The 57,671-nt window shown below is 74.7% G+C and carries 45 protein-coding genes (2 of these 45 cut by a window edge); 27 read left to right on the top strand and 18 right to left on the bottom strand.

Annotation, left to right across the window (positions count from 1 at the left end):
* From AC067J_RS18280 to AC067J_RS18260, 5 genes are all read left to right on the top strand, one after another.
* A protein-coding gene (locus tag AC067J_RS18280; protein ID WP_478300331.1) for an ABC transporter substrate-binding protein crosses the window boundary here: on the top strand, positions 1–868 show its 3' portion. It extends 698 nt beyond the left edge of the window; the window shows 868 of its 1,566 coding nt (coding positions 699–1,566); its start codon lies off the left edge, out of view; the stop codon is at positions 866–868.
* A 120-nt stretch (positions 869–988) separates the two neighbouring features.
* The gene (locus AC067J_RS18275) at positions 989–1,948 is read left to right on the top strand and encodes an ABC transporter permease (RefSeq protein ID WP_478300329.1); all 960 of its coding nucleotides are present in this window, start codon (positions 989–991) and stop codon (positions 1,946–1,948) included.
* Positions 1,945–2,997: an ABC transporter permease gene (locus AC067J_RS18270; RefSeq protein WP_478300328.1), complete on the top strand. Its 1,053-nt coding sequence runs from the start codon at positions 1,945–1,947 to the stop codon at positions 2,995–2,997. Before AC067J_RS18275 ends, AC067J_RS18270 begins: the two co-directional genes overlap by 4 nt.
* Positions 2,994–4,976: a dipeptide ABC transporter ATP-binding protein gene (locus AC067J_RS18265; protein ID WP_478300326.1), complete on the top strand. Its 1,983-nt coding sequence runs from the start codon at positions 2,994–2,996 to the stop codon at positions 4,974–4,976. The genes AC067J_RS18270 and AC067J_RS18265 overlap by 4 nt, the downstream gene beginning before the upstream one ends.
* Before the next feature lie 191 nt (positions 4,977–5,167).
* Positions 5,168–7,204 carry an NHL repeat-containing protein gene (locus AC067J_RS18260; RefSeq protein ID WP_478300324.1) on the top strand — a complete coding sequence of 679 codons (2,037 nt, stop codon included), beginning with the start codon at positions 5,168–5,170 and terminating at the stop codon, positions 7,202–7,204.
* Positions 7,205–7,242: 38 nt separating this feature from the next.
* Here the strand turns inward: AC067J_RS18260 and AC067J_RS18255 are convergent, their stop codons facing one another.
* Entirely contained in the window at positions 7,243–8,169 is a 927-nt protein-coding gene (locus tag AC067J_RS18255) for an AEC family transporter (RefSeq protein ID WP_478300323.1), read from the bottom strand.
* 236 nt (positions 8,170–8,405) lie between these two features.
* On the opposite strand from AC067J_RS18255, the gene AC067J_RS18250 reads away from it, so the two are divergent.
* Complete coding sequence (locus tag AC067J_RS18250; protein WP_478300569.1) at positions 8,406–8,849, top strand: HD domain-containing protein; 444 nt, start codon at positions 8,406–8,408, stop codon at positions 8,847–8,849.
* Positions 8,850–9,028: 179 nt separating this feature from the next.
* On the opposite strand, the gene AC067J_RS18245 is transcribed toward AC067J_RS18250, so the two are convergent.
* From AC067J_RS18245 to AC067J_RS18225, 5 genes are all read right to left on the bottom strand, one after another.
* The gene (locus tag AC067J_RS18245) at positions 9,029–10,453 is read right to left on the bottom strand and encodes a sulfatase family protein (protein ID WP_478300322.1); all 1,425 of its coding nucleotides are present in this window, start codon (positions 10,451–10,453) and stop codon (positions 9,029–9,031) included.
* Positions 10,454–10,455: 2 nt separating this feature from the next.
* Positions 10,456–11,481 (bottom strand): hydroxyacid dehydrogenase, encoded by a 1,026-nt coding sequence (locus AC067J_RS18240; RefSeq protein WP_478300320.1) that lies wholly within the window; start codon positions 11,479–11,481, stop codon positions 10,456–10,458.
* A gap of 237 nt (positions 11,482–11,718) precedes the next feature.
* On the bottom strand, positions 11,719–12,984 hold the full coding sequence (locus tag AC067J_RS18235; protein ID WP_478300318.1) for an ROK family protein: 1,266 nt from the start codon (positions 12,982–12,984) through the stop codon (positions 11,719–11,721).
* Positions 12,985–13,319: 335 nt separating this feature from the next.
* On the bottom strand, positions 13,320–13,715 hold the full coding sequence (locus tag AC067J_RS18230) for an aggregation-promoting factor C-terminal-like domain-containing protein (protein ID WP_478300316.1): 396 nt from the start codon (positions 13,713–13,715) through the stop codon (positions 13,320–13,322).
* A 511-nt stretch (positions 13,716–14,226) separates the two neighbouring features.
* A complete protein-coding gene (locus AC067J_RS18225; RefSeq protein ID WP_478300314.1) occupies positions 14,227–15,753 on the bottom strand; it encodes a carboxyl transferase domain-containing protein in 1,527 nt (508 codons plus the stop codon).
* Positions 15,754–16,002: 249 nt separating this feature from the next.
* Here AC067J_RS18225 and AC067J_RS18220 point away from each other — a divergent pair, with 249 nt between their 5' ends.
* Positions 16,003–16,551, top strand: a complete 549-nt coding sequence (locus AC067J_RS18220) for a hypothetical protein (protein WP_478300313.1) — start codon at positions 16,003–16,005, stop codon at positions 16,549–16,551.
* A 98-nt stretch (positions 16,552–16,649) separates the two neighbouring features.
* On the opposite strand, the gene AC067J_RS18215 is transcribed toward AC067J_RS18220, so the two are convergent.
* Positions 16,650–17,456 carry a sirohydrochlorin chelatase gene (locus tag AC067J_RS18215; RefSeq protein ID WP_478300312.1) on the bottom strand — a complete coding sequence of 269 codons (807 nt, stop codon included), beginning with the start codon at positions 17,454–17,456 and terminating at the stop codon, positions 16,650–16,652.
* Between the two features lie 107 nt (positions 17,457–17,563).
* Positions 17,564–18,709, bottom strand: coding sequence for a uroporphyrinogen-III synthase (locus AC067J_RS18210; RefSeq protein ID WP_478300310.1), 1,146 nt, complete (start codon positions 18,707–18,709; stop codon positions 17,564–17,566).
* A 390-nt stretch (positions 18,710–19,099) separates the two neighbouring features.
* Between AC067J_RS18210 and nirB the strand changes: the two genes are divergently transcribed.
* From nirB to AC067J_RS18195, 3 genes are read left to right on the top strand one after another with little or no spacing between them, the layout of a single operon-like run.
* Positions 19,100–21,718, top strand: a complete 2,619-nt coding sequence (gene nirB / locus AC067J_RS18205; RefSeq protein WP_478300309.1) for a nitrite reductase large subunit NirB — start codon at positions 19,100–19,102, stop codon at positions 21,716–21,718.
* Complete coding sequence (locus AC067J_RS18200; RefSeq protein ID WP_478300307.1) at positions 21,715–22,194, top strand: nitrite reductase small subunit NirD; 480 nt, start codon at positions 21,715–21,717, stop codon at positions 22,192–22,194. The genes nirB and AC067J_RS18200 overlap by 4 nt, the downstream gene beginning before the upstream one ends.
* A complete protein-coding gene (locus AC067J_RS18195) occupies positions 22,191–23,552 on the top strand; it encodes a nitrate/nitrite transporter (RefSeq protein WP_478300305.1) in 1,362 nt (453 codons plus the stop codon). The genes AC067J_RS18200 and AC067J_RS18195 overlap by 4 nt, the downstream gene beginning before the upstream one ends.
* Positions 23,553–23,787: 235 nt before the next feature.
* Here AC067J_RS18195 and AC067J_RS18190 read toward each other — a convergent pair whose 3' ends face one another.
* On the bottom strand, positions 23,788–24,897 hold the full coding sequence (locus AC067J_RS18190) for a hypothetical protein (protein WP_478300303.1): 1,110 nt from the start codon (positions 24,895–24,897) through the stop codon (positions 23,788–23,790).
* A 333-nt stretch (positions 24,898–25,230) separates the two neighbouring features.
* Between AC067J_RS18190 and AC067J_RS18185 the strand changes: the two genes are divergently transcribed.
* The 5 genes from AC067J_RS18185 to AC067J_RS18165 all read left to right on the top strand — a co-directional run bounded on the left by AC067J_RS18185 (position 25,231) and on the right by AC067J_RS18165 (position 33,028).
* Positions 25,231–25,911: a TetR/AcrR family transcriptional regulator gene (locus tag AC067J_RS18185; protein ID WP_478300301.1), complete on the top strand. Its 681-nt coding sequence runs from the start codon at positions 25,231–25,233 to the stop codon at positions 25,909–25,911.
* A gap of 178 nt (positions 25,912–26,089) precedes the next feature.
* Positions 26,090–26,731 (top strand): universal stress protein, encoded by a 642-nt coding sequence (locus AC067J_RS18180; RefSeq protein WP_478300299.1) that lies wholly within the window; start codon positions 26,090–26,092, stop codon positions 26,729–26,731.
* Entirely contained in the window at positions 26,728–27,123 is a 396-nt protein-coding gene (locus AC067J_RS18175) for a hypothetical protein (RefSeq protein WP_478300297.1), read from the top strand. The genes AC067J_RS18180 and AC067J_RS18175 overlap by 4 nt, the downstream gene beginning before the upstream one ends.
* A gap of 644 nt (positions 27,124–27,767) precedes the next feature.
* A complete protein-coding gene (locus tag AC067J_RS18170; RefSeq protein ID WP_478300295.1) occupies positions 27,768–28,178 on the top strand; it encodes a Pepco domain-containing protein in 411 nt (136 codons plus the stop codon).
* 20 nt (positions 28,179–28,198) lie between these two features.
* On the top strand, positions 28,199–33,028 hold the full coding sequence (locus AC067J_RS18165) for a caspase family protein (RefSeq protein ID WP_478300293.1): 4,830 nt from the start codon (positions 28,199–28,201) through the stop codon (positions 33,026–33,028).
* Between the two features lie 247 nt (positions 33,029–33,275).
* On the opposite strand, the gene AC067J_RS18160 is transcribed toward AC067J_RS18165, so the two are convergent.
* Positions 33,276–34,901, bottom strand: coding sequence for an alpha/beta hydrolase (locus AC067J_RS18160; RefSeq protein WP_478300291.1), 1,626 nt, complete (start codon positions 34,899–34,901; stop codon positions 33,276–33,278).
* Between the two features lie 371 nt (positions 34,902–35,272).
* A complete protein-coding gene (locus AC067J_RS18155) occupies positions 35,273–36,205 on the bottom strand; it encodes an IclR family transcriptional regulator (RefSeq protein ID WP_478300289.1) in 933 nt (310 codons plus the stop codon).
* A 321-nt stretch (positions 36,206–36,526) separates the two neighbouring features.
* Between AC067J_RS18155 and AC067J_RS18150 the strand changes: the two genes are divergently transcribed.
* The 4 genes from AC067J_RS18150 to AC067J_RS18135 all read left to right on the top strand — a co-directional run bounded on the left by AC067J_RS18150 (position 36,527) and on the right by AC067J_RS18135 (position 40,424).
* Positions 36,527–37,837, top strand: coding sequence for an extracellular solute-binding protein (locus AC067J_RS18150; protein WP_478300287.1), 1,311 nt, complete (start codon positions 36,527–36,529; stop codon positions 37,835–37,837).
* Positions 37,838–37,869: 32 nt separating this feature from the next.
* Positions 37,870–38,847, top strand: a complete 978-nt coding sequence (locus AC067J_RS18145; RefSeq protein WP_478300285.1) for a carbohydrate ABC transporter permease — start codon at positions 37,870–37,872, stop codon at positions 38,845–38,847.
* Positions 38,844–39,692, top strand: coding sequence for a carbohydrate ABC transporter permease (locus tag AC067J_RS18140; RefSeq protein ID WP_478300283.1), 849 nt, complete (start codon positions 38,844–38,846; stop codon positions 39,690–39,692). The genes AC067J_RS18145 and AC067J_RS18140 overlap by 4 nt, the downstream gene beginning before the upstream one ends.
* Positions 39,693–39,821: 129 nt before the next feature.
* Complete coding sequence (locus AC067J_RS18135; protein WP_478300281.1) at positions 39,822–40,424, top strand: nucleotidyltransferase domain-containing protein; 603 nt, start codon at positions 39,822–39,824, stop codon at positions 40,422–40,424.
* Here AC067J_RS18135 and AC067J_RS18130 read toward each other — a convergent pair.
* Complete coding sequence (locus AC067J_RS18130) at positions 40,378–41,130, bottom strand: VOC family protein (protein ID WP_478300279.1); 753 nt, start codon at positions 41,128–41,130, stop codon at positions 40,378–40,380. The two genes, AC067J_RS18135 and AC067J_RS18130, sit on opposite strands and share 47 nt — an antisense overlap.
* Positions 41,131–41,287: 157 nt before the next feature.
* A complete protein-coding gene (locus AC067J_RS18125) occupies positions 41,288–41,929 on the bottom strand; it encodes an alpha-ketoglutarate-dependent dioxygenase AlkB (RefSeq protein ID WP_478300277.1) in 642 nt (213 codons plus the stop codon).
* 164 nt (positions 41,930–42,093) lie between these two features.
* Here AC067J_RS18125 and AC067J_RS18120 point away from each other — a divergent pair, with 164 nt between their 5' ends.
* Complete coding sequence (locus AC067J_RS18120; protein WP_478300275.1) at positions 42,094–43,143, top strand: M4 family metallopeptidase; 1,050 nt, start codon at positions 42,094–42,096, stop codon at positions 43,141–43,143.
* A gap of 312 nt (positions 43,144–43,455) precedes the next feature.
* The gene (locus AC067J_RS18115) at positions 43,456–46,947 is read left to right on the top strand and encodes a CHAT domain-containing protein (RefSeq protein WP_478300273.1); all 3,492 of its coding nucleotides are present in this window, start codon (positions 43,456–43,458) and stop codon (positions 46,945–46,947) included.
* A 30-nt stretch (positions 46,948–46,977) separates the two neighbouring features.
* On the opposite strand, the gene AC067J_RS18110 is transcribed toward AC067J_RS18115, so the two are convergent.
* The 4 genes from AC067J_RS18110 to AC067J_RS18095 form a co-directional block, all read right to left on the bottom strand.
* The gene (locus AC067J_RS18110) at positions 46,978–47,430 is read right to left on the bottom strand and encodes an iron chaperone (protein ID WP_478300270.1); all 453 of its coding nucleotides are present in this window, start codon (positions 47,428–47,430) and stop codon (positions 46,978–46,980) included.
* Positions 47,431–47,577: 147 nt separating this feature from the next.
* On the bottom strand, positions 47,578–48,399 hold the full coding sequence (locus AC067J_RS18105) for a beta-propeller fold lactonase family protein (protein ID WP_478300268.1): 822 nt from the start codon (positions 48,397–48,399) through the stop codon (positions 47,578–47,580).
* Positions 48,400–49,150: 751 nt separating this feature from the next.
* A complete protein-coding gene (locus tag AC067J_RS18100) occupies positions 49,151–50,734 on the bottom strand; it encodes an APC family permease (protein ID WP_478300266.1) in 1,584 nt (527 codons plus the stop codon).
* A gap of 112 nt (positions 50,735–50,846) precedes the next feature.
* The gene (locus AC067J_RS18095) at positions 50,847–52,460 is read right to left on the bottom strand and encodes an amidohydrolase (RefSeq protein ID WP_478300264.1); all 1,614 of its coding nucleotides are present in this window, start codon (positions 52,458–52,460) and stop codon (positions 50,847–50,849) included.
* Positions 52,461–52,708: 248 nt separating this feature from the next.
* On the opposite strand from AC067J_RS18095, the gene AC067J_RS18090 reads away from it, so the two are divergent.
* The 6 genes from AC067J_RS18090 to AC067J_RS18065 all read left to right on the top strand — a co-directional run bounded on the left by AC067J_RS18090 (position 52,709) and on the right by AC067J_RS18065 (position 57,369).
* Positions 52,709–53,323 carry a TetR/AcrR family transcriptional regulator C-terminal domain-containing protein gene (locus AC067J_RS18090; RefSeq protein WP_478300262.1) on the top strand — a complete coding sequence of 205 codons (615 nt, stop codon included), beginning with the start codon at positions 52,709–52,711 and terminating at the stop codon, positions 53,321–53,323.
* A gap of 727 nt (positions 53,324–54,050) precedes the next feature.
* The gene (locus tag AC067J_RS18085; RefSeq protein ID WP_478300260.1) at positions 54,051–54,434 is read left to right on the top strand and encodes a hypothetical protein; all 384 of its coding nucleotides are present in this window, start codon (positions 54,051–54,053) and stop codon (positions 54,432–54,434) included.
* Between the two features lie 299 nt (positions 54,435–54,733).
* On the top strand, positions 54,734–55,831 hold the full coding sequence (locus AC067J_RS18080; protein WP_478300258.1) for a hypothetical protein: 1,098 nt from the start codon (positions 54,734–54,736) through the stop codon (positions 55,829–55,831).
* Positions 55,832–55,913: 82 nt separating this feature from the next.
* Positions 55,914–56,318 (top strand): roadblock/LC7 domain-containing protein, encoded by a 405-nt coding sequence (locus tag AC067J_RS18075; protein ID WP_478300256.1) that lies wholly within the window; start codon positions 55,914–55,916, stop codon positions 56,316–56,318.
* Positions 56,319–56,448: 130 nt separating this feature from the next.
* On the top strand, positions 56,449–56,823 hold the full coding sequence (locus AC067J_RS18070) for a hypothetical protein (protein ID WP_478300254.1): 375 nt from the start codon (positions 56,449–56,451) through the stop codon (positions 56,821–56,823).
* 138 nt (positions 56,824–56,961) lie between these two features.
* The gene (locus tag AC067J_RS18065; RefSeq protein WP_478300252.1) at positions 56,962–57,369 is read left to right on the top strand and encodes a VOC family protein; all 408 of its coding nucleotides are present in this window, start codon (positions 56,962–56,964) and stop codon (positions 57,367–57,369) included.
* A gap of 92 nt (positions 57,370–57,461) precedes the next feature.
* On the opposite strand, the gene AC067J_RS18060 is transcribed toward AC067J_RS18065, so the two are convergent.
* A protein-coding gene (locus tag AC067J_RS18060) for a DUF6188 family protein (protein ID WP_478300250.1) crosses the window boundary here: on the bottom strand, positions 57,462–57,671 show its 3' portion. It continues 195 nt past the right edge of the window; only the last 210 of its 405 coding nucleotides appear in the window; its start codon lies off the right edge, out of view; its stop codon occupies positions 57,462–57,464.

Here is a 57,671-nt window from a genome sequence, read left to right as displayed (position 1 = left end):
CACCGTCCGGTCGGTGACGAGCAGTCAGGCCGCGCTGTCCGCCCTCCAGTCCGGGCAGGCGCACCTGATCGGCGCCGTCCCCGGCCGCGACCTCAAGGTGCTGACCGGGAACCCCGGCTTCACCGTGCAGTCCGCCAAGGCCTCCTACCAGCAGGCGTTCCTCGGCGTGAACGTCGCCTCCAAGCCCTTCGACGACGTCCGGGTCCGCCAGGCGCTGCAGTACGCGGTGGACCGCGAGCGGATCGTCGCCCAGGTCTACGGCGGCCACGCCGAGGCCAGCAGCCTGCCCTGGCCGTCCAACACGCCGGGCGTCACCCCGGACCAGGTCACCCGCTACCGGCACGACCCGGAGAAGGCCCGGGCGCTGCTCCGCGAGGCCGGCGCCGAGGGCGCCCGGGTGCCGCTCACCGCCGCCAACTCGCCGATCTTCACCTCGCTCGTCGAACTGGTGAAGTACGACCTGGAGCAGGCCGGGTTCGGCGTCGACGTGCAGCTGCTCGACAACGCGGCGATCCAGCCGAAGATCCAGCAGGGCACGCTGGAGGGCCTGTTCGTGGCCAACCACGGCATGGTCAGCGTCTCGCCGCTCAGCGGCATCACCGTCTCGGGCCCGCTCCAGGTCGGGAAGAACACCTCGCACGTCACCGACCCCGCCTACGCGCAGCTGCAGGAGCGCGCCTTCGCGGCCGCCGACGAGAAGGCCCGGGCCGACGTCAACCACGAGCTGTCCGAGTACCTGCTCGCGCAGTCCTTCCACATCACGCTCGCGCACGCCTGGGAGACCTACGCCTTCGCCTCCTCGGTGCGCGACGTGTCCACCAGCGCGCTCGGTTACCTGAAGCTGACCGACACCCGCCGGGACGGCTGAACGCCCGTCCCGGTCCGCACCGCACCGCCCCGCCGGCCGCCGGCCCCGGGCGACCCCCACCGCCCGGGGCCGGTGAACCACCCGGCCCGCCCGCACTGCCCGACCACCCGGAGAACCCCCGTGCCGTACTGGACCAGAAAGGCCGCCGGAGCGCTGGCCACCCTCTGGCTCGCCTCGGTGGCCGTCTTCCTGCTGCTCCACCTGGCCCCCGGCGACCCGGTCTCGGCCGCCCTCGGCGCCGAGGCCGACCAGGAGCAGCGCGACCAGCTCAGCCGCCGGCTCGGCGTGGACCGGCCGCTGCCCGTGCAGTACCTCACCTGGCTGCGCGGACTGCTCGGCGGTGACCCCGGGCTCTCCTTCCACTACCGCGAACCGGTCACCACGATGATCGGCCAGAGCCTCGGGTCCACCGTCCAGCTCGCCATCGCCGCGGGCCTGCTGATGCTCGTCCTCGGCCTGCTGCTGGGTGCCGCGCTGGCCGCCGAGCGGCGCGGACGGCTGGCCCGCGCGCTCGACCCGCTCACCACCGCGGTGCTGGCCCTGCCGGTCTACGTCACCGCCGTGCTCTTCGTCTTCGTCTTCGCCGTCCTGCTCCGCGTCCTGCCGGCCGGCGGCGAGAAGGACCTGTTCACCGCGCCCGACCTGGCCGTGCAGTACCTGGTGCTGCCCGCCGTCGCGCTGGCCCTTCCCGGATCGGTGGTGCTCGCCCGGCTGCTCGCCACCGAGATCCGCCGCACCCGGCAGGAGGAGTTCGTGCTCACCGCGATCGCGAAGGGCGCCCCGCCCCGGCGGATCCTGCTGCGGCACGTGGTGCCCAACAGCCTCGCGCCGTTCTGCGTCGAGTTCGGGCTCAACCTCGGCGAGCTGCTCGGCGGCGCCGTCGTCGCCGAGCAGCTCTTCGCCCGGCACGGTCTCGGCCAGCTGCTGCTCGACGCCATCAACCAGCGCGACTACCCCGTCGCGCAGACCCTGATCATGCTCGCGGTCGCGGTGGCGGTCATCGTCCAGCTCGGGTCCGAGCTGCTGGTCGGCCGCCTCGACCCGCGGATCGCCCGCGCCGGCACGGGGGAGGCCCGATGACCACCACCGACGTCTCCGGGAGTCCCGCCGCGGCCGGTGGCGCCGACGCGGCCCAGGCGTCCGACGTGATCCCGGCCGTCGACGCGGCGCACACCGTCGACGTGACGCACACCGCTGACGCGGCCCAGGCTGCCGACGCGACGCAGCCCGTCGGCGCGCCCGAGGCCGTCGCCGGGTCCGGGCGCGCCGGTGCCGCCGGGCCGGCCGCCCGACGACGCCGGCGGCCGGTGCCGCGCGGGCTTCCCGCGCTGCCGGCCGCGCTGCGCGGGCGGCGCGGCCGGACCGGGGCGGCGCTCGTCGCCCTGGTGGTGCTGCTCGGTCTGCTCGGCCCGCTGCTGCTCCCCACCGATCCGTACCAGCAGGGCCGCGAGGCGCTGGCCGGGCCCTCCTGGGACCACCTGCTCGGCACCGACGAGGTCGGCCGCGACCTGCTGGCCCGCGCGCTCCACGGGGTCCGGATCGAGTTGCTGGTCTGCCTGCTGGCCGTCCCCGCCGCCGCCGTGCTGGGCACGCTGCTCGGGCTGCTGGGCGGGCTCAACCGGCTGCTCGGAGAGGCCGTCCAACGCCTCTTCGACCTGCTGCTCGGCTTCCACGGCCTGCTGCTCGGCCTCGCCATCGCGCTGATCGTCCGGCCGGGCCTGGGCAGTGTGGTCGTCACCATCGTGCTCAGCGCCCTGCCCGTCTTCGGCCGCCAGGCCCGAGCCGCCCTGCTGGCGCAGCTGGCCCGCGACCACGTGGTGGCCGCCCGGGTGCTCGGCGTACCGCGCGGGCGGACGCTGCGGCGGTACGTGCTGCCCAACGTCACCGACGCCGCCACCGCACTGGTCGCCGTCGCGATGGCGCACGCCGCCAAGATCGAGGGCGGTCTGAGCGTCCTCGGCTTCGGCATCCAGCCGCCCACGCCCTCGCTCGGCACGATGATCAACACCGGCAGCAAGTACCTCTTCCTGCATCCGGGTTACGCCCTCGCGCCCGTCCTGCTGCTCGGCGTGCTGGTGTTCGGGCTGACCCTGCTCGCCGACTCGTTCAACCGGGAGAAGCTGCGGTGACCGCGCCCACCGATACCGCCCGCACCGATACCGCCCGGACCGTCGTCGGCCACCCCGCCGTCGGTCACCCCGCCGCAGGCCCGGCCGCCGCCGGTACCGCCCGCGCCGCCGCCGGCCGCGCCGAACCGGCGGCACCCCTCCTGGAGGTGGCCGGACTGCGGGTGGCCGCCGGCCCCCACGAGGTGGTCCACGGCGTCGACTTCACCCTCCGCCCCGGCGAGATCCTGGGCCTGGTCGGCGAGTCCGGCTCGGGCAAGACGCTCACGGCGCTCGCCGCCAACCGGATGCTCCCGCCCGGCTGCCGGACCACCGCCGGGACGGTCCGGCTCGACGGCACCGACCTGCTCACCCTCCCCGAACCCGGCATGCGGGCCGTCCGCGGCCGCCGGATCGGCATGGTCTTCCAGGACCCGCTCGCCTACCTCAACCCCCGGATGCCGATCGGCCGCCAACTCGCCGAGGCCGCACGGGTGCACGGAGCCTCCCGGGTCGCCGCCCGCGCCCGCGCGCTCGAACTCCTCGACCTGGTCGGCATCCCCGAGCCGGAGCGCCGCTACCGCGACCGCCCGCACGAGTTCTCCGGCGGGATGCGCCAACGCGTCCTGATCGCCATGGCGATGACCAACCGGCCCGACCTGCTGATCGCCGACGAGCCCACCACCGCGCTCGACCCCACCACCCAGGCGGGCATCCTCGACCTCCTGGTCCGGCTCCGCGACGAGACCGGAACCGCCGTCCTGCTGATCACCCACGACCTCGGCGTCGTCGCCCGGACCTGCGACACCGTCCAGGTCATGTACGCCGGACGGATCGCCGAACGAGCCCCGGCCAAGGCCCTGTTGGCGAGCCCGAGGCACCGCTACACGGCCGGTCTGCTGGCCGCCGTCCCCCGGCTGGACGGCCCGCCCGGGCGCCCGCTCGCCGTGATCGGCGGCCGCCCGCCCGCCGCCGGTGACGCGCTGCCCGGCTGCGCCTTCGCGCCGCGCTGCGCCGCCGCCACCGCGCGCTGCACCGAGGAGGCGCCCGCCTGGGAGGTCGCCGGGGAACGCGGGCACGCCTGCCACGTGCCGGTGGCAGCGGGGGAGGGCGAGTCGGACGGCGCCCCCGAGGGCGGCGGATCGGCCCGGGGAGGCGGCCGGTCCGGTGCGGAGGACGACTCCGCCGGCGCGGACGAGCCGACGGACGCGGGCAGGCCGGCCGACCGGGCCCCCGCCGCCGTGGACCCCGTCGTTGCGGAGCCCGTCCTGGTCGCCGAGAACCTCACCGTCCGCTACGGCCGTGGCCGCCGGGGCGCGCCCGCGCTGGAGGGCGTCAGCCTCACGGCGGCGCCAGGCCGGGCGGTCGGGGTGATCGGCGAGTCCGGCTCCGGCAAGTCGACGCTGGCCCGCGCCCTGCTCGGGCTGCTCCGGCCGCAGGAGGGCACCGTCCGGGTCGGCGGCCGCTCCTGGGCGGAGGTCGCACCCGCCGAGGAGCGCGAGCTGCGTCGCCGGGTCCAGTTCGTCTTCCAGGACCCCTACGCCTCGCTCAGCCCGCGCATGACGATCCGTCAGGCACTGGCCGAACCGCTGCTGACCCACGGCCTGCCTCTCACGCGCGTCGACGAGCTGCGCGAACTGGTCGGACTCCCGGCGGGGTTGCTCGACGCCCGGCCGCACCAGCTGTCCGGTGGGCAGCGTCAGCGGGTCGCGATCGCCCGGGCGCTCGCCGTCGGGCCCGAGGTGCTGGTGGCCGACGAGCCGACCTCGGCGCTGGACGTCTCCGTGCAGGCGCAGATCCTCAACCTCCTCCTCGACCTGCGCCGACGGACCGGCGTGGGGCTGGTGTTCATCTCGCACGACCTCGCGCTGGTCCGCCACCTCTGCGACGAGGTGCTGGTGATGCGCCACGGCCGGGTGGTCGAACACGCCCCCGCCGCACGGCTGTTCACCGCGCCGGCCCACCCGTACACCCGCGAGCTGCTCGCCGCCGCCGCGCACTGACGAGCACGCACCCGAGGCGCCCGGTCGGCCGCACCCCCGCCCGCCCCGCCGGCCGGCACCCCGTCCGTTCCGCCGCGCCCCCGGCCGTCCCGCCCGCGCCCCCGCCCGTTCCGCCTGCCGTCCTGCCGTCCCGCCGTCCGCACCGACCGCAAGGGCCCCCGTCGCCCCGTCGCCCCCTTCCTAGGAGCACCATGACCACCGCCCGCCCCGCCCGCCCCGTCCGCCCCTCCCGTCGCCAACTCCTCCTCGGCGCCGGAACGGTGACCGCCCTGGCCGCCCTCGGCGCCGGACCCGCCGCGGCCGCGCCGCGCCCGTCCGGCCCCAGGGTGACCGGACTCGGCCCGGGGAACGCCGACTTCCCGCTGATGAGTGCCACCCTGGTGGGCGAGACCCTCTGGATCGGCTCGCGGAACCTCGCCCCCGCCAAGGTGGTCGGCTACCACGTGCCGACCGGCCGGGTCACCTCCACCGCCGTCCTGCCGACCGGCAACTTCGTGCAGGGCTCCGCCGCCCACGGCGGCCTCCTCTACCTGGGCGTCACCGACGCGCCGAAGGCCGTCAACCTCTACCGCCTCGACCCGGCCGACGGCAGTGTGCGGGGCCTCGCGGGCGTCCCCGGCGCCGACGTCCGGGACGTCGCGGTCGCCCCCGACGGCGTGGTGTACGCCACCGGGCGGCAGAAGGGCCGCGCGGCCGGCCCCGGCCTCTACGCGTACGACCCGGTGACCGGCGCGCTCACCGAGGTGGCCTCGCCCGCCCCGGGTGCCACCCAGGGCCGGGCGGTCGAAGCCACCGCCACCCACGCCTACCTGGGCGTCGGCAGCAACCTGGCGGGCGGCGGCGGGGCCACCCTCGCCAGCCTGTTCGCGGTGGAGCGGGCCACCGGCCGGACCACCGACATCACCCCGCCGGACCTGTCGGCCGACACCATCATCCGGCAGATCACCGCCCTCGGGGACGACCTGCTGGCCGTCTCCACCGAGGGCAAGCCCGCCCACGTCGCCTTCCTCGACCCGGCCACCCACGCGGTGCTGCGGTCGTTCCCGGTGCCCGGCACCAAGAGCATCACCAACTTCCAGCGCGTGGGCGACACCGTCTGGTTCACCTCCACCGAGCAGGGCGTCGTCTGGCGCTACCACCTCGCCGCCGGGAGCCTGGAGCAGTTCGCCGTGCCCGTCCCGGACGGCAACACCTGGGGGCTCGGCCGGATCGGCGACACCCTGGTGGGCGTCACCGAGGGGGGCACCGCGTGGACCCTCTCCACGGCCACCGCCGCCGTCACCACCACGGACCTGGTGTCCGCGGGGGCGCCCGCCGAGGCCCAGCTCGGCATGTCGCTGGCGGCCCGCAACGGCCGCGTCTACGTCGGGGGCAACGGTTCGGTCGCGCTGCACGACCTGGAGGCGGGCACGGTCCGCAAGCTCCCGGTGCCCGGCGAGGCCAAGGACACCGTGATCCTCGACGACGACACCCTCTACCTGGGCGTCTACTCCTCGCAGGGCATCTGGCGCTACAACCCGTGGGAGGACGCGGAGCCGGTGCAGGAGGCGAAGCTGCCGCAGGAGCAGAACCGGCCGCAGACGATCCGCTGGGACGAGGAGCACGGGCTGCTGCTGCTCGGCGTGCAGGCCGACACCACCGGCGGCGGGTCCTTCGTCACCTACCGGCCCGGCAGCGGCCGGCCCACCGTGCACGTCGACCCGCTCGGGCCCGAGCAGCTGGTCCGCGCGGTCGCGGCCGGGCACGGGCAGGCGTTCCTCGGCGGGGACAACGCCAGGACCACCGGACCGCGCGGCGACCTCGCCGCCTGGGACCCGGAGGCGGGGCGCGAACTCTGGCGGATCGGCACGGACTTCGGCTCCGGCATCAGCAGCCTGGTGGTGCACGGCCGGCGGCTGTTCGGGATCACGGTGAACGGGCAGGCGTTCTCGGTCGACCTCAGGACGGCCCGGCGACGCCCGGGCGGCGGCCTCTCCGCGCCGGTGATCGGCGCCCGCGCCGACCTGCGCGCCGTCACCTCGGCCAACCCGCGCCTGCTGGTGGCCCGCGGCCGGGTGTACGGGATCAGCGAGCGGACGCTGTTCCGGCTCGACCCGGAGACGCTGGCGCCGACCGTGCTGGTCCAGGTGGACGCCGAGTGGTACAGCGGTGCGCGGGTGGCGGCCGACGACGAAGGCGTGCTGTACACGCTGCGCGGGCGCGAGCTGATCGCCGTGCGGGACCGCTGAGCCCCGGGACGGTACGGGGTGGGTGCTCGGCCCGGCGCTCAGGCCGGGCCGAGTGCCCACCCGACCACCGACAGGGTCGCCATCGACACCAGGGTGGAGGTGAGCACCGCGTCCCGGGCGAGCGCGGCGCCGTGGCCGTACTCGCGGGCGTACACGAAGACGTTCTGCGCGGTCGGCAGCGCGGAGAAGAGGACCACGGTGAGCAGTTGGTGGTCCGGCAGGTGGAGCAGGAAGGCCCCGACCGCGTAGGCGGCGAGCGGCTGGACGACGGTCTTCAGCAGGACCGCCGCCCCCACCTCCGCGTACCGGGAGGCGCCGGTGACGGCCGGCCGGTGGCACAGCGAGAGGCCGAGGGCCACCAGGGCGGTCGGCACGGCGGCACCGCCGAGCAGCTCGCAGGAACGATTCAGCTCGGCGGGCGGCCGCCATCCCGTCGCGGACAGCACGGCACCGAGGGCCACCGCCAGCAGGATCGGGTTGCGCAGCGGCAGGGTGAGCGCGGCCCGGAGCCCCGCGCGCCCCGAGTCCAGCACCGTCAGCACGACGGGGGTGACCACCAGGATCTGGAACAGCACCACCGGGCCCACGAACGAGGCGTCGCCGAGCACCTGCACCGCCACCGGTATGCCCAGGTTGGCCGAGTTGACGTAGCCGGCCGCCATGCCGCCGATCGCCCGCTCCTGCACGCCCCGCCCGAACAGCCGCTGCGAGACCAGCAGGCCCAGCCCGCCCGCCACCGCCGTGCCGGCGGTGAACGCCGCCATCGAGGGGTTGGCGAACCGGTCCAGCGGCGTGCGGGCGATCATCAGGAACAGCGCGGCGGGCATGGCCGCGTGGAAGACGAACCGGTTCAGCACCTGCTCCGCCTGCTCCCCGAGCAGCCCGCTCCGGCCGAGCAGGTAGCCCACCCCGGTGAGCGCCCAGATCGGGGCGAAGCCGGAGAGCAGCGGGGGCAGGCCGGGCATGGCTTCCTCGGTGGGTTCGGCGCCCGGCGGGTTCGGCGCCGGCGGGATCGGCTGGGAGGACGGCTGGGGGGACGGCTGGGGATCGGTGGGGAGATCGGCTGGGGCGGTCCGCGGCGGCCTGGCCGGCATGCCGCGGGGCGGGTCGCCGGAAGTCAACCAGGCGGCAGGGCGGCGGCCGAGGGCAGGGCCCCGCGACCGGCCCCGCGGGCAGGTCCTACGATGGCGGTGTGGAGTACCTGAGCCTGGCCGAGGTCGAGCGGATCGCGCGGAGCGCCCACGCCGGGCAGACCGACAAGAACGGCCACCCGTACACCGAGCACCTGGCGGCGGTGGCGGGCGGTGTCGCGGCGCGCGGCGGCAGCGACGAGCAGATCGCGGCGGGCTGGCTGCACGACGCGATCGAGGACGACGCGCTGACCCGCGACTGGCTGGCCGGGGCCGCCCTCGCCGACACCACCAAGGCGATCGTGGACGCGCTCAGCAAGCGGCCCGGCGAGCCCCTGGAGGAGTACACCGCCCGCATCCTGGCCACCCCCGGCGCCCTCCTCGTCAAGCAGGCCGACCTCGCGCACAACTCCGACCCGGCCCGGCTGGCGAGCCTCGACCCGGCTACCGCCGAGCGGCTGGCCGCCAAGTACCGCCGGACCCGCGCCCTGCTGGGGCTGGACGACCGGGCCTGACCGGCCGTCGCCCCTTCGGCGTGGCCCGGCCCGCCCCGGCGTTCCCGGCCGTCCCGGCCGTCCCGACGTGCGTGCCGGAGCCCCGCCTGACTGGCCGTCACCCGCCCGGCCGGCCGTCACCCGCCTGACCGGCCGCCCATCCGCCCGGGCCGGCCGTCGCCGCCCCGCCCGAGGTGCCGTCAGCCCGCCCCCGGTGCCGGGACGAAGCGCGCGAACGGGTCGCCGGACCGGGCGCAGTGCCCGGCGAGCAGCGCGCGGAACCGGTCGAGCAGCGCCGCGTGCCGCGAGTCCACGGCCAGGTTGACCATCTCACCGGGGTCGGCCGCGAGGTCGAAGAGCTGCTCGCGGTGGTCGCCCCAGGCGTAGCAGACGTACTTGTGCCGCTCGTCGCGGACCATCCGGCCGAGGGCGTTGTCGAACCCGGGCAGCTCCCAGCGCGTCTCCACCACCACGGTCTCCCGGGGCTCCGGGGCGCGGACGCTGCGCCCCGGCAGGCCGGGCGGCGGGGTGACGCCGGCCAGGTCGCAGAGGGTCGGGATGAGGTCCGGGCCGGTGGAGACCAGCCGGTCGCTGACCGCGCCCGCCTCGGTGCCGGGGCCGCTGACCAGGAACGGCACCCGCACCGACTCCTCGTAGAGGGCCCACTTCTGGTTCCAGCGGTGCGCGCCGGCGCCGTCGCCGTGGTCGGAGCTGAACACCACCACCGTCTCCCGGCGGATCCCCGGCGCGTCCGCCGGTCCGCCGGCCGGTCCGACGGCCGGCTCGCGGAGCGCCGAGAGGACCGTCCCGAGGTGCCGGTCGACCCGCTCGACCAGGGCGTAGTACGCGTACCGGTACCGCCGCCAGTCGTCCTCGCGCCACTTCTCGGTGGGGTGGGTGTGCGCCCAGGCGCGCTGCGCCAGCCGGGGGAGCCGGGCCTCGTAGGGCGCGGGCGGGAAGTTGGCCGGCAGCGGCGGGCAGTCCCCGGCGGGCGGCGGGGCGGGCAGCGGTCCGGTCTTCGGGTCCTGGCCGCGGGCCCATTCGCAGATGCCGTGCGGCTCCAGGAAGGAGACGACCAGCAGGAACGGCCGGTCGCGCGGCTCGCGGACGAACGCGGCGGCGGCGCGGGCGAGACCGGCGTCGTCACCGGCCGGGTGGATCCGGCGGAAGCCCCGCCCCTCGGGCAGGTCCAGTTCGGGCAGGTGCCACTTGCCGCCGTAGCCGCAGTCGTAGCCGGCCTCGGTGAACAGCCGGCCGAGCACCGGCTCCGGCCCGCCCTCGTTCCCGGTGACGCCGAGGCTGCTGGGCAGGAGCCCGGTGAGCAGGCTGGCCCGGGACGGCGCGCAGAGCGGCTGGGCGCAGTACGCCTGGCGGTACCGGGTGCCGGCGGCGGCCAGCGCGTCCATGTGCGGGGTGGTCAGGTGCGGGTTGCCGGCGGCGCTCATCGCGTCGGCGGTCTGCTGGTCGGTCAGGACGACCAGGACGTCAGGCCGGTGGTCCCCGGCGGGCCGGATCCCGGAGCCCCGGTCGTCGGCGGGGCGGTCACGGACAGGGCGGTCGTGGGCGGGGCGATGGTGGGCGGGTCGGTCGTCGGCGGGGCGGCCCGCGGTGTGCTGCTCGGTCACGGTCAGGCCATCCGCTCGTAGGTGCGGCGGTCGAGGGCCCAGCGCAGCGGCTCGCCGAGCGTCCACCGCTCGAACTCGCCGACCACCAGGTCGCCGAGGCGCCGGCGCTCCAGCGCCTGGCTGCCGGCCAGGTGCGGGGTGACCACGACGTTCGGCAGGGTGAACAGCGGCGAGCCCGGCAGCGGGGGTTCGGGGTCGGTGACGTCCAGTACGGCGAACAGGTCCGGCCGTTCGGCGAGCACGTCGAGCAGGGCGGGTTCGTCGAGGACGGCGCCGCGCGCGGTGTTGACGAGCGTCGCACCGGGCTTCATCGAGGCGAGCAGGCGCCGGCCGACCAGCCCCCGGGTCTCGTCGGTGAGCGGCGTGTGGACGGTCACCACGTCGGCGGTGGCGAAGAGTTCGTCCATGCCGACCGCTTCCACTCCCGGCGGCGGGGCGGTGTACGGGTCGTGGGCGACCACCCGCACGTCGTAGCCGCGCAGGCGCTCGCAGACCAGCCTCCCGGTCGCGCCGAGCGACAGCACGCCGACCGTGGCCCCGTAGGCGCCCGGGGCCCGGCCGACGCGCACCGGGGCGCGGGCGGAGCGGGCGGCGAGCACGTGCCGCCAGCCGTCCTTGAGCGCGTAGACGATCTGGGCGACGGTGAACTCGGCGACCGGCAGGGCGTTGGCGTGGGCGGCGGTGACGATCGGGATGCCGCTGGCCCAGAACTCCGCGGTGGCGATCCGGCGCACCGAGCCGGCGCCGTACAGCACCAGGGCGAGCCGGGGCATCCGGTCGAGCGCGGCCGCGTCGAGGACGGGGCCGCCCCAGCCGGTGAACAGCACCTCGACGTCGCACAGGGCGTCCGGGTCGGCGGCCAGCCGTTCGGCGCTCCAGACCCCGCCGGGGGCGGCCGGGTCCTCGACCGGCTCGGCCCGCGCGACCACCCGGGCGCGCGCCTCGGGGCCGTACACGTCGGGGAAGCGGACGGGGTCCATCGCGAAGGCGGCCGCGAACATCGGGGTCTCCTTTGGTCGAGTGCCCACGGAGAGTTTCTATCACACTGAGAAATAGTGAGGGACGGAGAGGCCCGAGAAGGGGTGGGGGAGCGGTGTGACGGGGTGGCCGGAGGGGTCGCACCCGGCCGTGGGCGGGGACTTGGTGCGAGGGTGTCCGGGCGGAGCCGGAGGGGGCTGCCCGGGGCGCCGACCCGGGCCGAGCCGGAGAGGGTCACCCGGGCCGCGCCGGGCGGTGCCGACCGGACCGCCCGCGCGCCGCCCGGTTCAGCGGGTGATGAACGTCGCCCCGTCGGCGAGACGGACGGCGGAGGCGGCCGCGCCGACCAGCTCGGTGGTGGTCGAGTGCACCACCATCAGGCGCGGCAGGACCGGGACCCGGCCCTGCAGCCGGGATTCGATCGCGGGCAGCATCCCGCCGCCGCTCTCCCAGAACAACCGGCCGCCCAGGGCGACGAGTTCGGGGCCGAGCACACTGGTCAGATTGGCCACCAGCAGGGCCAGGTCGTCGGTGAACTCGTCCACCAGCCGGACCGCCGCCGGCTCCCCCTCCCGGGCCAGCCGGAACAGCTCGGCGACCCGCTCGGCCGAGGTGCCGGTGACGGTCAGCCCGGCCTCGGTGATCCGCCGGTCGACGGCGTGGTCGCCGATCCGCGACTGGGTGTCGCCGGTCCGCCCGAGCGGCCGGTCCAGTGCCCGCCGGTCGGCCATCAGGTGGCCGAGGGCGCCGGCCGAGCCCAGCCGGCCCCGGTGCAGCCGCCCGCCGAGCACGATGCCCGCGCCGACCTCGATCCCGACCACCACCGCCGCGAGGTCGTCGACCCCGGCGCCGGCCTCGCCGTGCTGGACGGCCAGGGCGACCAGGTCGACGTTGCTCTCGACCGCCACCGGGATGCCCAGCCGTTCCCGGAGCAGCGCGCGCAGCCGCATCCCGGGCCAGTCCAGCGCCGGTGCGAACTCCACCAGCCCGGTCCGGTCCCGGACCACCCCGGGCACCCCGACGACCAGGGCGCGCGGGGCTCCGGCGTGCCGGCCGGCCCAGGCGCGCAGGCCGTCGACCAGCGCCAGCAGCGGCCCGGTGAGGTCCTCGGCGGACGGCTCGCGGCTCCGGTCCGGGCCGAGGCCGGTCCAGTGGTGCTCGGTCTCGTGCAGCACCGTGCCGTGCAGGTCGGCGACCACGCCGACGATCCGGCGCGGGCGCATCGCCACGGCGAGCACCGTCTGGGCGCCGGCGTTGTAGCGGACCAGCTGCGGCGGCCGCCCCCCGCTGGACGGCGCCCGCTCGGTCTCCACGATCACCAGGCCGGCCGTCCGCAGCACCTCGACCAGGCGGTGCACGGTCGCGGTGGACAGGCCGCTCTCCGCGGCCAACTGCTGCCGGGAGAGCGAGCCGTGCCGGCGCAGCACCTCCAGCAGCACGGTCTGGTTGACCTGTGCCACGGTCTGCGTGGTCGCGGTCGCGGGGGTGTGCGGCGCGGTCCGTGCCGCGGCGCGGGGTGTGGTGCGGGGTGTGGTGCGCGGGGGCTGGGGCACCGGAAGCTCCTCGGGCGGGGCCGGGCGGGGCCCGAGCGGGCGGGACTTTGTCTCGGCCCGAATATATCCGACCGGTCCGACGGCGGGCCGGGGCCGTGGCAGCCGGGGCAGGGGCACTCGGGGCCGTGGCAGCCGGGGTCGGGGCAGTCGGGGCCGTGGCAGCCGGGGCGTGCCGGGCCGCAGCGCACCGGCCGGACGGGAACGCCGAAGGGCCCGGCCGCGCGGATCGCGCGCGGCCGAGCCCTGTCGTCACCCCGGTGGTCCCTGTCCGACCCCGGGGTGAGGGGGGACAGATGGTCCGGTTGCCGTTCGTCCGTGCGGACGGGAGGGGCGGCTTAGTACCAGTGGTGGGTCTGCCAGAACGCCCAGGCGGCGTTCGGGCTGCCGTAGCGGGAGTTCATGTAGTCCAGCGCCCACTTGATCTGGGTGGTCGGGTTGGTCTTCCAGTCGGCGCCGTGCGTCGCCATCTTCGAACCCGGCAGCGCCTGCGCCAGGCCGTACGCGCCCGAGCTCGGGTTGGTCGCGGTCACGTTCCAGCTGGACTCGTGGGCGATGATGTTGCTGAACGCGGCGAGCTGGCCGGCCGGCACGATCTGGGCGGCGATGGTCTTCGGCGACGCGGTCGCGGCCGAGGCCGTGGCGGGCACCAGGCCGACGCCGAGAGCGGTCACACCGGCGGCACCGGCAAGAAGAGCGGCCGAAGTGCGCATACGAAGCTTGAAAGCGGGCATGAAGAACAAGACCTCAATCAGGTTGGGCCGGTGCACGCCCCGCCCCGACCGCGGCCGGACAGGGGCCGAAACGGTCGCGGGGCGTGCCCGGCGAAAACTTTGCGGAAAGCCGCTCCCGGTGGGACAGGTACCGGGGGCGGCTGACGACTGAGCCATTGTTGCCAGACCCGAACGGTGCCCGCCAAGACCCCTCGGATACGACGCCCCGTCGTAGCGAGGAGCGGGGCCGTGAATCGAAGGCGGCGCGGTGGCGCGCGGCTTCGTGCCCGCTGAGCTGCGCCGATGCGTGGAGCGGGCGGCCGGGCCGGGCGGGCCCGAGGCGGACGGTCGGGCCACTACCGGCCGTCGTGGCCGTCGAATCCCTGTGAGCGCACTCACCGAGCCGGCCTGCGGCGCCGTCACCGACCGGCGTGCCGCCGCCACCACGGGTGCAGACGATCTGAGAGCGGCGCCACAGCCACGGCCACCGTGACAGCCGCCCCGGTCGGCGGAGTTCGGCCGGAACCGGGGTTCACCGTGTGATCACGTCGCCCAGCCGGCGGTGCCGCCGGGCCCGCGCGGCCGACCGCTCCGCCTCCGGCACGCCCGAGAGCGCGCCGAGCGCTGCGCCGACGGCCCGCCCGAGCCGCTCGCAGAAGGCCGCCGGCTCCTCGGCGGCGTCCGGGAGCTCCGGCACGACCACGTCCACCAGCCCCACCGCGGCCAGGTCGTACGCGCCGATGCCCTGGGCCCGGGCCAGCTCGGCGGCGTGCGCACCGTCCCGGTGGACGATCGCGGACGCGCCCTCCGGCGGCAGCGGCGCGAGCCAGGCGTTCCCGGCGGCGAGCACCCGGTCCGCCGGCAGCAGCGCGAGCGCGCCGCCGCCCGACCCCTGGCCGAGCAGCACCGCCAGGACCGGTGTGCGCAGCGCCAGCAGGGTGGTCAGACAGTGGGCGATCTCCACGGCGACGCCGTCCAGCTCGGCCTGGACGGACAGCTCGGCGCCGGCCGTGTCCACCACCGTGACCAGCGGCAGCCCGAGCTGCTCGGCCAGCCGCGCGGTCCGGCGGACGGCGCGCAGGTCGGCGGCGGTGAACGGCCGCTCGCGGTCGCCGGCCTGCCGCTGCTGTCCGACCACCAGGACGGGGTGTCCCTCCAGGACCGCGAGCGCCCGCACCAGTGCGCCGTCCCGGCCGCCGGGCGCGTCCAGCAGCACCAGGTCCCCGGCGGTACGGCGCAGCAGCTCGCGGGTGCCCGGACGGTCGGGGCGGCGGGTACGGCGGACGGCCTCCCAGGCGTCGGGGTGCTCGGAGGAGGCAGGGGGTGCGGAGGGAGTGGAGGGCTCGGGGCGCTCGGCGGTCGGAGCGGTCGGAGCGGTCGGCGTCGCGCGGGTCAGCACGGACAGCGACCGGCGCAGCACCTCGCGCAGTTCCTCGGGTGCCACCACCGCGTCCACCAGGCCGCGATCGGCCAGTGTCTCGGCGCGCTGCACGTCGGCGGGCAGTTCCAGGCCCCGCAGCTCCTCGTAGACCCGGGGGCCGAGGAAACCGAGCCGGGCCCCGGGCTCGGCGAACACGAGCTGCCCCAGCGTGCCCCAGGAGGCGAACACCCCGCCCATGGTGGGGTTGCGCAGGTAGGTGAGGTACGGCAGCCCCGCCGCGCGGTGGGCCTGGACGGCGGCGGTGATCCGCAGCATGCAGAGGAAGGCGGCCGACCCCTCCTGCATCCGCGTCCCGCCGGAGACCGGCAGCGCGACCAGCGGCAGCCGCTCGGCGGTCGCCCGCTCCACGGCCCGGGTGATCCGCTCGGCCGTTGCCACCCCGATCGAGCCGCCGAGGAAGCCGAACTCCGACGCGACCAGGGCCACGGCCTGTCCGCCGATCCGCGCGGATCCGGTGAGCACCGCCTCGTCCAGTCCGGTCCGCTCGCGCGCCCGGCCGAGGCTCGCCCGGTACCCGGCGTCCGCCGGCTCCGTGCCGACCGGTTCGTCCCAGCCGAGGTGGCTCCCGGGGTCCACCAGCAGTCCGACCAGCTGACGTGCCGTCAGTGAAACTCCCACCTGGTCCACCCCATCGCCCGATCCGCCCGCACCCGATGAAGATCACCCTAGGGGGAGGGCGGCGGGCGGTGGGGGATTGGCGGACGGGTGTGAGGAGGCCGACAGCCTCGCGGGCGCGGGGAGGGCGAACGCGGAGGAGGGGAGGGGAGGAGGGGTACGCGAGGCGTAGAGGGGTGATCCCCCACGTGGGGGAGGAGGATCGGGCGTCCGCAGGATCCCGGAGGGTCGGCGGGAGCGGAGGCTGGACGCATGACGACCGTTGAGATCACCCGACCGACCGTGACCGCTCCGACCACCGGGCGGCCCGTCCCCCGCTGGGCGCTCGGGGTTGCGCGGGCGATCCCGCTGCTGGCCCTGCCGGTGTGCCTGTGGCGGTTGCCGATCGGCTTCGGATTCCTGATGGGGATGGACCTGCCGCGCACCGCGCAGCCGCTGTGGGTCACGGTGCCCTACGTGCTGGCGCTCAGCCTCCTCTCGGAGGTGTTCGCCCTGCTCTGCTCCGGGCTGGTGCGGCCGTGGGGCGAGGTGCTGCCCGCCCGGGTGCCGTTCCTCGGGGGCCGGCGCGTGCCGCCGCTCGCCGCCGTCACGGCCGGTGCGGTGGCGGGAGTGGGGTTCACCCTGCTGACCGTCGACTGGGTGCTCACCACCTTCGGTCTGGCCGGATTCACGGAGGTCGGCTTCGCCAACGGCTGGTGGCGGGCGCTCGCGACGGTGACCAGCGGACTCTTCGTCCTGTGGGGGCCGCTGATCCTGGCGCTGACGTACGCCTACCACCGTCGTCGCCGTGCGGAGCGGTAGGCGTACGACGGCCGGCGCGTGGTGCGCGTTGCGTGGTGCGCGGCGACCGGGGGTCGGGAACCGGGAACGAGACCGGGGAAGGCGGACCGGGGTGGCGGTCAGCGTGCCCCGGCCAGGGCGCGCCGGTCGGCGCGAGCCTCGTCGTAGCGGTGGGCGACGAGGCGGGCGACGGCGTCGTGGGTGCCGAGCGGTGCCCCGGTCCAGCGGGCGGGGGTGGCGGCGGCGCGGGCGGCGAAGAATCCGGGGGCGAGCAGATGGGTGGCGACGGCGACCCGCCGGTGGCCGGCGGCGTGCAGGGCGGTGACGGCCTGCTGCGGGGTGGGGTGGGCGGCGGAGAGGTAGGCGGGGACGACGGGCCGCCCGTCGGCCAGCCGGTCGGCCAGCAGCCGGGCCATCCGCGCGGTGTCGGCGTTGGCGGCGGGATCGGAGGAGCCGGCGGCCGCGAGGACGACCGGCCCGGCGCCCGCCGGACGGCCGCTGTCGGTGAGCCGGTCGGCGAGTGCGGCCGCGAGCAGCGGGTGGGGGCCGAGCGCGCGGGCGAGCGGGAGGTGCGACAGCCCGGCGGCGGCGAGCGCGCCGGGCAGGTCGACGCGCAGGTGGTAGCCGCCGCCGAGCAGCAGCGGGACGAGCACGGCGGGCCGTCCGCGCAGCGCGTCGAGCGCCTCCGGGAGCGAGGGGCGCGCGAGGTCCAGGAAGCAGCAGCGGACGTCGAGTTCGGGCCGCAGGTCGCGGACGCGGCGGAGCAGCGCGTGGCCGGCGGCGACCCCGGCGGCGGACCGGGTGCCGTGGGCGACGGCGAGCAGGACCGGCGGCTCGTCGGCGGGTGGCGGCCTCCCGGGCGCGCCGGGAAGGCCGGCCGAGCCGGCCGAGCCGGGCGAGCCGGGCGAGCCGGGCAAGTCGGCCACGCCAGGCAAGTCGGGAAGACCGGGAAGGTCGGGAAAACCGGGGAGACCGCGGCGGCCGGGGGGACCGCCGAGGCCGGGCGCGGCGGCCGGTCGGAGCCGGGCGGCCATCAGTCCGCCGCCAGACGGTAGCCGCGCTTGGGCACGGTGCGGATCAGCCGGGCGTGCGGCCCGAGCGCCGCCCGCAGCCGGCCGACCGCCGCCTCGACGGCGTGCTCGTCGGCGGCCGCGTCGGCCCAGGCGGTGCGCAGCAGGTCGGCGCGGCTGAGGACGTGGCCGGGGCGTTCGGCGAGGGCGCGCAGCACGGCGGCTCCGCGCGGGCTGAGCCAGTGGCTCTCGCCGCCGACCAGGACGGCGTTCCCCTGGAGCGTCAGGACCTCCCCGCCCAGGGCGAGTTCGCGGCGGCCGCGACCGGGCAGGGTCTCCGCGAGCAGGCGGACCAGCGAGCCCAGCCGCCCCCGTTCGGGGAACTCGGCGGGCAGGCCCAGGTCGGCGAACGGCCGGGCGCACAGCGCGCCGACGCAGACCGGCAGGACGTCCCCGCGCAGCGCGTCCAGCAGCTGGTCGCGCAGGCCGTCGGCGGCGGCCGTCTCGACGAAGGCGGTGACGGCGGGCGCACTGGTGAAGGCGAGGGCGTGGACCTGGCGGCGGACCGTCTGCTCGACCAGCCTCCGGACCGGGGCCGGGTCGTCCGGCGGCGCCCAGCGGTAGACCGGGACGGAGATCACCTCGGCGCCGCGTTCGCGGAGTGCCGCGGCGAAGGCGTGCAGCCGGACGCCGTGCTCCTGGACGGCGATCCGGCAGCCGGCGAGCGGCCGGGCGAGCAGCCAGGTCAGCAGTTCGTCGGTGGCCTCGGAGCCGGGGGAGAAGCCCTCGCCGAGGCCGCTGGCCCGGACCGCGCCGGTGGCTTTGGGGCCGCGGGTGAGGACGACGGCGTGCCGGCAGGCCTCGGCGAGGGCGGCGCCCCGGCCCCAGCCCTCGGCGGCGCTCATCCAGCCGCGCCAGCCGACGCCGGTGGTGGCGACGACGTAGTCGAGCGGGGCGGCCAGGCACTGCTCGGTGGCCTGGCGCAGGGCGAGGTCGTCGGCGAGCGGCATGATCCGCAGGACGGGCGCCTCCACCACCTGGGCGCCGCGCCGGGTGAGCAGCGCCACCAGCTCGTCGCGGCGGCGTGCGGCGGTCACCCCGATGGTGAAGCCGGTGAGGGGTCCGGGCCGCGGGGTGGGGCGCGGTCCGGTGAGGGTGGTTGTTGCCATGGCCGAAAGGGTGCGGTCCGCTGGTTACGGGCCGATTGCCCGCCGGTCACCTGCGCGTTAGTGAAACGGCTGCTCCGGTTACGGCGGATGTCCTGCGGCGCACCACGGGTGCCGGGCGGTGTGAGGTATGCGTGCCGCGCGCGCAACACGGCGGACCCGGCGGCGAAACGACGGGCGGCCACATTTTCTGCCATGACCTCCGCCGCCGCCCCCGCCACTCCCGCGGCCCGCCCCACCGCTCCCACCGTCCCCGGGGCTCCCGTCGGCTCCGTCCCCGCCCCGGAACCGACCCCCGCCCGCGGGTGAGCGGCTCCGGCCCGCACCCCCACCCCCCTCCACCCGTCCCACCGCCCCGTCCCACTGCCCTGCACCACCCCGAGGAGTCACGCCATGACGTCGCACACGCCCGACCGGCCGCGGGACCTCGTCCTGGTCGGCCACGGCATGGTCGGCCAGCGCTTCCTGGAAGCCTGGACCGAGCAGCCGGGCGCCGACCGCTGGCGGGTCACCGTGCTCGCCGAGGAGCCCCGCCCCGCCTACGACCGCGTCCACCTCAGCTCGCTGTTCGACGGCCGCAGCGCCGAGGACCTCGCGCTCTGCCCGCCCGGCTTCCTCGCCGAGCACGGCATCGACCTGCGGCTCGGCGACCCGGTCGCCGCCGTCGACCGGGCCGCCCGCACCGTCACCACCCGGGCCGGTCACGTGTTCCGGTACGACGCCCTGGTGCTGGCCACCGGCTCGGTCCCGTTCGTGCCGCCCGTACCCGGCCACGACGCCGCCGGCTGCCACGTCTACCGCACCATCGAGGACCTGGACGCGATCCGGGCCGGTGCCGCGCACGCCGCGACCGGCGTGGTGGTCGGCGGCGGGCTGCTCGGCCTGGAGGCGGCGGGCGCGCTCCGGGCGATGGGACTGGCCACCCACGTGGTCGAGTTCGCGCCCCGGCTGATGGCCGTCCAGGTGGACGAGGGCGGCGGCGCGGTGCTCCGCCGCAAGATCGAGGACCTCGGCGTCACCGTCCACACCGCCGCCGGAGCGAGCGGTGTCGCCACCGGCCCGGACGGCGGGGTGCGGGCGCTCACGCTCTCGGACGGCCGCGAACTCGCCGCCGACCTGGTGGTGTTCTCCGCCGGCGTCCGCCCCCGCGACGGGCTCGCCCGCGACTGCGGCCTCCCGGTCGGCCCGCGCGGCGGCGTCGTCGTCGACGAGCGCTGCCGCACCGAGGACCCGGCGGTGCTGGCGATCGGCGAGTGCGCCCAGGCCGCCGACGGCCGCGTCTACGGGCTGGTCGCCCCCGGCTACCAGATGGCCGAGACCGCCGCCCGCGAGCTCGCCGGCCGCCCCGGTGACGGCTTCACCGGCGCCGACACCTCCACCAAGCTCAAGCTGCTCGGCGTCGACGTGGCCAGCTTCGGCGACCCGCACGGCACCGCCGACGGCGCCCTCGACGTGCTGTACAGCGACGGCCGGCTGGGCGTCTACCGCAAGCTGGTGATCGGCCACGACGGCGCCCTGCTCGGCGGTGTCCTGGTCGGCGACACCGAGTCCTACGGCGTCCTGCGGCCGCTCGCGATGGCCGGCAAGCCGCTCACCACCCCGCCCGAGCAACTGGTCCTGCCGGCCGGGTCCGCCGCCGCCGGCCCGGTCGCGCTGCCCGACGACGCCGTGCTCTGCTCCTGCCACAACGTCACCCAGGGCGCCGTCCGCACCGCCGTCCGCGACCAGGGCTGCGAGACCGTCGCGGCCGTCAAGAAGTGCACCCGGGCCGGAACCGGCTGCGGCAGCTGCCTCAAGCAGCTGGCCACCGTGGTCGGCGAGGAGCTGACCGCCGCCGGCACCGCCCCGCAGACCGGCCTCTGCGAGCACTTCCCGCAGACCCGCGCCGAGTTGTACGAGATCGCCCTCGTCACCGGCGCCACCAGCTTCTCCGCGCTGGTCGACCGCCACGGCACCGGCGAGGGCTGCGACATCTGCAAGCCGACCGTCGCCTCCATCCTCGCCAGCCTCTCCAACGGCCACATCCTGGACGGCGAACAGGCCGCGCTCCAGGACTCCAACGACCACTTCCTCGCCAACCTCCAGCGCAACGGCTCCTACTCGGTCGTCCCCCGGGTACCCGGTGGCGAGATCACCCCCGACGGCCTCATCGCGATCGGCGAGGTGGCCCGCGACTTCGGCCTCTACACCAAGATCACCGGCGGTCAGCGGATCGACCTCTTCGGCGCCAACGTCGACCAGCTCCCCGCCATCTGGCGCCGCCTGGTCGACGCCGGGTTCGAGTCCGGGCACGCCTACGGCAAGGCGCTGCGCACCGTGAAGTCCTGCGTCGGCGAGACCTGGTGCCGCTACGGCGTCCAGGACTCCGTCGCCCTCGCCATCGAACTGGAGCTCCGCTACCGGGGGTTGCGCTCCCCGCACAAGCTCAAGTCGGCGGTCTCGGGCTGCGCCCGCGAGTGCGCCGAGGCCCAGAGCAAGGACTTCGGCATCATCGCCACCTCCGCCGGCTGGAACCTCTACGTCGGCGGCAACGGCGGCATGACACCCCGCCACGCCGACCTCCTCGCCGCCGACCTGGACCGCGATACCCTGATCCGCACCATCGACCGGTACCTGATGTTCTACATCCGCACCGCCGACCGCCTGGAGCGGACGTCGGTCTGGCTGGAGCGGCTGGAGGGGGGCCTGGACCACCTGCGGGCGGTCGTCCTCGACGACTCGCTCGGCATCGCCGCCGAGCTCGATCAACTGATGGACCGTCACATCGGGTCCTACCAGGACGAATGGGCCGCCACCCTGGCCGACCCGGACCGCCTGCGCCGCTTCGCCTCCTTCGTCAACGCCCCCGGTACCCCCGATCCGGCCGTCACCTTCGTCCCCGAACGCGGCCAGATCCGCCCCGCCCGCCCCGACGAGGCCGGGCGCGTGCTCGCCACCCCCGTCACCGTCCCCGTCCACGCCCCCGCTCCGGTCCTGGTGGCCGGTCCCCGACTGGAGGTGCTCGCCAAGTGACCGTGGAGATCCACGACGGCAGCCGCTGGCAGCCCGTCTGCACCCTCGACGACCTGCAGCCCGGCCGCGGCGTCGCCGTCCTCCTGGCCGCCGCCGACGACGGCGCCGACGCCCAGGTGGCCCTCTTCGTCGACCGCGCCGGAGCCCTGCACGCCGTCGACAACCGCGACCCGTTCAGTGGTGCGTACGTCCTCTCCCGGGGCCTGCTCGGCAGCCGCGCCGGCCGGCCCACCCTCGCCTCGCCGATGTACAAGCAGGTCTTCGACCTCACCGACGGCCGCTGCCTCGACGAGGACACCGCCCCCGACGGCAGCCCCGCCGTGCTCAGGCTCTGGCCCGTCCGCACCAACACGTCGCACACTGCTCCGGGCACCACATCGAGCACCACATCGGACATCCCTTCGGACATCCCTTCGGGCACCGCTCCCCGCACCGCTCCGCACACCGCCCCCATACCCCGGGAGGACCAGGCATGAGCACCGCCGTCGACACCCCGCCCGCCCGCGCCACCAGAGCCGGCGCACCGACCATCACCCACTGGGACCCGGAGGACACCGAGTTCTGGGAGCGCACCGGCGCCCGCACGGCCCGCCGCAACCTGGTCTACTCCGTCGCCTCCGAGCACATCGGCTTCTCGGTCTGGAGCCTCTGGTCCGTCCTGGTGCTCTTCCTCGGCCCCGAGTACCACATCGACCCGGCCGGGAAGTTCACCCTCACCGCCCTGCCCACCGCACTCGGCGCGGCGCTCCGCCTCCCCTACACCTTCGCCGTCGCCCGCTTCGGCGGCCGGACCTGGACGGTGGTCAGCGCGCTGCTGCTGCTCGTCCCCACCTCGCTCGCCGCGCTGATCCTCACCCCCGGCGTCTCCTACGGCACCCTGCTCGCCGTGGCCTGCGTCGCCGGCGTCGGCGGCGGCAACTTCGCCTCCTCGATGGCCAACATCAACGCCTTCTACCCGCACCGCCTCAAGGGCTGGGCGCTCGGCATCAACGCCGGCGGCGGCAACCTCGGCGTCCCCGCCGTCCAACTCCTCGGCCTGCTCGTCCTCGCCACCGCCGGGGCCGGCCACCCGCGGCTGCTGCCGCTGCTCTACCTCCCGCTGATCGTGCTCGCCGCCGTCGGGGCCTGGCGGCGGATGGACAACCTGCCCGCCACCCCGCGCGGCGCCGACCGCTCGCTGCGCGAGGTCGCCCGCGACCCCTACGGCTGGGCCGTCTCCACCCTCTACATCGGCACCTTCGGCTCGTTCATCGGCTTCGGCTTCGCCTTCGGGCAGGTCCTCCAGGTGCAGTTCCACGACCGCTTCGACACCCCGGTCAAGGCGGCCGCGCTCACCTTCCTCGGCCCGCTGCTCGGCTCCCTGCTGCGCCCGGTCGGCGGCCGGTTCGCGGACCGCTGGGGCGGCGCCCTGGTCACCCTGGTCACCTTCGTCGTGATGGGGGCGGGCACCGCCGTCGTCCTGGCCGCCTCACGGGCGGGCTCGCTGCCGCTGTTCCTCTCCGGGTTCATCCTGCTCTTCGTGCTGAGCGGCATCGGCAACGGCTCGACGTACAAGATGATCCCGGCCCACTACGAGGGCCTCGCCCGCACCGCCGTCGCCGCAGGGGCCGACCCGGCAGCGGCCGAGGCCGCCGGGCGCCGCCGCACCGCGGCGCTGATCGGTCTGGCGGGCGCGATCGGCGCCTTCGGCGGGGTGCTGGTCAACCTGGCGTTCCGTCAGTCCTTCCTCGCCAGCCACAACGGCGACGCCGCGTACCTGGCCTTCCTCGCCGCGTACCTGTTCTGCTCGGCGCTGACCTGGCTGGTCTGGCTCCGGCCCCGCGCCCGCCGCTGACGGCGGCGGCACGGCGACGCCCGGAGGAGCGCCGTCCGGCGTGAAGTGGGCCTTCGAAGTGGCCCTCCGAAGTGGGCCGTTGAGTCGGGCCGTTGAGTCGGACCGTTGAGACGCGCCCTTGAGTCGGGCCGTTGAGTCGGGCCGTTGAGTCGGGCCCTGGATGCGGGCAGCATCCAGGGCCCGAGGCCGTTCACGTGTGCCGGCGGCCGCCCCGTTCACGCCGGGGTCCGGGTCGCTAGCTGTGGGTGGTCGACCCGCAGGCGGCGGCGGGCAGCAGCAGGAAGCCGTGGCTGCGGACGGCGGCCTTGGCGGCGTTGTCGGTGCAGATCCACCCGGTGACGCTGAAGATGTCGCGCAGGGCCCGCGCGTGCGTGTCGGTGTCGTTCCACTCGGGGGCGCGGACGGTGTTGTAGAGGATGTAGGCGTACGGCGACGCCCCGAACGGGGCGTTGATGGTATTGAAGGCGTTGATCGGCTGGATTCCGCCGAGGGCTCGCGGGACGAGGGCCCCCGGCTCGTCGCCGGGGCCGGTGTGACCGCCGTACGCCTGGCCGAGGTAGCGGCCGACCGAGTAGGGCACGATGGCGTTCGGGTCGTGGAGGACGGGATCGGTGCCCTGGTTGTCCCGCTCGACGACGGAGACGCACGAGTGGTCCGTCCAGTTGTCGTCGAGCAGGATGCCGTAGTAGTTGATGATCTTGAGGAAGAGGTTCGTGGTGTCGGTCCCGTAACCGCCCGCCCCGGACTGGTCCACCAGGAAGTGGCCGGCCAGGACGGGCCTGATGGTGGCGTTCGGCAGCGACGGGCTGATCTGCTGCCAGTTGGTGATCTGGCAGGCGTAGATGGCGCCCAACTGGGCCGGGGTGAGGTTGGCCGGGGCGTTGCCGCCGGTCGGGGCGGCCCAGCTGACGGCGTCCTTGGCCATCGCGACGAACAGCGTGCTCGTCGGGTCGTCCACCCGGGGGAGACGGGTGTCCCGGCTGAAGTCGAGGGTGCGGCTGGTCGTGGCGTTGAGCGCCGTGATGCCCGCGCTGGAGTTGAAGGGGCGGGCGATGGTGTCCGCTCCCGTCTTGGGGGTGATCTGCGTCGACCCGGTGGCGTCCCAGCTGTACAGCCGCGGCGAGGTGGTGTCCCCGGCGGCCGTCAGCGCGGCGTTGTAGTCGGTGGAGAGCCCGTTGAACAGCGACTGCGTCACCGACGACCCGACGCCGACGATGTCGACGGCCTTGGGCGGGGGGACGGGGATCGGCGCGGGCGGGTCGGCGAGCGCGGGCGCGGTGGCGGCGAGGGCCAGCGTGCAGGCGAGCGCGAGGGCCGAGGCGGCCCGGGTGGCGAGGCGGCGCATGGAGGCAACTCCTTCACGGAGGGCGGTGGTCGGTGATCCACCGGTATCCTCGGCGGGCCCTGCGGAAGGCCGGAAGCCCCGGGCGGACCGGCCGGCCGGAGCGCCCGCAGGTCACCCCGGGTCGGTCGGCGAGCCTGTCGTCGCCTGTTCTTCCACCGGCCGCCTCGCGGTCGGCGTCAGGCCACCGCCACGGAGGCGTCGCGGTCGCGCTGCCGGGTCCGCCGGGACGTAGGGACGCCGGGACGTAGGGGCGTAGGGGCGTCGGGTGACTCCGGCGGGGAGGCCCGGGCGGCGATTCCGGTGGAAAACGCCCAGGTTGCTAGGGTCGGGGGTATGGCAGCGAGCGGCGCCGGCGGCGCGAACCCCCCGGGGCGGTTGCGGCGCGACGCGCAGCGCAACCGCGATCTGCTGCTGGCCACCGCCCGCGACCTGTTCGCCCGGCACGGGCTGGACGTGCCACTGGACCAGATCGCCAAGGAGGCGGGCGTCGGCAACGCCACGCTCTACCGGCACTTCCCGACCCGCGAGGCGCTGATCGGCGAGGTGTTCGCGGACGCGGCGACGCTGCTCGGCGACGCCGGCGCGGAGGCGCTGGCCGCCGAGGACGCCTGGGGCGCCATCGAGCGCTACTTCGAGCGGATCTTCGAGCTCGTCGCCGCCGACCGCGGCATCAACGACCTGGTCACCCAGGCCATCCCCACCGTCCCCGGCATGATCGAGATCAGCCGGCGGAACGCCGAGACGGTCGGCGCGCTGGTCTCCCGGGCGCAGCAGCAGGGCACCATGCGGGCCGACGTCGTGACCATGGACCTGCTCTTCATGCTCGGCCCGCTCTGCCGCGCACTGCCCGCCACCACCGACCTCCGCCCGGACCTCTGGCGCCGCTACCTCGCCCTGCTGCTCGACGGCTTCCGTGCCCGGGCCACCCACCCGCTGCCGGTCCCGCCGATCGGGGACGAGTACCTGGACAAGATGTTCGCGGACCTCTGGGAGGCGGACGGCCCGGTCACCTGAGCGCCGGCCGTCCGTGTCCGAGGAGCGCCGCCGTCCGCCGCCGCGTCAGGAACCCGTACGGACGGCCGCCCCCCGCGTCAGGAGTCCGTCAACGAACGGCCCGACCCCCTCCGCCGGGGCTTGGCTGGAGCTGAGCACCAGAACCAGCGAACAGTCAGCCGGAAGGACGGACAGGGCCATGGCGGACAACGGCGCCGGCACCTACGCGGACGAGCCGATCGGCCTCCCGATCGGCCCGTGGAACGAGGCGGCGGGGAACGGGACGGCCCGCAACGAGACGGCCAGCAACGAGACGGCCTGGAACGAGGCGGACGACGACGGCCGGGGCCGGATCGTGGTCGGCGTCAGCGGCTCGCTCGGCAGCTTCGCCGCCCTCCACCGCGCCGTCGCCGAGGCCCGCCGCCTCGACGCCGAGGTCCTCGCCGTGCACTGCTGGACCCCGGCCGGCGGCGAGTTCGGCTACCGCCGCTCCCCGTGCCCGCCGCTGCTCACCGCCTGCCGCGACGCCGCCGCCACCCGCCTGCGCGAGGCCCTCGACCAGGCCTTCGGCGGTGCCCGGGCGGACGTCCGGCTGCGCAGCGTGGCCGTCCGCGGCGAGACCGGGCAGGCCCTGGTCCACTGCGCCGACCGGCCGGGCGACCTGCTCGTCCTGGGCGCCGGCGGCCGGGGCGCGCTCGCCCGCGCGCTGCGCCCGTCCGTCACCGCCTACTGCGTCCGGCACGCGACCTGTCCGGTGCTGGCCGTTCCGAAGCCACCGCTCCAGCGCGAGCTGGAGGCCCTCCGGCGCCACCACCGCGTCCGGCTGTCGGTGACGGCATGAGCACCCGGCTCACCCCCGCGATGTCCGGCGCGGTCGCCCTGACCGCCTCCGCCGCCCTCCTGCCCGTCCTCGCCGTGCTCGGCGAACTCCGGTCCACCTGGGTCGCGTGGGCCGCCTACGCCGTGCTGTGCGCCGCGGTCGGCCGTCGCTCGCGCCCGGCCGCCGCCCCGCTGGTCGGCCTGGCGGCCTGGCTCTTCCACAACGGCTTCGTCGAACACCGCCACGGCGCCCTCGGCTGGTCGGGCCTCGCCCCGGAGTGCGGCCGACTCCTCCTGTTCACCGCCGCCGCCCTCGCGGTCTCCGTCCTGGCGGCCCTCCGCCGCGCACGCCGCGACCGGCGGCCGCACCCGCGCGACCGGCGCCCCGGAGGCCGGTACGGTCTCACGGCCTGAGCGGCGGCCGTCCCGAGCGGCCGTCCCGAGCGGTCGGGGCGGGGTGGTCGCGGGCGGGGCGGCGGCCATCCGGGGTTCTCCCGTGGTTCGGACGGGTGTTCCGGGCTGGTACTGTTCTTCTCGTCGCGAGGGAGATGATCTCTCGTCAGGCGTCAGTGGTGCTACCAGAGCACGTCCTACTTTCAGTAGGGAGAGTCCGTGCGACCCGGGCCTGGCGCTCCGAGTCGGGCGGGGCCCGGTACCTGTGAAGGTACCGGGCCCCGTTCGCGTTTTCCGGGGCTCGGGAGCGGGGCGGCCGGGTTTCGCCGCAGGGGCCCTGACCTGCTAGTCTTCTTCTCGTCGCGAGGGAGGGAATTCCTCGTCAGGCGTCAGTGGTGCTACCAGAGCACGTCCTACTTTCAGTAGGGAGAGTCCGTGCGACCCGGGCCTGGCGCTCCGAGTCGGGCGGGGCCCGGTACCTGAGAAGGTGCCGGGCCCCGTTCGCGTTTCCCCGGTTCCCGGTCCTCCCGGCCCTCTCCGTCCTTGCACCTCTCCGTTCTCGCCGTTGCCGTCGCCGGTCGCCCCCTGGCCGGCGGCGTTCCGGTCTTCCGGCGGAGGGCCTCGCGGCTCCCCTATGATGTGTCAACTCGCTGACAGGCAAGGGGATGGGGAACTCGGTGTTCGAGCAGGCGAAGGAATCGGGCGCGACGGTCGGCACGGTCGGAGCGGGCGGCGACGGCGTGAGGGCACTCGACTTCCTGGTCTCCATCGACGACACGGAGCGGGAACGGTCGGCCGCGGTGGGCGAGAAGGGCCTGTTCGGCAGCCGCCGCGACGGAGCGGCGGGCGAGGCCTCCGTCCGCAGCATCCCGGTCTCCGTCCTCCGCGAGAACCTGCAGCGGACCGTCGACGGCCTCCAGGCCGTCCTCGGGGAACTCCGGGTCCCGGAGGGCGGCATGCCGCTCAAGCAGGCCCAGGTCGCCTTCGAGGTCACCGCGAGCGGCGGCATCACCCTGGTCGGCACCTCGGCGCAGGTGGCGGCCAAGGGAGCCATCACGCTGACGTTCGGCTCCTGAACCGCCTCCCGGCGCAGACGATGAACGGATCCTTCCGCGCCCTGCTGATCGGCGTGCCCGAGTACCGCGACAGCGCGATCCCCGACCTGCCCTTCGTCGCCGACGACATGACGGAGCTGGCCGACGCACTGACGTCGGTCGGCTACGAGGTGGCGGTCCACGATCCCGGTGAGACGGACCGGGACGGGATCGACGCGGCCGTCGAGGAGTTCTTCCAGACCGCGGCCGAGGGGGAGACCCTCCTGCTCTGCCTGAGCGGCCACGGCATCCACCACGGCGGGGTGGACTACCTGGTGCCGAGGGGCGCCCGGACGAGCGCGCACGACTTCCCCGCCAAGTGCCTCTCCCTGGACTTCGGCCCGTACGTCGAGCGGAGCCTGGCCGGGGACGTCGCGGTGTTCGTCGACGCCTGCCGGGAGGGCATCACGCTCAAGAGGATGTCCGTGGGCAACGCCATCCGCTGGTCCGACATGGAGGTGGACCGGATCGGCGACCGGCACTACGGCTACGTCTACGCCTGCTCGCCGGGGGAGTCGGCGCGGTACTTCGCGGAGCCGGGCACGGCGTTCAGCTTCTTCTCCCGGGCCCTCGGCAAGGCGGTGGCGGACGAGGACGGCCCGCGCACCCTGGGCGAGTTGAGCGGGCGGCTCCAGCAGGAGCTGGACCGGCTGAGCGTCGAACACGGCGTCGACCGCCAGCGGGTCCGGATCCGGACCGAGACCGGCCTCGACGACTTCGTGCTGTTCGAGCGGCCGGAGCGTACCTCCCAGGAGGAGGACGGCGAGCACCCGTGGGTCGACCTGGTCGGCGAGCACCCGGCCTGGACGCTCGCCGGGGACGGCCGGGGGGCCGAGGCGATGCGCGAGGCCGCGACCGCGCTGGTCGCGCGGCTGGCCCGTGAGGCGGACCGCGACAAGCAGCAGCTCGGCGCCGATCCGTGGCAGGTCTCCGACCTCGCGGAACGGATGACCGGCCGCCTGGGCTGGCTGCTGTCGAAGGTGCTCGCGGTGGAGAAGCCGGCAGTCGCGGCGGAGAAGTCGGTACCCGCGGAAGAGGAGCCGGCACTCTCGCCGGCCGAGGCGTTCCTCCTGGCGGTCGTGCCGTTCCTGCACGTGGCCGCCGCCAACCGCGCAGCGGTCCAGGCCCTTCCGGTCGGTCCCGCCGACCTCGCGGCAACGGCGAATCCGTCCCAGGAACGGGCGGGGTACGAGCAGTTCACCGCCCGCCGGGCGCGGCTGGTCCGCCGTGCGGCCCAGTCCGCGAAGGCCGGCGACGACGCCGGCGCGGCCGGGATCGCGTGGTGGCTGTTCCGCCAGTGGCTGGCGCAGGAGCCGGGCGGGCACTACCAGCAGATCGTGGCCGACCTCCGGGGCCCGGTGGAGTGCCTCACGGAGGGAGTCGGCGCCGACGCCGATCGCCGGCTGATCGCCGGCCTGTTCGAACTCGGCACTCTCGACACCCTGTTGCGGGCGCTCCGGACCAGCTACGACCCGACCACGATCCGCCCGGTGCGCCAACTGGCCGGCTCCACCGTGGCGGAGCAGAACGTGCGGGAGCAACTCCTGGTCGCCCTGCTGACGGTGGCACACCACCTGGCGATCGACCCGCTCCGGCTGCCGGACGTGGTGGTGGACCACCTCGGGATCTCCTACGCGGTCGACCTGGGCGAGCTGCACCGGACGCTCCTCGGCGCCGGCTGGGAGACCCGCGGCCGGACCCGCGTGCTCACGGCGGCCTGCCACCACCCCGCCGTGGGGCTGGCGTTGCGAGAACACGCCGCCTCGCTGGACGCCCTGCTGCGGGCGATCGACATCCAGACGGGCAGTGACCCGCAGCTCGCCCCGCTCCACGCCCTTCCGCCGCACGCGACCGCCGACCAGGTCCGTGCCGCCGTCGACGCGCAGGGCAGGCCGGTCTACGAGTCGACCGGCCTGCGGTTCCGGCTCGCCGACGACCGGATCCAGGAACTCCTGATGGGTGAGCAGCTCTACGGGGACCCCGCGCTGGCGATCCGCGAGCTGTACCAGAACGCGCTCGACGCCTGCCGCTACCGCGAGGCCCGGACCGAGTACCTCCGGCTCCAGCGCCCGCGCCTGTCGAAGTGGTCGGGGCGGATCGACTTCGAGCAGGGGGTCGACGAGCAGGGCCGCGCGTACATCGAATGCCGCGACAACGGCATCGGCATGGGCGAGCGCGAGCTGCGCGAGGTGTTCTCGCACGCCGGCATGAGCTTCGCGGACCTTCCCGAGTTCGTCGACGAGCGTGCGGCCTGGCGGGCCGAGGGCATCGACTTCCATGCCAACAGCCGTTTCGGCATCGGGGTCCTGAGCTACTTCATGATCGCCGACGACATCGTGGTGCGCACCTGCCGCCTGGACCGCGAGGGCCACCCCGGGAAGTGGCTGGAGGTGCACATCGCCGGCCCGGGCTCCCTCTTCCGGATCCGCGACCTCGGCCGCGACTACGACGCCGGCACCTCCGTCCGTCTCTACCTGCGCAGCCCCGACACCGCCCCGTCCTGCACCGACCTGCTGCGGCGGCTCCTCTGGCGTTCGCAGTACACCGTGACGGCGCGGGGCGAGGGCGAGGGCGAGCCCCTGCGCTGGGAGGCGGGCGAGCTCTCCTCGGTCGCGCCGCTGGGGGCCAAGGACCCCTACGAGCAGGACGCGATCCGGGCGTCGGACGCACGGGTCGATGCGACCGGCCGGGCCGACGTCTGGTGGGTGAACGGCGGCGGCGGTGTGCTGGCGGACGGCCTCTGGGTCGGCCTGCCGCTGTTCGGCGCGGTCGTCGACCTCGGCGGGGACAACGCGCCCCGCCTCACCGTCGACCGACGGGAGACGCTGTCGTACGACACCGGCCACGTCGCGGACGTCCTGCGCCAACAGATCCCGGCACTGCTCCGTCCGGACGCCCGGGTGCTGGACCACGCCTGGCTGTCCGAACTGGTCGACCACGACCCGGAACTGGCCGACGCCGTGGCCGAGGAGGCGGCGGCCCGGCGGTTCGTCCTCTGGACACTGGGCGGGTTCTCGGCGGACAGCGCTGTGGCCGGGTGCTTTCCGTTCGACGCCGACCTCCTGCGCTCGGGCTCCTTCGCGCCGGCCGACACCCCTGATCACATCGCCGAATGGCGGGCCCTGGCGTGGGTCGCGGGCGGGGCCTTCCCCGACGTGGCTCCGGTCCGGTCGGCATCGGTCGTCCGTGCCCGCCCTTCGGACTACCACCTGCTCAACCAAGTGGCCAATGCCTCCCGTTCGTCCGACGCTGACGGACCCGACGACAGGATCGGGAGCAACTGGTTGACGCCGGGGGAGCCCGTCCCACTGGGCCATGTGCTGTCCGTCGCCGACCGGCGGAGGATCCCGTGCCGCGACGTGTTGGAGAGACTCGCGGAGTTCGGTCTGGGTACCGCCGACGGTGTCGCGGTACCCGAGGTCGTGGAGCCCGAGGACCTGCTCCTCCTGAGCCGGGACCTCGAAGGGCGGTGGCCGTGGTTGAGCCACACTGCACCGGTCTCCACGGCGCATGTCCTGCGCGCCGCCGACCGGTTGGGGCGTGCGCCGTCGGCGGTGGTGGCGCGGTTGGTGGAGCTGGGCTTCCGGTTGCCGGAGGGAGTGGTCGTCCCGGAGACGGTCGACCACGGCGACCTGATCATGGTCAGCAGGGACCGCGACGGGGTGGCGCCGTGGCTGGACTACTCCGAGCCGGTGCGGGTGGGTCATGTCCTGCGGGTCGCGGACCAACTGGGGTGTGCGCCCGGGGTGGTGGCGACGCGGTTGGTGGAGCTCGGCTTCCGACCGGAGAACGGTCCGGTCGCCCCCGGGTCGATCGAGCCCGACGACGAGGTCATTCTTGACACGAGGTCCGACATGCCCTGGCAGGGGGCCGGGTCTGAGGGCCGGTTGTGGCTGGGACACGCCCTCTCGGTCGCGGACCGGTTGGGTTGTGCGCCGCCGGTTGTGGTGGCGCGATTGGCCGAGTTCGGGTACGAGCCGCCGGAGGGAGTGGCCGTCCCGGAGACGGTCGACTCCGACGACCTGCTCATGCTCAGCAGGGACCGCGACGGGGTGGCGCCGTGGCTGGGCTACGCCGGGCCGGTGCGGGTGGGTCATGTCCTGCTGGTCGCGGACCGGTTGGGTTGTGCGTCGTCGGTGGTGGTGGCGCGGTTGGTGGAGCTGGGCTTCCGGTTGCCGGAGGGAGTGGTCGTCCCGGAGACGGTCGACCCCGACGACCTGGTCATGCTCAGCGATCGCCTCGATCTGAAGGAGCCGTGGCTGCGCTCGGAGGATCCGCTACGGCTGGGACACGTCTTGGCCGCGGCCCAGCGATTGCGTCGTGAGCCGGCTGAGGTGGTGGCCCGGTTGGCGGAGTTCGGGCACCGGCTGCCGGAGGGCGTCCGGGTGCCCAGGACGGTGGAGGCCCTGGACCTGGCCATTCTCGGGGCCGACCTCGAAAGTCATCGGATGGGGCATGGGGACGTCGTCCCGCTGGGACGAGCACTCGGCATCGCGCGGCGGCTGGGTTGCGAACCGGCAGTGGTGCAGGCGCGGGTGGTCGAGCTCGGCCTCAGGGTCTCGGGGGTGTGGATCTTCCCGGACCCGGTGGAGGCCGACGACATCGACCTGCACCGGGTCCGTCCCAGCCGCGGTGAGTGGCTCGATCACAGTCGACCGGTCTCGCTGGCGCACATCCTGGGAGCCAGCCACCGGAAGCGCAGTCCTGCCGAGGTGGCACAGCGACTGAAGGCCTACGGCCTCACCCTGTCCGCCGACGTCACCTATGAGTCGCCGGCCGCGGACCAGGCAGCCGGGACCGGGGCCGATCCCGTGCGCGAGCCCGTCACCTGACGTCCCCTCGTGGTTCGGGCACCTGCTCTGACCTGGTAGTGTTCTTCCTGTCGCGAGGGAGATGATCTCTCGTCAGGCGTCAGTGGTGCTACCAGAGCACGTCCTACTTTCAGTAGGGAGAGTCCGTGCGACCCGGGCCTGGCGCTCCGAGTCGGGCGGGGCCCGGTACCTGAGAAGGTACCGGGCCCCGTTCGCGTTTCCGGGGCCGCCGGGGTGTGCGGTTGCGGCGGGCCGTGGGCCGCGGCGGCTAGCGGAGGACGCCGCGGACGGCCTCCGGGTCGGTGGGTGCCGGTGGCGCGGCCTCGGGTGCGGCCTTGCCGGTGAGGCTCGGCGGCGGCGTCACGTAGACCGGGTCGGGTTCGGCGCCGGGGGCGCAGGTCTTGGCGATGCGGCCGTTGCCCTTGGGGAGGCTGCCGTCGCGCAGGTAGGCGGTGAAGGTGTCGTCCAGGCAGGCGTTGCCGTGGAAGAGGACCTCGTGGAAGCTGCCGCCAGTCTGGACGACCAGCTTCGAGCCGGGCAGTGCGTCGCGCATGGCGAGGCCGCCCTCGTACGGGGTGGCGCCGTCCTCGGTGGCCTGGAAGAGCAGGACGGGCGGCAGGCCCTTGCCGGTGATCTTCAGGCGGCCGGCCGGGTTGCCCTGGTAGGGCCAGAACATGCAGGCGGCGTTGTACCACATGTTGTTATAGGTGTAGAAGGGCGCGACGGCGTCGACCTTGGCCTGGTCCTTCTTCCAGAACTCCCAGTCGCGCGGCCAGGCGTTCTCGGTGCACTGCACCGCGTTGTACGCCGGGAAGGCGCCGTCGTCGTCGCCGGGCGCCGCGTAGCGGTTGTAGGCGATGTTCAGCGGCCGGGTGTCGTTCTGCGTGAGGTAGGCGGAGAGCACGGTGGCCATCCGGGGCCAGCGCAGGAAGTTGTAGCCGCCGCCGTAGAAGGTGTCCGCGAGTTCGGCGGGGCCGATCCTGCCGGGCGCCGGGGAGGCGTCCACCGGTGCGGCCCGGAGCGCCGCCTCGACCTGGTAGTACGCCTTCTTGACGGCGGCGGCGTCGGTGCCGAGGTGGTAGACCGCGTCGGCCTTGGCCGTCCAGGCGGCGAAGGCGTCGAAGCGGCGCTCGTGCGCCTTGTCCTGCAGGATGTTGTGGTCGTACCAGGGGGTGGTCGGGCCGACGATGCTGTCCAGCACCATCCGCTTGACGCGCGAGGGGAAGAGCTGGCCGTAGGTGGAGCCCAGCGAGGTGCCCCAGGAGCCGCCGTAGAAGCTGATCCTGGGCGCGCCGAGGGCCCGCCGGATGCTGTCCAGGTCGCGGGCGTTGTCGACCGTGGTCATGTGCGGCAGCAGCCAGGACCAGTCGGCCGCGCAGTCGGCGGCGTAGCCGGCGGCCTTCGCCAGCCAGGCCTTCGAAGTGCCCTGGCTGACCTGGTAGTCGGGCCGCTGGGCGTCGAAGTAGTGGGGGTCGCAGGTGACGTGGGGTTCGCTGGCGTTGGTGCCGCGCGGGTCGAAGCCGATCCAGTCGTAGGTCGAGGCGACGTCCTGCGGGATCCGCTCGGTGATGTAGGCGGGCATCCAGAGTCCGGAGTTCCCGGGGCCGCCGGGGTTGAGCAGGATCGGGCCCTGCTGCTTGTTCCGGGGGGCGGTGGCGGGGAGCCGGTTCAGCATGATCTTGATCTTGCGGCCGTGGGGGTCGGCGTAGTCGACCGGTACGTCCAGCAGTGCGCACTGCAGCGCGGGGGTGGCGGCGTCGTTGCAGGAGCTCCAGACGAGCCTGCCCTGCCCGGTGTCCTCGGGGGCGGCGTCGTCCGGTGCGGCGTTGGCGGTTGCTCCGCTGAGGGCGGCGACGGCTGCGGCCGCCGAGAGCAGAGCGGTGAGTTTTCTCATGGGGAGCATCATGTGACATGTGCAATGGCACAACCAGGGAGCTGACGAGACGTTACCGAGCTGTGATTGGAGGGTAGTTGGGCCCGGTCGGTGGGCCGTCGTCCGGGGTTCTCCCGTGGTTCGGACGGGTGTTCCGGGCTGGTAGTGTTCTTCCTGTCGCGAGGGAGATGATCTCTCGTCAGGCGTCAGTGGTGCTACCAGAGCACGTCCTACTTTCAGTAGGGAGAGTCCGTGCGACCCGGGCCTGGCGCTCCGAGTCGGGCGGGGCCCGGTACCTGAGAAGGTACCGGGCCCCGTTCGCGTTTCCGGGCCGGGTGAGGCAGGGTCGGGCCGGCCCGGGGGCGGGCCGGATGCCGCCGCCTGGCGCCCGGTCAGACCACCGGGCGGTCGGAGCCGAGTTCGCGGGAGATGCGCAGGCCGACCTGGGCGACGACCGGGCCGAGGGCGCGGACGCGGGCGGCGGTCATCCGCGAGGTGAGGCCGGAGACCGAGAGGGCGGCGGTCACCTCGCCGGTGTGGTCGAAGATCGGGGCGGCGACGCAGCGGACCTCGGGCTCGTTCTCGCGGTCGTCGATCGAGTAGCCGCGGGCACGGATCCGGGCGAGGTCGGCGCGCAGGTGGGTCTCGTCGGAGATGGTCCACGCGGTGACCGGGCGCAGACCGGCGGCGACCACCTCGGCGACCGCCTCCTCGGGCAGCCAGGCGAGGATCGCCTTTCCGGTGGCGGTGCAGTAGGCGGGGGCGCGGCTGCCGACCCGCGAGGCCATCCGGACGTTGGTCTCGTCCTCGACCTTGTCGAGGTAGACGATGCCGGGCGCCTGCCAGACCGTGAGGTGGACGGTCTCGCCGGCCTCGCGCTGCAGCCGGCGCAGGTGTTCGGCGGCGACGCTGCGCAGGTCGAGGGTGGAGAGGTAGGCCTGGCCGAGCCGGAGCGAGCCGTGGCCGAGCCGGAACCACCCGGTCTCCCGGTCGCGGTCGAGCAGGTGCTCGTCGAGCAGCGGTCCGGTGAGCCGCAGGACCGTCGACTTGTTGAGGTCGAGCGCCTCGGCGAGCTGGGCGAGCGGGACGCCGCGGCCGTCGCCGTGGTCGCGGACGTAGCCGAGGACGGACAGCGCGCGGCGCAGGGACGACGACTGGTTGCGCTCGCCGGCGGTCTTCCGCGGCTTCTCGGAGCCGCCGGCCGGGGCGCTCGCGGCCGGGCCCGCGGGGGCGCTCGGGGCGCTCGCGGCCGGGCCCGCCGAGGTGCCGGCCGGGCCGCCCACCGGGCCCGCGCTGCCGGCCGCGCTGACCGCCTTCTCCGTCATCGGTCCGTTCCCCTCTCGTTCCGCCACCGGACTGCGGCGGTTGTCGAACCGTACCCCGTTGCACCTCGGTTACCGCTTTTTCGATACAGCGTTGTGCATTGCAAAACTTCCCGAACGGCCTCTTGTTGGCCGCGATCGCCCGCGCCTAACGTCCGTGGCATCGAGCAGGCGACGCAGCCCACCCGAGCGGTCGCTCTGCCGTACCCCCACATCAATGCGTTCACGCACCCACCATCGGCCCCGGTCAGGGCCTGCTTCGACGTGCCCGTCCCCAGCGGCGCACGTCTCGGCGGCAACTGTCGGGAGGGGAGGTCTCCACCCATGCGAATCGTCAGACTGACCGCCGCGGCCACCGCCCTCGCCGCCACCTGTCTCGCGGCGGCCGCCTGCTCGCCCGGTACCGCGCTGCCGGCCGGCGACAAGGCGGGCGACGACAAGACCGGCACCCTGCAGGTCTGGCTGTACAACGAGGCCGGCAACGCCGCGAAGGAAGCGGTGGTCGGCAAGGCGGTCGCCGAGTTCCAGGCCTCCCACCAGGGCGTCACCGTCAACGTCAGCTACATCGACACCGACGCCTCCGCCCGCGCCGCCAAGATGAAGGGCGCGTTCAACGACCCCAACAGCGCCCCGGACCTCGTCGAGTTCGGCAACACCGACCTGCCGGGCTACGTCGCGGCCGGCGGCCTCGCCGAGATCGGCGCCGACCTCGACAAGTGGAAGGAGAAGGGCGACCTCGACCCGGCGATCGCCAAGACCGCGGTGCTGGACGGCAAGACCTACGGCCTCCCCTGGTGGGTCGCCGTGCGGGCGCTCTACTTCCGCACCGACCTGTTCACCGAGGCCGGCCTCGCGGCCCCCACCTCCTACGACGAACTGGTCGCCGCCACCCAGAAGATCCACGCCGCCCACCCGGACACCTTCGGCATCGCCGTCGGCGGCAAGTACACCTTCGGCGCGCTCCCCTTCGTCTGGGACGCGGGCGGCGACATCGCCACCAAGGAGGGCGACAAGTACAAGCCCTCGATCGACTCGGCCGCCTCGCAGGCCGGCATCAAGCGCTACACCGACCTCTTCGGTGACAGCGGCTGTCCGGTCCAGCAGTGCGCCGACCTCACCGGCGGCAAGACCGTCGACCTCTTCGCGGCCGGCAAGTCCGCGATGGCGATCCTGCCCAACTCCAGCCGCAGCAAGGTCGACGCGGGCCCGGTCAAGGGCAAGTACGGGGTCGTCCCGCTGCCCGGGGAGAAGGTCGGCTCGATCGCCCCGGCGTTCGCCGGCGGCAACAACCTCGGCGTCATGAAGGCGGCCAAGCACCGCACCCTGGCCGTCGAGTTCGCCGAACTGCTGGCGAGCCCCGCGTACCAGGAGCAGATGTACGACGCGATGGGCAACCTGCCGACGCTGAAGTCGGTCAACGGCAAGGTCACCGCCAAGGACGCCTTCCTGAAGCCGTTCACCGACACCATCGCGGCCGGCACCAAGTTCGTGCCGCTGGACCAGGGATGGGCGCAGATCGACGCGCAGGCCGTCATCCCGACGATGCTCCAGCAGATCGTCACCGGAAAGGCGGACGTGGCGAAGGCCTCGGGCGACGCCGCCACGCAGATCACCTCGGCCTTCGCGGCCCACTGATCGCCGGCCCCGCGAGAGAAAAGGTCCCGCACGTGTCCGCATCCACCACGACCGCCCCGGCGGCGCCGTCCTCCCCGAGCGGGCGGCGCCGGGGCACCGGCCCGGCCGCGCCCCCGCGCGGCCGGCGCCGCCCCCCGCTGCTGCTCCTGCTGCCGGCCGCGATCATCATGATCCCGCTGGTGGCCTACCCGATCTACCAGCTCGGCCTGCTGTCGGTGCTGGACTTCGGACAGGCCCAGGCCTCCGGCGGCGTGCCGACCAGCTTCGTCGGCTTCGGCAACTACCGGACGATCCTCGGCGACGCGCAGTTCTGGTCGGTGCTGACGCAGACGCTCGGCTTCGCCGCGTTCTGCGTGGTCGCCACCCTGGCGGTCGGCGCCACCCTCGCCGTCCTGCTGACCAGGGTGGGCCGGGTCTCCCGGCTGGTGCTGACCACCGCCGCCATGGCGGCCTGGGCGGCCCCGGCGATGACCGGTTCGACGGTGTGGAGCTTCCTCTTCGACACCAACCTCGGCCTGGTCAACAAGACCCTGGTGAGCATCGGGCTCGACGGCTTCCACGAGTTCAACTGGTTCTACGACAAGTGGACCGCGTTCCTGATCGTGGGCGCCGTGGTGGTCTGGCACTCCTTCCCGTTCGTCATGGTGACGCTCTACGCGGGCATCAAGGCGATCCCTACCGAGGTCCTGGAGGCCGCGGCGCTGGACGGCGCCGGCACCTGGAGCACCTTCCGCCGGATCACCGCCCCGATGCTCCGGCCGATCCTGACCATCGTGGTGATCCAGTCGGTCATCTGGGACTTCAAGGTCTTCACCCAGATCTACGTGATGACCGAGGGCGGCGGGATCGCCGGCCAGAACCTCGTCCTCAACGTGTACGCCTACCAGAAGGCGTTCGCCTCCTCCCAGTACGGACTCGGCGCGGCCATCGGCGTCATCATGCTGCTGGTCCTGGTGATCCCGACGGTCCTCTACATCCGCTCGCTGCGACGGACGGGGAATGAACTGTGAACACCCGTAGCCGCCGGCGGCTCGCCGCCAACTCCATCGCCCTCCTGGTGGCCCTGGTCACCGCGTTCCCGATCTTCTGGATGGTGCTCTCCGCCTTCAAGCCGAAGGGCGAGGTCCAGTCGCTCGACCCACGGCCGTGGACCGCCCACCCGACGCTGGAGAGCTTCCGCCAGGTGCTCAGCGTCGACGGGTTCGGCCGGTACTTCGTCAACAGCCTGGTCATCGCGCTGTCGGTGGTGGTGCTGTCGGCACTGGTGGTCTTCCTCGCGGCGGTCGCGGTGACCAGGTTCAAGTTCAGGTTCCGCACCACCATCATGGTGATGTTCCTGATCGCCCAGATGATCCCGGTCGAGGCGCTGACCATCCCGCTGTTCTTCATGTTCCGCGACGCGGGCCGGCTCGCGCCGGGCATCGGACTCAACACCCTGGCCTCGCTGATCCTGGTGCAGCTGGCGTTCTCGCTGCCCTTCGGGATCTGGATGATGCGCGGCTTCGTCGCCGCCGTGCCGGTCTCCATCGAGGAGGCCGCGCAGATCGACGGCGCCAGCCGGTCCCGGATCCTCTGGCGGATCCTGCTGCCGCTGGTCGCCCCGGGCCTGGCCGCGACCAGCGTGTTCTCCTTCATCGCGGCCTGGAACGACTTCGTCTTCGCCAAGACCTTCATCATCAGCGCGACCGAGAACCAGACCCTCCCCTCCGCGCTGCTGGTCTTCTTCAAACCGGACGAGAACGACTGGGGCGGCATCATGGCGGCCTCGACGCTGATGACCGTGCCGGTGCTGATCTTCTTCATCGCGGTGCAGCGCAAGCTGGTCTCCGGCCTGGCCGGCGCTGTGAAGGACTAAGGCGCGTCCTGCCCTAGGGCCGGACGGGCCCCGGGGGCTTCGGCCCCCGGATCCTCGCCCCCTCCGGGGGTAATGCCGCGACGGAGGAGTCGGGGCGGGTGTAGCGTCCCGATCATGGAGGTGGGGTCCATGAACCGGGAACGTGCCGACGGGCAACTCGCCCAGATCGCCGAGACGGTGGGCCTTGCCCACCGTCTCGGCATTCGCGTCTGGCTGCGCGGGGGCTGGGCGATGGACTTCTTCCTCGGCGAGCTCACCCGCGACCACGAGGACATCGACTGGTTCGCCCCGGCCGCCGACGCCCCCGCGCTCGCCGCCGGCCTGCGCGAGCTCGGCTACCGTCCGCTGGACGGCCCACCGCCGGACCAGCAGCTCGACTTCGTCAAGGACGGCCTGGAGTCCGGCTTCGCGCTGGTCGAGCCGCTGCCGGACGGCCGGGCGCTGGCCGCCGGCGGCCCCTGGGCCGGGACGGCCTGGCCGGACGGGCTGCTGGACGGCCCGGTCGGGCGGCTCGCCGGTGTGGAGTGCCCGGTCGTCGGCCCCGAGGCGCAGATCGAGATCAAGCTGATGATGCCGGTCTGGGACTCCCGCCGGCCCCGGCGGGCCAAGGACGCCGAGGACGTCGCCCGGCTGCGGGCGGCGCTCGGCCGGCCCCCGGCGGCGCGGGGGGAGGGGGCTCGGCGGCTCAGGCCGCCAGGGGCGCCACCGCCGGCGGGACGCCGATCAGGGTGAACGCCGCCCCGCCGTCGTCCCGGACCACGGCCCGCCGCCCGAACGGGGTCGGCTGCGGTCCGGCCAGCACCACGCCGCCCAGCTCGCGCACCCGCCCGGCCGCGAGGTCGGTGTCGGCCGCGCCGAAGTGGACGCTCCAGACGGACGGGGAGGCCTCCTGGTCCCGGTCGATCCCGCCGGCCACGGCTCCGCCGACCCGGAACACCGTGCCGCCGTCCGCACCCGTCGCGTACTCGTACCCGAAGACCCGCCGGTAGAAGTCCCGGGCCGCGTCCGGGTCGGGCGAGAGCTGCTCGCTCCAGCTGAACGCGGACGGCTCGTCGACGAGGCCGGCGCCCTGCCAGAGCAGTCCCTGCCGGAGCCCGAACACCGCCCCGGTCGGGTCGGCCGCGACCGCCGCCCGCCCCTGCTCGGGCACGTCGAACGGTCCCCGGACGATCCGCCCGCCGGCGGCCCGGACCTGCTCGGCCACCCGCTCGACGTCCGCCACCGCGAGGTACGTGGTCCACGCCCGGCCCTCGTCCGCCGGCCGTCCGACCAGTCCCGCGACCTGTGCCCCGCGCAGCGTCGCCACCGTGTAGCCGGGCAGCCCGACGTACTCCCACCCGAACAGCCCGCCGTAGAACCGCCGGGCCCGGGGGAGGTCCGGTGCGGCCAGCTCCACCCAGCACGGGACGCCCTCGCGGTACCTGCCCGCCTTCGGCATGCCGCCCTCCTCGCCGCCGGAACCAGCCGGGCCCCGTGGCCAGCCTCCGCTCCCGTCCGGCGCCCGGCAACCGGACCGGGCCGCCGGGCGCCGTCGTCGGGACACCCGCGCCCCTCACCTCGGAGCACCCCGCGCGCCTCGGAGCACCCCGCGCGCCTCAGAGCACGCCGCGCGGCCGGAACTGGATGCTGATCCGCGGCCCCACCGGCCTGGCCGTCTTCGGCACGGCGTGCTCCCAGGTCCGCTGGCACGAGCCGCCCATCACCAGCAGGTCCCCGTGCCCGACCGGGTGCCGCACGACCGGTCCGCCGCCGCCCCGGGGGCGCAGCAGCAGTGCCCGCGGTTCGCCGGTCGAGACGATCGCCACCATGGTGTCCTCGCGCGCGCCGCGCCCGATCCGGTCGCCGTGCCAGGCCACGCTGTCCCGCCCGTCCCGGTAGTAGCAGAGCCCCAGGGTGCGGAACGGCTCGCCCAGCTCGGTCGCGTAGTGCGCGCTGAGCGCCGCCCGGGCCTCCCCGAGCACCGGGTGCGGCGGCTGGTCCTCCTCACCGTAGGAGGCGAGCAGCCGGGGCACGTCGACGGTCCGCTCGTACATCTCGCGCTGCTCCGCCCGCCACGGCACCTCGGCGGCCAGCCGTTCGAACAGCTGGTCCGCCCCGTGCAGCCATCCCGGCAGCAGGTCCACCCAGGCCCCCGCGCCCAGCACCGTGCGCCGCACGCCGGCCAGCGGCCCGAGGGAGATCCCGGCCCGGCCGGCGTCGTCGAACAGGGAGGCCTGGAGGGGGAGCGGGCTGTGCATGGGGCCAGCGTACGCCGATATCGAACATGTGAGCGAAGTAAATTCGACGGCGCGGTGCTGCGGAGCGTCGGGCGGGGTCGTCCCGTCGCACCGAGGCTTGAGCCATCCCGCCATCACGGACGCGTCGAGCGACAAAGTGACTACCCTGTGTCACATTTCTGCCCATGGAGACCACCGCTACCTTCTGCACGATCGTCCCGCCACACATCCTCGACAAGCTCGCCCAGTCCGAGGACCCCGCCGTCAGCGCGCCCGCCCGGCGCACTCTCGAACTCGACTCCCTGCGGCGAACCCAGCGCAGGACCAGCCCGGGTCGCGGCGCGTCCGCTCCGGCCGGCACCCCTTCCGACAAGGCGCAACGCACCATCTACGACGCCGGCCGGCAGGACACGGTGCCCGGCACGAAGGTGCTCGCCGAGGGCGACCGGCCTGCCGAGGACCAGGTGGTCAACCGGGCGCACGCCGGGCTCGGGGCGGCCTTCGACTTCTATCTCCACGCGTACGGGCGGCACTCGATCGACGACTGCGGGCTGCCGCTCGGCGCCACCGTCCACTACGGCAACGAGTACGGGAACGCGTTCTGGAACGGTGAGCAGTTGGTCCTCGGTGACGGCATGGGGGAGGTGTTCCTCGACTTCACCCGGTCGCCGGAGGTCATCGGCCACGAACTCACCCACGGCGTCGTGCAGTACACCGCCGACCTGGACTACGACGGGCAGGCGGGCGCGCTCAACGAGTCGATCTCGGACGTCTTCGGCTCGCTCGTCAAGCAGTACGCGCTCGGCCAGACCGCGGACCAGGCCGACTGGCTCATCGGCGCCGGACTGTTCGGCCCGGCCGTCCGAGGATCCGCGCTGCGCTCCCTCAAGGCCCCGGGCACCGCCTACGACGACCCCCGGCTCGGCAAGGACCCCCAGCCGGCCACCATGGACGACTACGTCAGGACCGGTCGCGACGACGGCGGCGTGCACATCGACTCCGGCATCCCCAACCACGCCTTCTACCTCGTGGCCGGCGCCCTCGGCGGTTATGCCTGGGAGCGGGCCGGAAAGATCTGGTACGCCACGCTGACCGGCGGCGAGCTGGCCCAGGACGCCGGCTTCGCGGACTTCGCCCGGCTGACTGTCACGACTGCTCGAAGCCTGTTCGGCGAAGGCGAGGAGATCCAGGCGGTCCTCAGGGCGTGGTCGCTGGTCGGGGTGCCCTCCGCGTAGGACGGAGGACGGGCGGGGGCGGAGGTGGCGCGTGCGGCGATCCCTCCGACCCCGCGAGCAGGCCACTCGCCGACCCCGGGTGAGGTCGCTCAGCCTTCGGTGCGACAGGGCGGAGGCCTGGACATGTGGATCCCGGGCACATCCCGGGCACATCCCGGGTGGTCCCGGGACGGCTTCCGGTCGATCTCCGGTCGGCCTCGGGGCGGTGACGGGAATCGGGGTTCCACGGCGTCCGGGGTCGGCATCATGGGTCCGAGTGGCTTGCGGCCGCTTGCCGAGGGGCGGCGGCGGGCAGGCGGGTGAGGGGGCCCGGTGGACGACCAGGAGTTCGCGGAGAGCGGGGGCGTCCGGAGCCTGCGCAGCTGGGCGATGGCCGCGGTGAAGCGTGCCCTCCGGCTGAACCCGCACACGTTCTTCGCGGCCGGCACGCGGGGAGCGCCGGGCGACTTCGACCGGTCGGTCACCGAACTCGGCCAGCTGGCAGGCCTGTTGGACCACGACCCGGAACTGCGGGCCGCCGTCGTCGTGCAGCTCGGCTCGGTGCTGACGCTGCGCCACCTGGCCGGGGGCGGCACGCCCGCCGACCGGGAGCAGGCCCGGCGGCTGCTGCGGGAGGCTCGCGACCCGGCGACGGTGATCGGCCGGGTGGCGGACCCGGACGACCGGCGGTGGGCCGCACTGTTCCTGCTGGCGCTGGTGATGCCGCGGATGGACGCCCCGACCGGTGGGCCGCCCGACTTCTCGGCCCTCCTCGCCTGGCAGGCGCAGCTGGGTCCCGGCGGGACGGCGGCCGCCACGGCGGAGATGCGGGCGCTCCTGGTGGAGGTGCGCGAGCTGCCGTTGCCGCCCGAGGTGCTCGCGAGCCTGGAGCAGATGGCCGCCGTGCTGGCCGTCTTCACCGGGGCCGACTCGCCGGTGGCCGCCATGCAGGAGGTCTTCGACTCGATACCGGAAGGCTTCCTGCCGTCCGGCTTCCCGTCCGTGGACGAGTTGCGGCGGCTGACGGACCTGGTCACGGGCCTCGCCGGTCCTGCGCGGCGTCCGGCTCCGGAGCCCGCCGCGCCCACGGAAGCCTCTCCGGGAGCGGGAGCGGGAGCGGGAGTGGTGCCGGGGTCGGGTCCGGACTCCGGGCCGGACTCCGGGCCGGGCTCGGGGCCGGCCGTTCCTCCTGAGCCGTCCGGCCGGGACCGGGCCCGGACCGGCACCCCGCCCCCGGCCGACGCCGCCACCGGGCTGCTCGCCCAGGCGATCGCCCTGAACGCGATGTCCCGAGCGGGGGCGGATTTCGACGAAGCCGCCCGGAGCCGTGAGCCGGAGGGCCTCGACCGGGCGATCGGGGCGCTGCGGGCCGCGTACGACCGGATGCCCCCGGGCCATGGGAGCCTCGCCGACATCGAGGCCCTGGCCGGCTTCCTGATGGAGGCGGCGCCGGTCGTCGGCGGGAACCTCCAGGACGAGTCGGTCGGCCGCGTGTACACGAGCGCGGCCGACCGGCTCGCCCCGCCCGCGGCCGGGGTGCCGGCGATCGGGGCGACGGTCCCGCTACGGGTGTTCGCACTGATCCGACAGGTCCGCGCGGCCGAGGCGGAGGAGGACCCGGCGGCCCTGCGAGCCCTGGTGGCCGAGTTCGGCGTCCTCGCGGCGGAGACGCCGCAGGACCGCCACGCGGACCGGCTCCTCGTCCTGCTCGGCCTCGGCTACGCCCGTACGGCGCTCGGCTTCCTCGTCGACGACGACGAACTGGTGACGCTCGGCCTCGCCGACCTCGGGGAGGCCGAGGCGTTCGAGCAGTACGCACCCGGCCCCGTCGGCGGGTACACCTCCTCGGTCTTCACCGACGTCAACGCCCTGCGAGCCCGCCACACCGCCGACCCGACGCTGATCCCGAACCGCGCTCCCGCGCCCCCCGGGACGTCGATGAACGACCGATGGGGCTCCGCGCTGGCCCTGAGGGCCCGGTACGGGGTCACCCATGACCCGGCGGACCTCAGGCCGGCCATCGCGGAACTGGAGCAGATCCGCGACGGCCTCCGCGACGGCAGGGCACCCCGGCTCGCGGCCGAAGCCCTGTGGGAGCTCGCCGTGGCGTACCGGGCGCGCTGGCACCACAGCCATGACCCGGCCCACGTCGATCCCGCCCTGGACACCTCGCTGGAGGCCCTGAACGCCCTCGCGGCCGACGTCATCCTCCAACTGGGCTCCGAGCACGGCCTGTCGGTGGCGCGGTCCGGCGCCGACCGGGCCGTCAGGGCGGCCGTCTGGGCCGCCGGGCGCAACCGTGCGGAGGAGGCGGTGGCAGCCCTCGAACTGGGCCGTGCCCTGGTGCTGCACGCGACGTCCGCCTCGCGTGCCGTGCCCGAACTCCTCGAAGCGGGCGGGCACCAGGAGCTCGCCGACGCGTGGCGGGCCTTCGACGCGGCGGCAGCCCCGGAGACCGGCGGGCTCCCCGGCGAGCTGCCCAGCGCCCTGCGCCGCCGGGCCCTGGAGGCCCTCGGCTACCGGCAGCACGGCCTGTTCACCACGCCCACGCTCCACGAGCTGGTGGACGGGGTCGTCGCGAGCGGAGCGGACGCCCTGGTCTACCTGCTCCCCGGCGCGGGGGAGGAGCCCGGTGTGGGGATCGTCGTGGCGGCGGACCACAGCGTCGGGGTGGGCGGCCTTCCGTCGCTGTCGGCGGCCGGGAGCGGCCCCCTGGAGAGCTACCTCGACGCGGCCGCCGCACGGTCCCGGAACCCCGGCGACCCCGAGGCCGAACGGGCCTGGGAGGAAGCCCTGTCCGCGCTGTGCGACTGGGCGTACCCCGCGGCGCTCGACACCCTGCTCACCGCGGTCGGGGAGCGGATCGCCGCCGACGGCGGACGCCGCGCGGGCCGATCGGGCCCGCCCAGGATCGTCCTCGTCCCCTGCGGCCGCCTGGGCGTCGTCCCCTGGCACGCCGCACGCCTGCCGGAGGCGGCGCCCCACGACTACGCCTGCCAGATCGCGGCCATCAGCTACGCCGCGTCCGGCAGCCAGTTCCTGCGCACCGTGCGGCGTGCGCGTCGCGAACCCGCCGCGGCCCCCGTCCTGGTGGCCGATCCGCGCCAGGACCTGACCCGCGCCGAGCTGGAGGCCACGGCGCTGTACGAGTCGTTCTACCCGCGGGCGCGACTGCTCGGGGAGTTCTACGACCCGCCCGTCGAACCGGAGTCGGTCGGCACGCCCGGCGAACTCCTCGCGGTCCTCGACGAATCCCCCTCGCTCGTCCACGTGGCGTCCCACGGTTCCGCCGGGGTGCGCCCGACGGTGTCGGCCCTCCACCTCGGCTTCCCCGACGGCACCGACGGCCTGCCGGTGGAGGAGGGCGGACCGGGCGCCGCGCCGGACCTGGGGATGCTGACCGTGGCCCGGCTGCTCGACCGGCCGACGGGTGAACGGCAGGCCGCGGACGGGCCGTTGGTCGTCCTGAGCGCCTGCGAGACCGACCTGAGCACCCGCGACCACGACGAGGCGCTGACGCTGACGACGGCGTTCGTCTCCGGCGGAGCGCGCGACGTGGTGGGCTCGCGGTGGACGACCCAGGACGGGGCGTCGGCCCTGATGATGACGGTCTTCCACCACTACCTGGCGGTCGAGGGCCACAGCCCGGCGGACGCGCTCAGGGCGGCGCAGCTGTGGATGCTCGACCCGGACCGCGAGAACCCGGGCTCGCTGACCGGTGAACTGCTCCGGGAGATGCGGCGCCCGGGGCTCGGAAGCCTCCCGGCCTGGGCGGCGTTCATCCACCAGGGCCACCCCGGCCCGGGGCGGCCGCCCGCCCGGTGAACCGCGCTGACCCGGTGAACCGTCGGGACCTCAGCTCACCGCCCGCTTCACGAGGTCGGCGATCTGCGCCTCCACCTCGGCCGTCACCTCGGTCAGGGCGAAGGCGGCCGGCCACATCGCGCCCTCGTCCAGCTTCGCCAGGTCGCTGAACCCGAGCGTCGCGTACCGTGCCTTGAACTTCTCGGCGCTCTGGAAGAAACAGACGACCTTGCCGTCCAGTGCGTAGGCGGGCATCCCGTACCAGAGCTTCGGCGCGAGGCTCGGGGCGTTGGCGGTGACGACGGCGTGGACGCGCTCGGCCATGACCCGGTCCGACTCCTGCATCTCGGCGATCTTCGCGAGGACGTCCCGCTCCGCCTCCGCCGCCTTCTCCGCGGCCGATCCCCGGCGCGCCGCCTTCTTCTGGTCCTGAGCGTGCGCCTTCATCGCGGCCCGCTCCTCGGCCGTGAACCCCTCGTACGTGCTGTTGTCGGTGCTGGCCATGGCAGAACTCCCCCTTGAGGATTGCGACGTTCCGGATCTCCGGTACGGGATCTTGAGAGGGGACCATACCCTGACCAACCGACAGCACGGCTGCACCGACGGCCGAGTGGGCCACGGGTCCGGTCCGCAGGGGTGCCGGTCGGTGGTTCAGAGGGCGATCACCGACAGGGTCCGCTCGAAGTAGTTGGTGACGTAGAGCCTCGACCCGTCCGGGCTGACCGCCGCGCCGCGCGGGCCTCCCGGGACGGTGATGGTGCCGGTGACCGTGCGGCCGGCCGTGTCGACCACCGAGACCGTGTCGAACGGGAAGTGGGCGACGTACAGCCGGCGGCCGTCCGGGCTGACCGCCAGCCCGTACGGTCCCCGCCGGACCGGTACGGTCGCCACGATGTCGGCGGGCCTGGTCTCCTCCAGCGTCGGGATCCCGGTGGCGTCGATGACGGTGACCGAGTCCCGGAAGTAGTTGCTGGCGTAGAGCAGCCGGCCGTCCGGGCTCACGGCGAGGGCGACCGGGAAGTCCACCCCGGTGAGGTGGCCGCGGGTCTTGGTGAGCGTGTCGGAGACCAGCACCTGGTCGTCGATGGCGTTGGCGATCAGCAGCCGTGATCCGTCGGCGGTGATCGCCAGGCCGTAGGGCCGGGTGCCGAAGCCGGTGGAGATGGCCTGGTCGCCGGTGGCGGCCTCGAAGACGTGGATGAAGGTCGAGCTGTTCTCGGCGACGAACAGGCGCGCACCGTCGGCCGCGACGGCGACGCCGTACGGTCCGACGGCGGCCGGGAAGGTCGCGGACACGGTGTTCGCCGGGGTTTCGACGGCGGTCACCGTCCCGTCGAGGAAGTTGGTGACGTAGACCCGGCTGCCGTCCCGGCTCACCGCCACACTGTGCGGGGTCTCGCCCACGGGGATCGTCTCGAAGGCCTGCTGGTCGGCGTCGTGCGCCCCTGTGGTGGGGGTGGTGGAGACTGACATGCTCTGCTCCTCCGTCGTCGGGCCCGCTGTCGGACCCGCGGTCCGTTTCGTTGTCGGGTGCGCCGTCGGGTCTCGCCGCGGGGTCCCTTCGAGCGGGCAGGCTCCCGGGCCGGTCGGAGCGGCCGGCCTCCGGAGCGCGTGGGCGTGTCCCTCCCCGGCAGGGCTTTCGGGCGCCGCGCGCGGTTCGGGCGGGCGCCCGCAGGGGCCCGCCGACGGTGTACCGCTGCGCCGGGTACGGTCCCTGGCTGTGGTTGCGGCTGCTGCGGCGACGGGTGGTTCCGGTGCGCGGCGCGGCCGGGCGCGCCCGCTAAGCAGCGGCTCCCGGCCGGCGGGCCCCCGCCTGCCCCGGTGCGGGCGGGGACCGTCCGGACGGCGCGGACGGTGTGGACGACCCGGTGCGACGAGGGGGCCGGCGCGGGGAGACCGGGGAGGCCGGGGAGCGCGCAGCAGTCCCGTGGACCGGCCGTCCGGGCCGGGCAGCCACCGCCGGGAGCCGTCACCGGCGCGGGGCCGGTGGTCCCAGGCGGAGTGCGCAGCATGGGGACCCTCCCTGGACGCGCACGGAGGTGGTCACCGAGTGGTCATCGCACTTCGATCGTACGCCCACCGCCGGCCCGTGCCCACCGCCTCGGCGGCTCAACGGACAGGCGGAGGGCGGTACTTCCGGCACCGGCAGTACCCCGCCGGTGAATCCCGCGCGGATCCGTCCCGTCAGTGCGTCCCCCGCACCCTCCCCGCCGGCCGGGCCGGATCAGGCCGCGTCCGCCTCGGTGCCGCCGAGCCCGGCGTCCGCCTCGGTGCCGCCGAGCCCGGCGTACACCTCCGGCCGGCGGGCCCGCAGCCGCAGCGCCAGGCCGACGCCGACCAGGAAGACCACCGGCACGACAGACACCAGCGGCCAGTTCACCTCGGGCCCGGCGGCCGTGAAGAGGTCGAGCCGCCGGACCACCAGACCGGTCGCGCCGCAGAGCAGCACCGTCGAGGCCAGCGGGGCGACCGCCGTCCGGAACCGGCCCGCACGGGCGGCGGCGGCCCGGTCGCGGCGGAAGAAGGCGTACACGGCGAGCCCGGCCAGGGCCTGCAGCAGCAGGATGCCGACCACGCCGGGGGAGTTCACCCAGAGGAAGAACTGGTCGTACGGGTCGGCGCCGACCAGCGCCGCGACGCCCACCGCCACGGCCGCGAGCACGCTCTGGGCGATGCCGCCGATCCACGGCGAGCCGTGCCGCGGGTGGACCCGTCCGAGCGCGGCGGGCGCGGCCCCCTCGCGGGCCAGCGCGTAGCCGTACCGGGTGATCGTGTTGTGGAAGGCGAGCAGGGCGGCCAGCAGGCTGGTGACGATCAGCACCCGCTGGACGTCCGTCGCCCAGCCGCCGACGTAGTCCGTCATGGCGGTGAAGAACATCCCGGCCGGGTCGGCGGTGGCGGCGCCGACCGCCGCGGAGTCGCCGAAGGCCTGCACGATCATCCAGGTGACGAAGGTGTAGAAGAGCCCGAGGAAGGCGATGGCGGCGTACGTCGCCCGGGGCACGGTGCGGTGGGGTACACGCGCCTCCTCGCGGTAGATCGCGGTGGCCTCGAAGCCGACGAACGCGGCGAAGGAGAGGCCGAGCACCCCGCCCATGCCGCCGGTGAACACGTTGTGCGGCGCCAGCGGGGCCAGGGAGAGGCCGTGCGCCCCGCCCTCGACGAGCACGGCGACGGCCAGCACCAGCAGGATGCCGGTCTCGGCGACCAGCAGGGCGCCGAGAACCTTGGCGCCGAGGTCTATCGAGCGGAAGCCGAGGAGCCAGACCGCCGCGACCCCGAGCAGCGCCCAGAGCGGCCAGGGCAGGTCCAGGCCGAACAGGTCGTCGGCGGTGGTCCCGGCGAAGTACCCGAAGGCGCCGAACATGCCGATCTGGATCGCGTTGTAGGAGAGCACCGCGAGCAGCGCTGCTCCGAGCCCGGCCGGTCTGCCGAGGCCCTTGGTGACGTACGCGTAGAACGCGCCGGCGTTCTTCACGTGCGCGGCCATGGTGGTGAAGCCGACCGCGAACAGGGCCAGGACGACGCCGGTGGCCAGGTAGGCGGCGGGTGCGCCGATGCCGCCGAAGGAGATGGCGAAGGGCGCGACCCCGGCCATCACGGTGAGCGGCGCGGCGGCGGCGACCACGAAGAAGACGATGTCGCCGGTGCCGAGGACGCCGCGTTCGAGCCTCCCGGGCGGCCCGGGGGCGGCTCCGTCACCGCCCGGGGCCGCGGCGGGGGCGGGTACGACGGACGGGCCGGACGGGCCGGACCGGGCGGATCGGGTGGCGGCGGGGGAGGAAGCCGCGTCGGAGGGCAGGTGCATGGGGGAGCTCTCCTGGGGTCGTACGGACGAGGGCGGGGGGAGGCCTGTGGACGGGTGGTGTCCCTGAGGTCGGCCCGGCGGTCGGCCGCCGCGGTCGGCGGGCGGGGCGCGGTCAGTGCGTGCGGCGCCCGCCCAGCCAGGTGCCGAGCACCGCGACCCCGGCCAGCTCGCCGGCCGGTACCGCGTACGGGTCGGCGGCGAGGTGGACCAGGTCGGCCCGCAGCCCGGGCTTCAGCACGCCCCACGCGTCCTCCTCGAACGCCTGGTGCGCGACGCCCGCCGAGTACGCGGCCAGCGCCTCCGCCAGCCCGATCCGCTGCTCGGGCAGCCAGCCCCCGGCCGGCACGCCCTCGGGGGTCTGCCGGGTGACGGCGGTCGCCAGCCCGGCGAGCGGCTCGTACCGGGTGACCGGCCAGTCGCTGCCGAACGAGACCCGGGCGCCGCCGCGCAGCAGGGCCGCGATCTGGTACTGCCGGGCGCCGCGTTCGGGCCCGAGCCGGGGGAGGGTCAGCTCGGTCATCAGCGGGTCGGGCTGCGCCCAGAGCGGTTCGAAGTTGGCGATCACGCCGAGTTCGGCGAACCGCGGCAGGTCGGCCGGGTCGACGAGCTGGACGTGGGCGATCACCGGGCGGCGTTCGCGCGGGCCGTTGCGGCGGGCGGCGGCCTCGACGGCGTCGAGGGCGATCCGTACGCCGCGGTCGCCGATGGCGTGGATGTGCGGCTGGAAGCCGAGCGCGTCGACGGCGGTGACGGCCTCGGCCAGCTCCTCGCCGGACCAGTTGGCCACCCCGTGCGAGTGCGGGCAGTCGCTGTAGGGGGCCAGCAGCGCCGCGGTGCCGGACTCGACGACGCCGTCGGCGAAGAACTTGACCGCGCGGGCGGTGAGCCGGCCCCGCCCGGCGGTCTCGACCCGGTCCCGGTCGGCGGCCAGTCGCGGCAGCCGGGCGCGCCAGCCGTCGGGCTCCAGCAGCAGTGCGAGGCCGGCCCGGACCGCCAGCTCGTGGCCGTCGGCGACGGCGGCGATCCAGGTGTCCACCTGGGCGGGCTCGACCCAGGCGTCCTGGACCCAGGTGAGTCCGGCGGAGGCGAGCACGTCGGTGGTCTCGCGCAGGACGGCGACCTGCTCGGCGAGGCTCGGCAGCGGGACGAGGGCGAGGACGGGGTTGAGCGCGCCGAACTCGCGCAGGGTGCCGAGCGGGCTGCCGTCGGGGCGGCGGACGATCTCGCCGCCGGCGGGTTCGGGGGTGTCGGCGGTGAAGCCGGCCCGGCGCAGCGCCTCGCTGTTGGCCCAGCCGGTGTGGTGGTCCATGGTGCGCAGCAGGACGGGCCGGTCGGGGACGACGGCGTCGAGCAGCGCGGCGTCGAAGAGGCCGCCTTCGGCGAGCCAGGGGTCGAAGGCGTCGCCGGTGATCCACTCGGCCTCGGGGTGCTGTCCGGCCCAGAGCCGGACGGCTTCGACGACCTCGGCCAGGCTGGTGCAGTCCCGGACGGGCACGCCGCGCAGGCCGAGCCCGCCGAGCAGCGGGTGGACGTGGCCGTCGCCCCAGGACGGCAGCAGGGCGCCGCCGGCCAGGTCGACGGTCTCGGTCCGCTCGTCGCGCAGGGCGTGGGCGGCCGCGCCGAGCGCGGTGATCCGTCCGGCGGTCACGGCGAGGGCGTCGGTGACGGGGGTGGCGGGGTCGCCGGTGTGGATCCGGCCTCCGGTGAAGATCGTGTCGGCGCGCATGCGGGTGCGTCCTCTCCCGGTGTGGTCTGGTGCGGCCTGCATAACTGAACGGGGTTCGGTTACCGTAGGCGCGCCGCCGAGGGCGACGGAAGAGTTTTATTGAAAGTCATTCAGTTACGTTTCCATAACGATGATCTTGAGCGATGATCGTAGGAACCTGCTCGGTCGGGTCCGGCCACCCCGCCCCCGTCGAGCGGCAGGGCCGCCGGGCCCGCCGTGAGCACCGGAAGCGAAGGACGGAAACCCGCATGGCCAGGCCGCGCACACCACTGCTGGACCGGCAACGGATCGTGGACGCCGCGCTGCGACTGGTCGACGACGCGGGCGACCTCACGATCCCCGCGCTCGCCGGTGCACTCGGCGTCAGCCCCTCCGCGCTGTACCACCACGTCGCCGGCCGGGCCGAGATCGTCGCCCTGATGCGCGCCGAGCTCGTCCGCACCATCGGCGAGCAGTCGCTGTGGGACCAGCCGTGGGACGACGCGCTGCGCACCTGGGCGCACGCCTACCGCGACGCCTTCGCCGAGCATCCCGGCATCATCCGGCTGCTGGCCACCGCCCCGCTCGCCGAACCGTTCATGCACGAGCTGTACGAGCGCGCGGTGGCCACCCTGGAGGGCGCCGGCTTCGAGCCGCAGGACGTGATGGGCGTGATCACCGCCCTGGAGAGCTTCGTCCTCGGCTCCGCGCTGGACCTGGTCGCCCCGGCCGTGATGGTCGACGCCGTCGACCGGGCCGCGACTCCGCGGCTCGCCGACGCGCTGGCGGCGGTGCCGGCCGGGCGGCACCGCGCCGACCAGGCCTTCGGGATCGGGCTCGCGGCGCTGATCGCCGGCTACCGCGCGCTGCTGCCTGCCCGCTAGTCCGCACCGTTCGTCGGTGGGCGCCGTTCGCTCGTGGGTGCGGTTCGTCGGTAGGTACCGTTCGCCGGTGGGCGCCGTTCGCTCGTGCGCGGCGTCTGTGCGGTGGCTGCCGTTCGCCCAGCGTTCGATTTCTGACCAGGCGTGATGGCCTGCTACTGTTCTTCCCGTCGAGAGGAAACGATCTTCGCGAAGCGAGGAACGGCCTCCCGAGCAGGCGTCAGTGGTGCTACCGGAGCACGTCCTACTTTCAGTAGGGAGAGTCCGTTCGACCCGGGCCTGGCGCTCCATCCGAAGCGGTCGTTCCCCCTCAGGGGGGAGCGGCCGCTTCGTCGTTGTGCGGCTCGGTCCTATCGCAGGATCCGGCCGAAACCCATCGGCGTCGGCGACAACCCGCCAAGGTCGCGCTCCAGGTGGGTCGGACGCCCTTCGGGCACCCACTCTCCCGGTCTGCGGCTTTGCGGGTCCCCGTGGCCTGATGGGCCGTCGAAGGATGGCTGAAATCAGACCCCAATGGTGTGAATATGCCATTGGAATGTTCGTCGTATGGAATCCGGCAGTAGCCTTCCGTGTCGAACCCGCCACTGGTCGTGGCGGTCCGGCCGGTGCCGCGCGGCCTGGAGGCGCGTGCGCCCGGCTGTCCGGAACCCTCCCCGAAGCCTTCCAGTCCCCCGAAGTCACTTCAGCAGAGCCGTCCCGAAGCCTTCCCGAACCCTCCGAAGGAGCCCGAGTGCCGGGTATCGACGAATGCCTGTCCCAGGCGATGGCGATCGCCGGAGCCCGCGCCGCCAGCCTCATCGACTGGAGCAGCGGACTCGCACTGGGCAGCGTCGGAGTCAGCCCCACCGGCGACCACGATACGTCGGCCGCGGAGGCAACCGACCTGGTGCGAGCGGCCGTTGAGAGCCCGACCTTCACCGGGTCGGAGGACCTGCAGGCGCCGCTCCAGGACATCATCGTGACTGCGGGGCGCAGTTACCACCTCCTTTGCTTCATCGATACCGTCTTCGACAGCCGGCTCGTCCTGCACCTCTGGTTGGACCGGAGCGAGGGCAACCTCGCCGGCGCCCGCTACCGCCTCCAGTCGCTCGCCGAGGAACTGGTGCTCGGATGACGAACCCCTCAGCGAGCGGCGCGGGGGTGGCGGCCCGGGCCGTCGTCGGCTTTCGGCCACCGGAAGGGCGGCCGACGGTGCCACCCCCGGCGGCCGCCCCCGGCTCGACCCACGGCGCCGGGTTCGGAACCGTGCCGGCCGCTCGCACCGCTCCCGACGCGGGCGCCGTCCCCGGCCCGACGCCGCCTCCCGGCCCCGGTCCCGGCCTGACTCCTCCTCACAACCCCGGTCCCGTCCCGGCCCCCGGCCCGGCAGCCGGTTCGGCGTCCGGTCCGGCTCCCGGTCCCGGCTCCGCCCCCGTGCCCGTCCACCCCGGGTGGACGCCCGGTGCGGCCGTCGAACGGCTGGCCGCGGAACACGCCACCGGCGCCCTGCGCGGGCCCGCGGGCACGGTCTACCTCGTCGACGGCCTGATCGCCCACGCCGAGTCCGACCGGACGCCCGACCTGGCCACCCTGCTCACCGCCTCGGGCCGGATCACCCCCGCGGCCTGGCAGGAGGAGGTCCGCAGGTCCGGCCCGTACGCGCGGGTCGGGGAGGCCCTGGTGGAACACGGCCGGCTCACCCGCGGCGAGCTGGAGCTGTGCCACCTCGGGGCCCTCTACGACGCGGCCTGCTTCCTCCTCGACGCTCCGGACCCCCTCGCCTTCTGGACCTTCGCGCCGGGCGTCCGGCACTGGCTCGGCCCGGTCGCGGCGGTCGGCGTCCCCCGGCTCCGCCGGGAGGCAGAGCGCCGGCGGCTCCTGCTGGACCGGATCTGGCCATGGCCCCAGCTCGACACCGCGCCGGTCCGCCCGGCCGCGCAGCGTGCCGCCGTCCCCGGCCGCCACGCGCGCCGGATCCGCCCGCCGAGCCGGTACCAACGCGACCTGCTCGACCACGCGGACGGCCGAAGAACCCCGGCGGAGCTGGCCCGTCTGCTCGGGCGGTCGGCGTTCGCCACCACGGTGGACGTCCGCCGGCTGGCCGCCGCCGGACTGTTGCTCGGCCCCGGCCCCGGCCCCGGGGCCCGCTCCGGCCAAGGCTCCGGCTCCGAGCCCGGATCCGGGCCGCAGGCGGGGGCGGTTCCCGGGCGCGGGCCGACGGACGTGTCCGGAGCCGGTCCCGGGACCGGGACCGGGGCTGGGGCCGGGGTGCCGCCCGCACCCGGGGGGCTCCACCGGCGCGTCCCCGGTGCGGCGTTGGCCGCGCTGGCCCCGGCCGCCTTCGCGGCGTCCGCGGCGTCCGCCGTCTCCGCCACTGCCGATGTCACTGCCGATGCCGACACCTCTGCCGATGCGCCCGCCGCCGGATCCGCCCGGGCACCGACCCCGGCGGTGGCCCACCCGTTGACCGCCCCCGATCCGGACATCGCGCTGCTGATCCGGGTCCGAACCCTTCTGGAGGCCCGACTTTGAACCACTCTCCGCCCGCGACCCCGCCCTCACGGCCATGAGGCGGGCGCTCAAGCAGCGTGTCGGAAGGAGACAACTGATCGCCTTGGAGACCGAGCTGCTCGCCGAACTCCGCGCCCTCAGACACCGGATACCCCACCTCGCGGGCGGCCTGGTGGCCGGCGTGGACGGCCTGCTGGTCGCGCACGACACCCACGGGACCGAGCCCTCGGGCCTGGCGGCGATGACCGCCGCCTCGCTGGGCCTGGCCCAACGGCTCGCCGACAGCACCGGGCAGGGCGACTTCCGGGAGTCGCTGGTCCGCGGCGAACACGGCTACGTCGCCACCTACGCGGCCGGCGGCAGCTGCGTCCTCACCCTCCTCGCCCATCCGGACGTGAACGTGGGCCGGCTGCACCTGGAGGCCCGCCGCTCCGCCCAGCGCATCGCCACCCTCCTCAACGACACCCTCGCGCCCAAGGACGTGCGGGAGCCCAGGGAGGCGTTCTGACCGGCACCGCGCCCCACCGGCCCGGCCTCCCCGGCCGCGTTCACCCGCCCGACCTCCTTCATCCGCCCGACCTTCCCGACTTGACCGACCTTCCCGACCTGACAACCCACGACCGAACCGGAGAACCGACATGACGGACGCAGCAGGCGCGCTCAAGCAGGCCCTCACCGTGATCGAGGGCGCCATCGGCGCCGCCCTCGTCGACTACAACAGCGGGATGGCCCTGGCCACCCTCGACGGGGGCGGCTCCCTCGACCTCAACGTCGCCGCCGCCGGGAACACGGACGTGGTCCGGGCCAAGATGCGCACCATGGACATGCTGGGGCTGAAGGACGGGATCGAGGACATCCTCATCACGCTCAGCAGCCAGTACCACCTGATCCGCCCGCTCACCAGCCGCAGCGGGAACGGCCTCTTCCTGTACCTGGCCCTGGACAAGGGCCGGGCCAATCTGGCGATGGCCCGCCACCAGCTGACGAAGATAGAGGCGGACCTGGAGGTCTGACCGCCCGGGCCCCTGCACGGGCGACGGACCCCGCGACGCGCGGCGCGGGGTCCCGGCCGACTGTCGGTGCCGTCTGCAAGGCTGACGTCCGTTCACCAGGGCGGCCGTCGAGACGGCCCGCACGAGAGGGGCCCCGCCGTGCCGACCAAGATCTTCGTCAACCTCCCCGTGAAGGACCTCGCCAGGTCCATCGGGTTCTTCAACGCGCTCGGGTACGCCTTCAACCCGAAGTTCACCGACGAGAACGCGGGCTGTCTGGTCATCAGCGACTCGATCTTCGCCATGCTGCTGACCGAGCCGTTCTTCAAGTCCTTCACCGACAAGGAGATCCCGGACACGGCGGCCAGCGCCCAGACGATCCTGGCGCTCGGCGTCGAGAGCCGCGCCGAGGTCGACTCGCTGGTGGACAAGGCGGTCGCCGCCGGCGCCGTCGAGCCGCGCGAGGCCATCGAGCAGGGCGGCTTCATGTACGGGCGCACCTTCGCCGACCTCGACGGGCACCTGTGGGAGGTGATGTGGATGGACCCGGCCGCGGCCGAGGACTGACGGTCCGACAGCCCCGGGCTGCCCGTCGCCTCAGGCCGCCCGTCCCCGTCCCCGTCCCCGGGCTCGGGGCGAGGAGCGGGCATCCGGCGGGCTCAGCCGGCGTCGGCCTCCGACCACACCACCTCGCCGCCGGGCAGGCCGGTGCAGACCGCGCCGCCGGGTGTGGACACGCTCCACGGCGCGAGCCGGGCATGCGGCGGGACGGACAGCGTGCCGCCCCCGTCGAAGGCCAGCTCCAGCCCGCCGGCCATGGTCACCCGGGCCGCGTCGACGGTCCGGCCCACCAGCCCGAGCAGTGCGCC

It is taken from the genome of Kitasatospora sp. NPDC042419, from assembly GCF_056437345.1.
This window is presented reverse-complemented; position numbering and strand designations above follow the sequence as displayed.

What these genes read in the sequence shown, in the direction of transcription:
- AC067J_RS18175 (WP_478300297.1), top strand. Translation starts at nt 26,728, where the DNA reads ATGAGCACCCGGCTCACCCCCGCGATGTCCGGCGCGGTCGCCCTGACC.
- AC067J_RS18160 (WP_478300291.1), bottom strand. Translation starts at nt 34,901, where the DNA reads ATGAGAAAACTCACCGCTCTGCTCTCGGCGGCCGCAGCCGTCGCCGCC.
- AC067J_RS18260 (WP_478300324.1), top strand. Translation starts at nt 5,168, where the DNA reads ATGACCACCGCCCGCCCCGCCCGCCCCGTCCGCCCCTCCCGTCGCCAA.
- AC067J_RS18125 (WP_478300277.1), bottom strand. Translation starts at nt 41,929, where the DNA reads ATGCACAGCCCGCTCCCCCTCCAGGCCTCCCTGTTCGACGACGCCGGC.
- AC067J_RS18090 (WP_478300262.1), top strand. Translation starts at nt 52,709, where the DNA reads ATGGCCAGGCCGCGCACACCACTGCTGGACCGGCAACGGATCGTGGAC.
- AC067J_RS18185 (WP_478300301.1), top strand. Translation starts at nt 25,231, where the DNA reads ATGGCAGCGAGCGGCGCCGGCGGCGCGAACCCCCCGGGGCGGTTGCGG.
- nirB (WP_478300309.1), top strand. Translation starts at nt 19,100, where the DNA reads ATGACGTCGCACACGCCCGACCGGCCGCGGGACCTCGTCCTGGTCGGC.
- AC067J_RS18120 (WP_478300275.1), top strand. Translation starts at nt 42,094, where the DNA reads ATGGAGACCACCGCTACCTTCTGCACGATCGTCCCGCCACACATCCTC.
- AC067J_RS18110 (WP_478300270.1), bottom strand. Translation starts at nt 47,430, where the DNA reads ATGGCCAGCACCGACAACAGCACGTACGAGGGGTTCACGGCCGAGGAG.
- AC067J_RS18190 (WP_478300303.1), bottom strand. Translation starts at nt 24,897, where the DNA reads ATGCGCCGCCTCGCCACCCGGGCCGCCTCGGCCCTCGCGCTCGCCTGC.
- AC067J_RS18150 (WP_478300287.1), top strand. Translation starts at nt 36,527, where the DNA reads ATGCGAATCGTCAGACTGACCGCCGCGGCCACCGCCCTCGCCGCCACC.
- AC067J_RS18220 (WP_478300313.1), top strand. Translation starts at nt 16,003, where the DNA reads ATGACGACCGTTGAGATCACCCGACCGACCGTGACCGCTCCGACCACC.
- AC067J_RS18105 (WP_478300268.1), bottom strand. Translation starts at nt 48,399, where the DNA reads ATGTCAGTCTCCACCACCCCCACCACAGGGGCGCACGACGCCGACCAG.
- AC067J_RS18180 (WP_478300299.1), top strand. Translation starts at nt 26,090, where the DNA reads ATGGCGGACAACGGCGCCGGCACCTACGCGGACGAGCCGATCGGCCTC.
- AC067J_RS18095 (WP_478300264.1), bottom strand. Translation starts at nt 52,460, where the DNA reads ATGCGCGCCGACACGATCTTCACCGGAGGCCGGATCCACACCGGCGAC.
- AC067J_RS18165 (WP_478300293.1), top strand. Translation starts at nt 28,199, where the DNA reads ATGAACGGATCCTTCCGCGCCCTGCTGATCGGCGTGCCCGAGTACCGC.
- AC067J_RS18210 (WP_478300310.1), bottom strand. Translation starts at nt 18,709, where the DNA reads ATGGCAACAACCACCCTCACCGGACCGCGCCCCACCCCGCGGCCCGGA.
- AC067J_RS18070 (WP_478300254.1), top strand. Translation starts at nt 56,449, where the DNA reads ATGACGGACGCAGCAGGCGCGCTCAAGCAGGCCCTCACCGTGATCGAG.
- AC067J_RS18100 (WP_478300266.1), bottom strand. Translation starts at nt 50,734, where the DNA reads ATGCACCTGCCCTCCGACGCGGCTTCCTCCCCCGCCGCCACCCGATCC.
- AC067J_RS18195 (WP_478300305.1), top strand. Translation starts at nt 22,191, where the DNA reads ATGAGCACCGCCGTCGACACCCCGCCCGCCCGCGCCACCAGAGCCGGC.
- AC067J_RS18255 (WP_478300323.1), bottom strand. Translation starts at nt 8,169, where the DNA reads ATGCCCGGCCTGCCCCCGCTGCTCTCCGGCTTCGCCCCGATCTGGGCG.
- AC067J_RS18230 (WP_478300316.1), bottom strand. Translation starts at nt 13,715, where the DNA reads ATGCCCGCTTTCAAGCTTCGTATGCGCACTTCGGCCGCTCTTCTTGCC.
- AC067J_RS18170 (WP_478300295.1), top strand. Translation starts at nt 27,768, where the DNA reads ATGGGGAACTCGGTGTTCGAGCAGGCGAAGGAATCGGGCGCGACGGTC.
- AC067J_RS18130 (WP_478300279.1), bottom strand. Translation starts at nt 41,130, where the DNA reads ATGCCGAAGGCGGGCAGGTACCGCGAGGGCGTCCCGTGCTGGGTGGAG.
- AC067J_RS18270 (WP_478300328.1), top strand. Translation starts at nt 1,945, where the DNA reads ATGACCACCACCGACGTCTCCGGGAGTCCCGCCGCGGCCGGTGGCGCC.
- AC067J_RS18155 (WP_478300289.1), bottom strand. Translation starts at nt 36,205, where the DNA reads ATGACGGAGAAGGCGGTCAGCGCGGCCGGCAGCGCGGGCCCGGTGGGC.
- AC067J_RS18135 (WP_478300281.1), top strand. Translation starts at nt 39,822, where the DNA reads ATGAACCGGGAACGTGCCGACGGGCAACTCGCCCAGATCGCCGAGACG.